This window comes from Mycobacterium sp. MS1601 (genome assembly GCF_001984215.1).
In the GTDB taxonomy this organism is placed as follows: Bacteria; Actinomycetota; Actinomycetes; order Mycobacteriales; family Mycobacteriaceae; genus Mycobacterium.
Window position 1 is genome coordinate 1,254,075 of sequence record NZ_CP019420.1, and the last position, 55,947, is coordinate 1,310,021.

59 protein-coding genes, 1 tRNA gene and 1 pseudogene (2 of these 61 running past the window's edge) are annotated in these 55,947 nt (G+C 65.1%); 14 read left to right on the top strand and 47 right to left on the bottom strand.

Going from position 1 to position 55,947, the window contains the following annotated elements; all coding sequences use genetic code 11:
• Positions 1-581, bottom strand: the 5' portion of a protein-coding gene (locus BVC93_RS06080) for a 4-(cytidine 5'-diphospho)-2-C-methyl-D-erythritol kinase (RefSeq protein WP_083736380.1). Its footprint begins 376 nt before the window's first position; the window shows 581 of its 957 coding nt (coding positions 1-581); the start codon lies at positions 579-581; its stop codon lies beyond the left edge, outside the window.
• A 17-nt stretch (positions 582-598) separates the two neighbouring features.
• Between BVC93_RS06080 and BVC93_RS06085 the strand changes: the two genes are divergently transcribed.
• On the top strand, positions 599-1,525 hold the full coding sequence (locus BVC93_RS06085; RefSeq protein ID WP_083736381.1) for a serine/threonine-protein kinase: 927 nt from the start codon (positions 599-601) through the stop codon (positions 1,523-1,525).
• Between the two features lie 17 nt (positions 1,526-1,542).
• Here BVC93_RS06085 and rsmA read toward each other — a convergent pair whose 3' ends face one another.
• The 3 genes from rsmA to BVC93_RS06100 all read right to left on the bottom strand — a co-directional run bounded on the left by rsmA (position 1,543) and on the right by BVC93_RS06100 (position 4,567).
• A complete protein-coding gene (gene rsmA, locus BVC93_RS06090; protein ID WP_083736382.1) occupies positions 1,543-2,445 on the bottom strand; it encodes a 16S rRNA (adenine(1518)-N(6)/adenine(1519)-N(6))-dimethyltransferase RsmA in 903 nt (300 codons plus the stop codon).
• Positions 2,442-3,569, bottom strand: a complete 1,128-nt coding sequence (locus tag BVC93_RS06095) for a resuscitation-promoting factor (RefSeq protein WP_083736383.1) — start codon at positions 3,567-3,569, stop codon at positions 2,442-2,444. The genes rsmA and BVC93_RS06095 overlap by 4 nt, the downstream gene beginning before the upstream one ends.
• 125 nt (positions 3,570-3,694) lie before the next feature.
• Complete coding sequence (locus tag BVC93_RS06100) at positions 3,695-4,567, bottom strand: TatD family hydrolase (RefSeq protein WP_192860211.1); 873 nt, start codon at positions 4,565-4,567, stop codon at positions 3,695-3,697.
• Positions 4,568-4,587: 20 nt separating this feature from the next.
• On the opposite strand from BVC93_RS06100, the gene metG reads away from it, so the two are divergent.
• The 4 genes from metG (at position 4,588) to BVC93_RS06120 (ending at position 9,587) form a co-directional block, all read left to right on the top strand.
• Positions 4,588-6,135 (top strand): methionine--tRNA ligase, encoded by a 1,548-nt coding sequence (gene metG / locus BVC93_RS06105; protein WP_083740842.1) that lies wholly within the window; start codon positions 4,588-4,590, stop codon positions 6,133-6,135.
• Positions 6,136-6,284: 149 nt separating this feature from the next.
• Complete coding sequence (locus tag BVC93_RS06110; RefSeq protein WP_083740843.1) at positions 6,285-7,445, top strand: NAD(P)/FAD-dependent oxidoreductase; 1,161 nt, start codon at positions 6,285-6,287, stop codon at positions 7,443-7,445.
• Positions 7,442-8,329, top strand: coding sequence for an RNA polymerase sigma-70 factor (locus BVC93_RS06115; RefSeq protein ID WP_083736384.1), 888 nt, complete (start codon positions 7,442-7,444; stop codon positions 8,327-8,329). Before BVC93_RS06110 ends, BVC93_RS06115 begins: the two co-directional genes overlap by 4 nt.
• Before the next feature lie 25 nt (positions 8,330-8,354).
• Positions 8,355-9,587: an aminodeoxychorismate synthase component I gene (locus tag BVC93_RS06120; protein WP_083736385.1), complete on the top strand. Its 1,233-nt coding sequence runs from the start codon at positions 8,355-8,357 to the stop codon at positions 9,585-9,587.
• On the opposite strand, the gene rsmI is transcribed toward BVC93_RS06120, so the two are convergent.
• Complete coding sequence (gene rsmI / locus BVC93_RS06125) at positions 9,571-10,416, bottom strand: 16S rRNA (cytidine(1402)-2'-O)-methyltransferase (RefSeq protein WP_083740844.1); 846 nt, start codon at positions 10,414-10,416, stop codon at positions 9,571-9,573. The genes BVC93_RS06120 and rsmI overlap by 17 nt on opposite strands.
• Before the next feature lie 25 nt (positions 10,417-10,441).
• On the opposite strand from rsmI, the gene BVC93_RS06130 reads away from it, so the two are divergent.
• Positions 10,442-11,986: a dolichyl-phosphate-mannose--protein mannosyltransferase gene (locus BVC93_RS06130; RefSeq protein ID WP_083736386.1), complete on the top strand. Its 1,545-nt coding sequence runs from the start codon at positions 10,442-10,444 to the stop codon at positions 11,984-11,986.
• A gap of 1,080 nt (positions 11,987-13,066) precedes the next feature.
• On the opposite strand, the gene arcA is transcribed toward BVC93_RS06130, so the two are convergent.
• Entirely contained in the window at positions 13,067-14,275 is a 1,209-nt protein-coding gene (arcA, locus tag BVC93_RS06135; protein ID WP_083736387.1) for an arginine deiminase, read from the bottom strand.
• A 47-nt stretch (positions 14,276-14,322) separates the two neighbouring features.
• Between arcA and soxR the strand changes: the two genes are divergently transcribed.
• Together soxR and BVC93_RS06145 are read left to right on the top strand one after the other, a co-directional pair.
• Entirely contained in the window at positions 14,323-14,754 is a 432-nt protein-coding gene (gene soxR / locus BVC93_RS06140) for a redox-sensitive transcriptional activator SoxR (protein ID WP_083736388.1), read from the top strand.
• Positions 14,755-14,788: 34 nt separating this feature from the next.
• A complete protein-coding gene (locus tag BVC93_RS06145; protein ID WP_083740845.1) occupies positions 14,789-15,394 on the top strand; it encodes an alpha-ketoglutarate-dependent dioxygenase AlkB in 606 nt (201 codons plus the stop codon).
• On the opposite strand, the gene BVC93_RS06150 is transcribed toward BVC93_RS06145, so the two are convergent.
• From BVC93_RS06150 to BVC93_RS06160, 3 genes are read right to left on the bottom strand one after another with little or no spacing between them, the layout of a single operon-like run.
• Complete coding sequence (locus BVC93_RS06150) at positions 15,391-16,056, bottom strand: DUF5642 family protein (protein WP_083736389.1); 666 nt, start codon at positions 16,054-16,056, stop codon at positions 15,391-15,393. The genes BVC93_RS06145 and BVC93_RS06150 overlap by 4 nt on opposite strands.
• A gap of 11 nt (positions 16,057-16,067) precedes the next feature.
• Positions 16,068-16,748, bottom strand: a complete 681-nt coding sequence (locus BVC93_RS06155) for a DUF5642 family protein (protein ID WP_083736390.1) — start codon at positions 16,746-16,748, stop codon at positions 16,068-16,070.
• A 27-nt stretch (positions 16,749-16,775) separates the two neighbouring features.
• Positions 16,776-17,252, bottom strand: coding sequence for a TspO/MBR family protein (locus BVC93_RS06160; protein WP_083740846.1), 477 nt, complete (start codon positions 17,250-17,252; stop codon positions 16,776-16,778).
• A gap of 91 nt (positions 17,253-17,343) precedes the next feature.
• On the opposite strand from BVC93_RS06160, the gene BVC93_RS06165 reads away from it, so the two are divergent.
• Positions 17,344-18,048, top strand: coding sequence for an LpqN/LpqT family lipoprotein (locus tag BVC93_RS06165; protein WP_083736391.1), 705 nt, complete (start codon positions 17,344-17,346; stop codon positions 18,046-18,048).
• On the opposite strand, the gene BVC93_RS06170 is transcribed toward BVC93_RS06165, so the two are convergent.
• The 21 genes from BVC93_RS06170 to pdxR form a co-directional block, all read right to left on the bottom strand.
• Entirely contained in the window at positions 18,049-18,870 is an 822-nt protein-coding gene (locus BVC93_RS06170) for a shikimate 5-dehydrogenase (protein ID WP_083736392.1), read from the bottom strand.
• A gap of 13 nt (positions 18,871-18,883) precedes the next feature.
• Positions 18,884-19,870: a GNAT family N-acetyltransferase gene (locus tag BVC93_RS06175; RefSeq protein ID WP_083736393.1), complete on the bottom strand. Its 987-nt coding sequence runs from the start codon at positions 19,868-19,870 to the stop codon at positions 18,884-18,886.
• A gap of 99 nt (positions 19,871-19,969) precedes the next feature.
• On the bottom strand, positions 19,970-20,758 hold the full coding sequence (locus BVC93_RS06180) for an urease accessory protein UreD (RefSeq protein WP_157517183.1): 789 nt from the start codon (positions 20,756-20,758) through the stop codon (positions 19,970-19,972).
• Positions 20,759-20,775: 17 nt separating this feature from the next.
• Positions 20,776-21,381, bottom strand: coding sequence for an urease accessory protein UreG (ureG, locus tag BVC93_RS06185; RefSeq protein WP_083736395.1), 606 nt, complete (start codon positions 21,379-21,381; stop codon positions 20,776-20,778).
• The gene (gene ureC, locus BVC93_RS06190; RefSeq protein WP_083736396.1) at positions 21,378-23,084 is read right to left on the bottom strand and encodes an urease subunit alpha; all 1,707 of its coding nucleotides are present in this window, start codon (positions 23,082-23,084) and stop codon (positions 21,378-21,380) included. Before ureC ends, ureG begins: the two co-directional genes overlap by 4 nt.
• Positions 23,081-23,713, bottom strand: a complete 633-nt coding sequence (gene ureB / locus BVC93_RS06195) for an urease subunit beta (RefSeq protein ID WP_083736397.1) — start codon at positions 23,711-23,713, stop codon at positions 23,081-23,083. Before ureB ends, ureC begins: the two co-directional genes overlap by 4 nt.
• A 10-nt stretch (positions 23,714-23,723) precedes the next feature.
• Positions 23,724-24,380: an urease accessory protein UreF gene (locus BVC93_RS06200; RefSeq protein ID WP_083736398.1), complete on the bottom strand. Its 657-nt coding sequence runs from the start codon at positions 24,378-24,380 to the stop codon at positions 23,724-23,726.
• The gene (gene ureE, locus BVC93_RS06205) at positions 24,373-24,819 is read right to left on the bottom strand and encodes an urease accessory protein UreE (protein WP_083736399.1); all 447 of its coding nucleotides are present in this window, start codon (positions 24,817-24,819) and stop codon (positions 24,373-24,375) included. The genes BVC93_RS06200 and ureE overlap by 8 nt, the downstream gene beginning before the upstream one ends.
• A complete protein-coding gene (locus BVC93_RS06210) occupies positions 24,819-26,216 on the bottom strand; it encodes an amidase (RefSeq protein WP_083736400.1) in 1,398 nt (465 codons plus the stop codon). Before BVC93_RS06210 ends, ureE begins: the two co-directional genes overlap by 1 nt.
• A gap of 11 nt (positions 26,217-26,227) precedes the next feature.
• A complete protein-coding gene (locus BVC93_RS06215) occupies positions 26,228-26,425 on the bottom strand; it encodes a hypothetical protein (RefSeq protein WP_083736401.1) in 198 nt (65 codons plus the stop codon).
• Positions 26,425-27,786 carry an amidase gene (locus BVC93_RS06220; protein WP_083736402.1) on the bottom strand — a complete coding sequence of 454 codons (1,362 nt, stop codon included), beginning with the start codon at positions 27,784-27,786 and terminating at the stop codon, positions 26,425-26,427. Before BVC93_RS06220 ends, BVC93_RS06215 begins: the two co-directional genes overlap by 1 nt.
• 12 nt (positions 27,787-27,798) lie before the next feature.
• Positions 27,799-28,605 carry an ABC transporter ATP-binding protein gene (locus tag BVC93_RS06225; RefSeq protein ID WP_083736403.1) on the bottom strand — a complete coding sequence of 269 codons (807 nt, stop codon included), beginning with the start codon at positions 28,603-28,605 and terminating at the stop codon, positions 27,799-27,801.
• A complete protein-coding gene (locus BVC93_RS06230) occupies positions 28,595-29,464 on the bottom strand; it encodes an ABC transporter ATP-binding protein (protein WP_083736404.1) in 870 nt (289 codons plus the stop codon). Before BVC93_RS06230 ends, BVC93_RS06225 begins: the two co-directional genes overlap by 11 nt.
• Positions 29,464-30,390, bottom strand: coding sequence for an ABC transporter permease (locus BVC93_RS06235; RefSeq protein ID WP_236950264.1), 927 nt, complete (start codon positions 30,388-30,390; stop codon positions 29,464-29,466). The genes BVC93_RS06230 and BVC93_RS06235 overlap by 1 nt, the downstream gene beginning before the upstream one ends.
• Positions 30,387-31,340: an ABC transporter permease gene (locus tag BVC93_RS06240; RefSeq protein ID WP_083736405.1), complete on the bottom strand. Its 954-nt coding sequence runs from the start codon at positions 31,338-31,340 to the stop codon at positions 30,387-30,389. The genes BVC93_RS06235 and BVC93_RS06240 overlap by 4 nt, the downstream gene beginning before the upstream one ends.
• Positions 31,337-32,926 (bottom strand): ABC transporter substrate-binding protein, encoded by a 1,590-nt coding sequence (locus BVC93_RS06245; protein ID WP_083740848.1) that lies wholly within the window; start codon positions 32,924-32,926, stop codon positions 31,337-31,339. The genes BVC93_RS06240 and BVC93_RS06245 overlap by 4 nt, the downstream gene beginning before the upstream one ends.
• Before the next feature lie 166 nt (positions 32,927-33,092).
• Entirely contained in the window at positions 33,093-33,848 is a 756-nt protein-coding gene (locus tag BVC93_RS06250) for a response regulator transcription factor (protein ID WP_083736406.1), read from the bottom strand.
• Between the two features lie 67 nt (positions 33,849-33,915).
• A complete protein-coding gene (locus BVC93_RS06255; RefSeq protein WP_083736407.1) occupies positions 33,916-34,629 on the bottom strand; it encodes a hypothetical protein in 714 nt (237 codons plus the stop codon).
• A complete protein-coding gene (locus BVC93_RS06260) occupies positions 34,626-37,040 on the bottom strand; it encodes a LamG domain-containing protein (RefSeq protein ID WP_236950265.1) in 2,415 nt (804 codons plus the stop codon). Before BVC93_RS06260 ends, BVC93_RS06255 begins: the two co-directional genes overlap by 4 nt.
• The gene (locus BVC93_RS06265; RefSeq protein WP_236950266.1) at positions 37,037-37,477 is read right to left on the bottom strand and encodes a N,N-dimethylformamidase, small subunit; all 441 of its coding nucleotides are present in this window, start codon (positions 37,475-37,477) and stop codon (positions 37,037-37,039) included. The genes BVC93_RS06260 and BVC93_RS06265 overlap by 4 nt, the downstream gene beginning before the upstream one ends.
• A gap of 142 nt (positions 37,478-37,619) precedes the next feature.
• A complete protein-coding gene (pdxR, locus tag BVC93_RS06270) occupies positions 37,620-39,164 on the bottom strand; it encodes a MocR-like pyridoxine biosynthesis transcription factor PdxR (RefSeq protein ID WP_083736408.1) in 1,545 nt (514 codons plus the stop codon).
• 118 nt (positions 39,165-39,282) lie between these two features.
• Here pdxR and BVC93_RS06275 point away from each other — a divergent pair, with 118 nt between their 5' ends.
• Positions 39,283-39,813 carry an antibiotic biosynthesis monooxygenase family protein gene (locus BVC93_RS06275; RefSeq protein WP_083736409.1) on the top strand — a complete coding sequence of 177 codons (531 nt, stop codon included), beginning with the start codon at positions 39,283-39,285 and terminating at the stop codon, positions 39,811-39,813.
• A gap of 674 nt (positions 39,814-40,487) precedes the next feature.
• Here BVC93_RS06275 and BVC93_RS06280 read toward each other — a convergent pair.
• From BVC93_RS06280 to BVC93_RS06330, 12 genes and pseudogenes are all read right to left on the bottom strand, one after another.
• Positions 40,488-40,811: a DUF732 domain-containing protein gene (locus BVC93_RS06280; RefSeq protein WP_236950410.1), complete on the bottom strand. Its 324-nt coding sequence runs from the start codon at positions 40,809-40,811 to the stop codon at positions 40,488-40,490.
• Positions 40,812-40,813: 2 nt separating this feature from the next.
• A complete protein-coding gene (locus BVC93_RS06285) occupies positions 40,814-41,011 on the bottom strand; it encodes an excalibur calcium-binding domain-containing protein (protein ID WP_083736411.1) in 198 nt (65 codons plus the stop codon).
• 699 nt (positions 41,012-41,710) lie between these two features.
• A complete protein-coding gene (locus BVC93_RS34705; protein ID WP_083736412.1) occupies positions 41,711-42,172 on the bottom strand; it encodes a DUF732 domain-containing protein in 462 nt (153 codons plus the stop codon).
• Positions 42,173-42,342: 170 nt separating this feature from the next.
• Complete coding sequence (locus BVC93_RS34710) at positions 42,343-42,858, bottom strand: PASTA domain-containing protein (RefSeq protein WP_083736413.1); 516 nt, start codon at positions 42,856-42,858, stop codon at positions 42,343-42,345.
• A 26-nt stretch (positions 42,859-42,884) separates the two neighbouring features.
• Positions 42,885-43,016, bottom strand: a pseudogene (locus BVC93_RS06300) (helix-turn-helix domain-containing protein); the annotation flags it as partial.
• Between the two features lie 65 nt (positions 43,017-43,081).
• Positions 43,082-44,680: a hypothetical protein gene (locus BVC93_RS32970; RefSeq protein ID WP_157516793.1), complete on the bottom strand. Its 1,599-nt coding sequence runs from the start codon at positions 44,678-44,680 to the stop codon at positions 43,082-43,084.
• Positions 44,677-45,390 carry a hypothetical protein gene (locus BVC93_RS32975; protein ID WP_157516794.1) on the bottom strand — a complete coding sequence of 238 codons (714 nt, stop codon included), beginning with the start codon at positions 45,388-45,390 and terminating at the stop codon, positions 44,677-44,679. Before BVC93_RS32975 ends, BVC93_RS32970 begins: the two co-directional genes overlap by 4 nt.
• Positions 45,366-45,794: a hypothetical protein gene (locus BVC93_RS06310; RefSeq protein ID WP_236950267.1), complete on the bottom strand. Its 429-nt coding sequence runs from the start codon at positions 45,792-45,794 to the stop codon at positions 45,366-45,368. The genes BVC93_RS32975 and BVC93_RS06310 overlap by 25 nt, the downstream gene beginning before the upstream one ends.
• 2 nt (positions 45,795-45,796) lie before the next feature.
• Complete coding sequence (locus BVC93_RS06315; RefSeq protein ID WP_236950268.1) at positions 45,797-47,320, bottom strand: GNAT family N-acetyltransferase; 1,524 nt, start codon at positions 47,318-47,320, stop codon at positions 45,797-45,799.
• 203 nt (positions 47,321-47,523) lie between these two features.
• Entirely contained in the window at positions 47,524-48,501 is a 978-nt protein-coding gene (locus BVC93_RS06320; protein WP_083736417.1) for an AAA family ATPase, read from the bottom strand.
• Positions 48,502-48,568: 67 nt separating this feature from the next.
• The gene (locus BVC93_RS06325) at positions 48,569-48,778 is read right to left on the bottom strand and encodes a hypothetical protein (protein ID WP_083736418.1); all 210 of its coding nucleotides are present in this window, start codon (positions 48,776-48,778) and stop codon (positions 48,569-48,571) included.
• On the bottom strand, positions 48,775-48,960 hold the full coding sequence (locus tag BVC93_RS06330) for a helix-turn-helix transcriptional regulator (RefSeq protein ID WP_236950269.1): 186 nt from the start codon (positions 48,958-48,960) through the stop codon (positions 48,775-48,777). Before BVC93_RS06330 ends, BVC93_RS06325 begins: the two co-directional genes overlap by 4 nt.
• Before the next feature lie 139 nt (positions 48,961-49,099).
• Here BVC93_RS06330 and BVC93_RS06335 point away from each other — a divergent pair, with 139 nt between their 5' ends.
• Positions 49,100-49,639 (top strand): helix-turn-helix domain-containing protein, encoded by a 540-nt coding sequence (locus BVC93_RS06335; protein WP_192860214.1) that lies wholly within the window; start codon positions 49,100-49,102, stop codon positions 49,637-49,639.
• Entirely contained in the window at positions 49,636-50,820 is a 1,185-nt protein-coding gene (locus tag BVC93_RS06340) for a tyrosine-type recombinase/integrase (RefSeq protein ID WP_083736421.1), read from the top strand. The genes BVC93_RS06335 and BVC93_RS06340 overlap by 4 nt, the downstream gene beginning before the upstream one ends.
• Positions 50,821-50,860: 40 nt before the next feature.
• Here the strand turns inward: BVC93_RS06340 and BVC93_RS06345 are convergent.
• From BVC93_RS06345 to BVC93_RS06365, 5 genes are all read right to left on the bottom strand, one after another.
• Positions 50,861-50,933: transfer RNA gene (locus BVC93_RS06345), tRNA-Ala, on the bottom strand.
• A 50-nt stretch (positions 50,934-50,983) separates the two neighbouring features.
• Positions 50,984-52,042 carry a divisome protein SepX/GlpR gene (gene sepX, locus BVC93_RS06350; protein WP_083736422.1) on the bottom strand — a complete coding sequence of 353 codons (1,059 nt, stop codon included), beginning with the start codon at positions 52,040-52,042 and terminating at the stop codon, positions 50,984-50,986.
• 196 nt (positions 52,043-52,238) lie between these two features.
• Positions 52,239-52,892 (bottom strand): GNAT family N-acetyltransferase, encoded by a 654-nt coding sequence (locus tag BVC93_RS06355; RefSeq protein WP_083736423.1) that lies wholly within the window; start codon positions 52,890-52,892, stop codon positions 52,239-52,241.
• 5 nt (positions 52,893-52,897) lie between these two features.
• Positions 52,898-54,157 (bottom strand): molybdotransferase-like divisome protein Glp, encoded by a 1,260-nt coding sequence (gene glp, locus BVC93_RS06360; RefSeq protein WP_083736424.1) that lies wholly within the window; start codon positions 54,155-54,157, stop codon positions 52,898-52,900.
• A 54-nt stretch (positions 54,158-54,211) separates the two neighbouring features.
• On the bottom strand, positions 54,212-55,123 hold the full coding sequence (locus tag BVC93_RS06365) for a UTP--glucose-1-phosphate uridylyltransferase (protein ID WP_083736425.1): 912 nt from the start codon (positions 55,121-55,123) through the stop codon (positions 54,212-54,214).
• A 74-nt stretch (positions 55,124-55,197) separates the two neighbouring features.
• On the opposite strand from BVC93_RS06365, the gene BVC93_RS06370 reads away from it, so the two are divergent.
• Positions 55,198-55,809, top strand: a complete 612-nt coding sequence (locus tag BVC93_RS06370; protein ID WP_083736426.1) for a 5-formyltetrahydrofolate cyclo-ligase — start codon at positions 55,198-55,200, stop codon at positions 55,807-55,809.
• A 60-nt stretch (positions 55,810-55,869) separates the two neighbouring features.
• Positions 55,870-55,947, top strand: the 5' portion of a protein-coding gene (locus tag BVC93_RS06375; protein ID WP_083736427.1) for an FmdB family zinc ribbon protein. The gene runs 243 nt beyond the window's last position; only the first 78 of its 321 coding nucleotides appear in the window; the start codon lies at positions 55,870-55,872; its stop codon lies beyond the right edge, outside the window.

Here is a 55,947-nt window from a genome sequence, read left to right on the forward strand (position 1 = left end):
GGCGTGGACAATCCGTCGGTGCCGAAGGCAAGCACCCAGTGGAAGGTGTTGCGCGCCAGGACGGTCGCCAGTTCCTCACCGCGGCCGGTGCCCAGCGCGGTGCCCCCGTGCAGCGCGAAGGGCACGTCACTGCCCAGTTCGGCGGCCAGTGCGTGCAGGTCTCGGCGCGGCACGCCCTGCTCCCAGAGGTGGTTGACGGCCACCAGCACCGCGGCGGCGTCGGCACTGCCACCTGCCATGCCGCCGGCAACGGGAATCGCCTTGTCGATGGTGATCGCCACATCGGGGGTGCGCCCCACGTGCTCGGCCAGCAGCTCGGCAGCCTGCCAGGCGAGGTTGCGCTCGTCGACGGGCAGGAACTCCGCGCCCTCCCCCACGATGTCCAGCGACATCACATCGGCGGTGCGGACGGTGATCTCGTCGAACAGCGAGACGGCGTGGAAGACAGTGGTCAGTTCGTGATACCCGTCGTCGCGGGTGTCGCCGACGGCGAGGAACAGATTGACCTTGCCCGGCACGCGTACGGTCACCGATCCAGTCGGTACCCACTCTGCGGCGGTGCTTCCGTCGGATGCGGACACCGCACGAGCCTAACGGTATGAGGGGTGTCGATGCCGAGGCCCGCAACTACCATCAGAGCGTGCCGCATCCAGCAGGGGACTTCAACGGTTACGCCATCGGCAAAGTCCTCGGACACGGCGGCAGCGCCACCGTGTATCTGGCCCGTCAGCTGACCGACGGCGATCGCGAGGTGGCGCTGAAGGTTCTGGCGCCGGGCCACCGCACCGAGTCCCGACTCACGCGGATCTCCCGCGAATTCGATTTCGCCCGGCAGTTGGACCACCCGCACATCATCGAGATGTACGACCGCGGGCCGGACTGGTTGGCCATGCAGTATGTCGATGGCGGCAATGTCGCCACGCTGCACAGTGTGGATCTGCGGCTGCAGGCACTCGCGCAGATCGCGGATGCACTGGACTTCGTGCACCGTCATGGCATCGTGCACTGCGACGTGAAGCCGGCGAACATCTTGGTGCACAAGGATTTCGGCGCCCGGGGCGCGGTGCTCATCGATTTCGGCGTCGCCCACTCCGTGGCCGCCGACATGGCGCAGCGATTGTCTCGTGATGTCGCGGGCAGACTCTCGCTGGATCCCGCCAAACGCATCACCCACGCGCCCACCGAGCATGCCGCCACGGTTCAGGCGTCGTTGCCCTACGCGGCGCCGGAACTACTCTCCGGCCGCACTCCGTCGGCGGCCACCGATGAGTACGCACTGGCATGCACCGCCGTCGAATTGATCACCGGCACAACACCATTCGTCGCACCTACGGCGGGCGCCCTGATCGACGCGCAGCTACGTCAGCCGCCGCCGAAGATATCGCGCCAACTGTCGTGGGTACCGCACGCCTTCGATTCCATCCTCGCGAAGGCCCTGGCCAAAGATCCCGACGCCAGGTATGAAACCTGCGCCGAGATGGTGGCTCTGATCACCCGGGTGCTGCGCCGTCGAGAGCACGACTAGCTGACCCCGGACACGAGCTACAGCTGCGGTGCGCTCTGCTGCTCGGTGCTGGGCTCGGCTGCGGTGCCGGAACGCTGAAGGAGCCGGACGAACTCTGCGACGCTCAGTGTCTCACCGCGGCGGGCCGGATCGATACTCGCTGCCAGCAGCCGGGATGCGGACTCGTTGCCCGAACCGGCCCACTCCAGGAAGGCGTTGCGGGACGTCTTGCGGCGCTGTGCGAAGGCGATGTCGACCAGCTCGAACACCTGGTCACGGAAGCCTTCTTCAGCGGGCCAGGGCGAGGTCTCGTAGCGGTCGATGCGCACCAGGCCCGAGTACACCCGTGGGATGGGCCAGAACACGGTCGGCGAGACCATGCCGAAACGACGGACCCGCCCGTAGAAGCGGACCTTCACGCTGGGCACGCCGTAGTCCTTGCTGCCCGGTTCAGCAGCCAGCCGCTCGGCCACCTCGGCCTGCACCATCACCATGACGGTGCGGATGGAGGGGAACTCCGCGAGCAGATGCAACAGCGCCGGGACGGCGATGTTGTACGGCAGGTTGGCCACCAGCGCCGTCGGCTCCTTCTCCAGCTCCGACTTGCGGAGGGTCAGGATGTCCTGGTTGAGCACCGTCAACCGGTGGATCTCGCTGTGGGAATGCTCGGCGATGGTCTGCGGGAGACGGCCGGCGAGCACCGGGTCCACCTCGACGGCGGTGACGGTAGCGCCACGGTCGAGCAATCCGAGGGTCAACGACCCCAGACCGGGCCCGACCTCGATGACGTTGTCGTGGCGGTTGACTCCCGATGCGGAGACGATACGGCGCACGGTGTTGGCGTCGTGGACGAAGTTCTGACCCAGAGATTTGCGGGGTCGGAAGTCGAGTTCCTTCGCCAAGTTCCTGATCTCGGTGCGACCGAGGAGACGAATGGTCATGAAACCCCTGTCCTACTGCTGCACGTTGGCCAAGCGCCCCAGCCCTGGCGCGCCCGCGTTACTTCAGCAATCGCGATTTGTTCCTCACGAGTTGCTAGATCTGCACGGGAAGCATAGCGCAGGCCGCCCTGACGCTCCCACGTGTTTTGGTCAAATTGAACACCGCCGAAATAGCCGTTGCCAGTATTGATGGCCCAGTTCCCGCCGGATTCGCATCGTGCGAGTGCGTCCCAGATCAGTCCGTTGCTCACCGGGGGAACCTCGGTTCCCGGCTTTGCACCGACCCGAAGGACGGATGCGCGCGCCGGAGTGACAACCGAGTTCGCCACGGGCAAGCGGCCGGTGACTTCCCCGTTGACAGTGGCCACTGCAAACGTGACGTCCTGTGTCCCAGGCGTTCCCGGGTCCTCGACCACCTGCCGGCTCATGTTCATCGTCGGGTCCTCGATGCGTTGCGCCTGCGGCTGCAGCGGCAACCGCTCGGTGACCTTCTCCATGCGGATCCGCGTCACCTGGATCTGCATACCCGCAACCACCGGCGATGACGCATCAGGCACCACCCGGTCGTTTTGCTCGAGTGGCACACCGGCGGCAGCAAGCAGTCCGGCGACGTCCGGGGCGGCGAGGTTCACGGTACGAACCACCCCGCCATCGTCGATTTGCACGGGCTTCGCGCTGACGACCGGAAGTGCCATTCCTTCGAGCGGGAGACGGCTGCCGCGGGAGGCCGCGGCGGGTGCGGTGTCGGTCATCGCGAGCTGCGCCAGCGCCTCGTCCACCGTGGTCGCGGTGGTCCACACGTGTTTGGTGTCCTGGCCGTCGAAGGAGATCTCCAGCGGCTTGCTGCGGCGCAGGACGATGGCTTGGGCCTCGTCAACACGCTGATCTCCGGCGGGGAACAGGTCGTCACGCTCGCCGACGTGGTAGCCGTTCTCGGTCACGACGTCGATGACGCGGGATTTCATGGTGGTGACTGTCATCGCCACCCCGTCAACCGTCAAAGTGACGGTTTTGTGCGCCGTGACCGCGAAGCCACCGGCGACGGCGAGAACAACCAGCAGTGCTGCAACCAGGATCCGCAGAATGGGCGAGCGTGTCTGATGAAGTTCGGTCAATACGTTCAACGTGCCAATATCCCGGTTCCGTCCATGACGAGGGTCCTGTTGGGCCCGCGTTTATCACGAGACGGTAACGAACCCGGGAGACGGGGGGCAACTCAGCGACGACCGCCATGGCCCCGACCTCCCTCTTAATTGACGCGTCTATCAACACTTGAATTCAAAGAGTACACTCTGGTCGCGTTTGCTGCCGTGTTCCTGGCAAGGACGTCCGCGGGCACATCGAGGAGCTCGGAAAGCGCCCTAACCGTGTACGGCAGACAGTACGGCTCATTGGGTGCACCCCGGTACGGATGGGGTGTCAGAAACGGTGCATCCGTCTCCACTAAAAGCAGGTCATCGGGAATGAGTGCGGCAGCGTCGCGCAGTGCGTGCGCGTTCTTGAAGCTGACCGTCCCCGACAGACTCAGATACCAGCCCTCGGCCGTGCACCGACGCGCCATCTCCGCGTCGGAGGAAAAGCAGTGAAAGATAACCGTGTCCGGTGCGCCAACGCTGTCGAGGACGTCCAACACCGCTGCATCGGCGTCGCGATTGTGGATCATCAACGGCTTGCCTGTCCGCTTCGCCAGATCGATGTGCCACGCAAATGCCTCTCGCTGAACCGCCGGATCGGCACAGCCGTCGAGGCGGCCCGGCCAGTACAGATCCATACCGGTCTCGCCGATGGCCACCACCCGCGGGTCCGCGGCCAGTTGTTCGAGTTCGGCACGGGCGGCATCGTCGAGGGCACCCGCCCGCGTGGGATGCAACGCGACGGCCGCGTACACGCGCGGATCCCAGTGTGCGGCCTGCACCACCCAGCGGGCCGAGTCCAGATCGTCGGCGATGGTGACCACCGCCCCCACCCCCGCCGCCTGCGCGCGGTCCAGGATCTCGGCGACGCTCGCGGCGTCGGTGGCCCCGCAGGCGTCCAGGTGGGTGTGGGCGTCGATCAGTGGCGCCAACGGCGTCGGCAGCGGCGGGGCCTCACGGCCGCCTGAACGTTTCGAACTCACCGCCACACCATAAGGTGGAAGACCTGATGAGCGACCCTTACTACCTCACCACCGCGATCGCGTACCCCAACGGCGCACCGCACGTCGGGCACGCCTACGAGTACGTCGCCACGGACGCCATCGCGCGCTTCAAGCGGCTCGACGGATTCGACGTCCGCTACCTGACCGGCACCGACGAGCACGGCTTGAAGATGGCGCAGACCGCCGCCGCCGAGGGCATCCCCACCGCGGAGCTGGCCCGGCGCAATTCCGATGTGTTCCAGCGGCTGCAGGAGGCGCTGGGGGCGTCGTTCGACCGCTTCATCCGCACCACCGACGCCGACCACATCGAGGCGTCCAAGGCCATCTGGGCCGCGATGAACGCCAACGGCGACATCTATCTGGATTCGTATGCGGGCTGGTACTCGGTGCGCGACGAACGGTTCTTCGCCGTCGACGAGACCGAAGAACTACCCGACGGCACCCGGATCGCCACCGAGACAGGCACCCCTGTCACCTGGACCGAAGAGCAGACCTACTTCTTCCGGCTGTCGGCCTACACCGACAAACTGCTCGAGCACTACCGGACACATCCGGAGTTCATCGCGCCCGAGGTGCGCCGCAACGAGATCGTCAGCTTCGTCTCCGGCGGGCTGACCGACCTGTCGATCTCGCGCACCACCTTCGACTGGGGTGTGCCGGTACCCGATCACCCCGACCATGTGATGTACGTCTGGGTGGACGCGCTGACCAATTACCTCACCGGCGTCGGCTACCCGGACACCGACTCCGAGTCGTTCCGCCGGTTCTGGCCGGCCGATCTGCACATGATCGGCAAGGACATCATCCGGTTCCACACCGTGTACTGGCCGGCGTTCCTGATGTCGGCCGGACTGCCGCTGCCCAAGCGCGTCTTCGCCCACGGGTTCCTGTTCAACCGCGGCGAGAAGATGAGTAAGTCGGTGGGCAACGTGGTCGACCCGCTGGCCCTGGTGGACGCCTTCGGCCTGGATGCCGTCCGGTTCTTCCTGTTGCGGGAGGTCCCGTTCGGCCAGGACGGCAGCTACAGCGAAGACGCGATCATCTCGCGCATCAACACCGACCTGGCCAACGAGCTGGGCAACCTGGCGCAACGGTGTCTGTCGATGGTGGCCAAGAACCTCGGCGGGGTGGTACCCGACCCGGGTGCACTCGGCGACGACGACACCGCGCTGCTGGCCGAGGCCGGATCCCTGTTGGAGAAGTCGCGGAGCGCGTATGACCAGCAAGCCATGCACCAGTCGCTGGAGTCGATCTGGCTGACCCTGGGCGCCACCAACCGCTACTTCTCGGCGAACGAACCGTGGAAGCTGGCCAAATCCGAGAGCCCCGCCGACCAGCAGCGGTTGCGCACCGTGCTCTACGTGACCATGGAGGTGGTCCGGATCGCCGCCCTGCTGGTGCAGCCGGTGATGCCGACATCGGCGGCCAAGCTCCTGGACCTGCTGGGCCAGCCGGCCGAGCAGCGCGACTTCACCGCCATCTCGACACCGCTGGCCGTCGGCACGCAGTTGCCGGCCCCCAGCGGGGTGTTCCCGCGCTACCAGATTCAGTGACCCCGCCCGGTCGACGAGCCCGAGGAACGAGGGGGAGAGAGGGCCGGGCGAAGTGATCCCAGTCACAACCTGTCACAGCCGATAAGCCCGCGGTGTCTCGAGGTCAGACGGTCCCCACCCGGGGCCCGCAGATCTCGGAGGAACCCGACATGAGTGACACCCGTGCGATCGTGATCGGCGGCGGCTACGCCGGCGTGCTCGCCGCCAACCGCCTCACCCAGCAGTGCACGGTCACGCTGATCAATCCACGCCCGACATTCGTCGAGCGCATCCGGTTGCATCAGCTGGCTGCGGGCAACGACGACGCCGTTGAGGGCTACGACAGCCTGCTACACCCCGATGTCGAGCTGGTGGTGGACACCGCGGTGCGCATCGATGCCGAGGCGCAGGCGGTGACGCTGGCCTCCGGTGCGCAGCTGGACTACGACTACCTGGTGTACGCGGTGGGCAGCACCGGTTCGGTGCCTGCCGCGGTGGCTGGGGCTGCCGAATTCGGCTATCCGCTCAGTGAACTCGAGCAGGCTGCGCGGCTGCGCGACCGGCTGGCGGATGTGCCGCTGTCGACGCCGGTCGTGGTGGTGGGCGGTGGTCTCACCGGCATCGAAGCGGCCTCGGAATTCGCCGAGCGGGGCCGTGCCGTCACCATGGTCACCGATGTCCTCGGACCGTCGCTGTCCGCGGCCGGGCGTAGGTCGGTGGCCAAGCGGCTGCGCAAGCTCGGCGTCGAGGTCGTTGATGGGGCCCGGGTCGCTCACGTCGCAGCGCAGTGGATCGAACTGGCCGACGGTCGCCAACTACCCAGCGCCGCCACCGTCTGGACCGCAGGGTTCGGGGTGCCGACGCTGGCGCGAGACAGCGGGCTGTCCACGGATGCGTTGGGCCGCTTGCTCGTCGATGAGACACTGACCAGCGTGGACCACCCCCGGATCGTCGCCGCCGGTGACGCGGCCACCCCATCGAACCTGCCACTGCGAATGAGCTGCCAGGCCGCCCTGCCCATGGGCGCTCAGGCCGCCAACACCGTGCTGGCCCGCATCGCGGGCACCGACGCCGCGCAGCTGACCCAGGTGATGACCGGGCAGTGCATCAGCCTGGGCCGCGGTGGTGGCACCATCCAGCTGGCCCACACCGACGACACGGTGCGCAATCTCTACATCGGCGGCCGCACAGCGGCTTTCCTCAAGGAACAGGTATGCAAGGGCACGCTGGGCTTCCTGCGCAAGGAGGCCCGCAAGCCCGGCTCGTACTTCTGGGTCAAGGGCGGCAAGCGCGACCGCCGGCTCGCCGAGCAACCGGTTGGCGCCCGATGAGTGAGCACTCCGAGCGGTTCACCAGCCTACGGCCGTTGTTGTTCACCATCGCCTACGAAATCCTGGGTACCGCAACGGAATCCGACGATGTTCTGCAGGAGAGTTATCTGCGCTGGGCCGAGGTGGACCTGGAGCGGGTCACCGATACCAAGGCCTATCTGGCCCAGCTGGTGACCAGGCAATCGCTGAATGCGTTGCGGCAGAGTTCGCGAAGGCGCGAGGAGTACGTCGGGCCGTGGCTGCCGGAGCCGCTGCTGATCGACGCCGGAGCGGACGCGTCGGCCGATGTCGTGTTGGCCGAATCGGTGTCGATGGCCATGATGGTGGTGCTGGAGACGCTGACCCCGGACGAGCGAGCGGTGTTCGTCCTGCGTGAGGTGTTCGGGTTCTCACATGACGAGATCGCCTCGGCGATCGGCAAATCCACGGCCGCGGTGCGTCAGATGGCCCACCGCGCCCGCGAACACGTGCAGGCGCGTCGCAAGCGGTTCACCCCTGTCGACCCGCAGGAGTCTGCGGAGTTGACCACCCGGTTTTTCGCGGCGGCAGCCGGTGGCGATCTGCAGGCTCTGGTGTCGATGCTGGCACCAGATGTGGTGTGGACCGCCGACAGTGACGGCAAGGTCAGCGCCGCCCGCAGGCCGGTGTCCGGTGCGGTCAACGTCGCCAGGCTGATAGTGGGCCTGATCCGGTTGGGAGGCGAGGCGGGCCGGGTGCAGCCGGCCGTCTTCAACAACACCCCGGCGCTGCTGACTTATCTGGGCGACGAACTGGCCGGTGTCGTCGTGATGGAGTTCACCGACGGCCTGGTCTCCAATTTCTACGCCATGCGCAATCCGGCGAAGCTGGGCACAGTGCTGGTGCCCCGGCAGATCGGCCGCTGAGGTCCCGGTCTGCCAAGCTGGACCCGTGCGTATCGAGCGGCTGGGCGACCTCGGCGGGTTTCCCGCCCTACTGCGCGCCGTCGCCGCAGCCACCACCCGGCTGGGTCTGGCGCCGCCGGCGGCGCTGTCGGGCGACTGGTTCGGTTCCAGCGCAGTGATCGCTCCGACGGTCCGCGCGGAGCCCACCGCACCCACGGACGTCTTCGCCGTCGCTGCCGCACAGCACCCGTCTGCGGTGGGGGGCGGCTGGATCGGCTACCTGTCCTATCCCGAGGACGCCGGCACACCCTCGCGTTTACCCGAGTCTGCGGGCGGCTGGACCGACTGTGTGCTGCGGCGCGATCTCGACGGCTGCTGGTGGTTCGAGGATCTGACCGGGGCGCCCATGCCGGGCTGGCTGGCGGACGCGCTGCGCACCCCGGCCGCACCGGCGCCGTGGCGCATCAGCTGGACCGCCCCCGACCGCGCCGCCCACGAGGCGGGCGTGCTGGCCTGCCTCGAGGCGATCAGCGCCGGTGAGGTGTACCAGGCCTGCGTCTGCACGCAGTTCACGGGGATTCTCGACGGGGCCCCACTGGATTTCTTCGCCGACGCCGTCCGCCGCACCTCGCCCGCGCGGGCGGCGTTCGTGGCAGGTGAGTGGGGTGCGGTGGCATCGTTGTCGCCCGAGCTGTTCCTGCGTCGCCGGGCCGACGCCGTGTGGTCGAGTCCCATCAAGGGCACGCTGCCGTTGCACGCGGACCCGGCGCTGCTGCGCGAGTCTGTCAAGGATGTGGCCGAAAACGTGATGATCGTGGACCTGGTGCGCAACGACCTGGGCCGCGTGGCCACCACCGGGAGCGTGCGGGTGCCCGAACTGCTGACCATCCAGCCCGCACCCGGCGTGTGGCACCTGGTGTCGACGGTGACCGCGCAAGTGCCTGGGGAGGTGTCGAACCAGATGCTGCTGGATGCCACATTCCCGCCCGCGTCAGTCACCGGAACGCCGAAACAGCGCGCCCGCGAACTGCTTTCCCAGTGGGAGCCGCACCGGCGCGGGGTGTACTGCGGCACCGTCGGGCTCGCATCCCCCATCGCGGGCACCGAACTCAATGTCGCCATCCGCACGGTGGAGTTCGACGCCGGTGGCAACGCGGTGCTCGGTGTCGGCGGTGGTATCACCGCGGACTCCGACCCGGCGGCGGAGTGGAACGAGTGTCTGCACAAGGCATCACCCACTCTGCACCTCACAGCAGATGAGGTCACTCCCGCGACTTGAGCACTCCCGACTTCACCACCGCTTCGTAGAGTTCGCGCCGCGACGGCGCACCCGGATGGCTCGCCACCACCTGCGCGCAGGCGTCCTTCACGCGCATGCCGTCGGCCGCGAGTTCTTCCACCTCGACAACCAGGGCGTCCAGGTCCGCCGACGGCACCGCCCCCGCGAGCACCACGGTGATCTCCCCCAGCACCCCGTCTGCCGCCCACTCCGCCAACTCCGCCAACGTGCCGCGGACGATCTCCTCGTGGGTCTTGGTCAGCTCGCGGCACACGACCACGCGGCGCTGTCCACCCAAAGCGTCGGCCGCATCGCGAAGGAGTTCGGCGAGTCGGCGCGGCGATTCGAAGAAGATGCAGGTGCGCTGCTCCCCGGCCAGCGTCGCGAACCAGGCCTGACGGCCCTTGCGGGGTGCGAAACCTTCGAAGCAGAACCTATCCGACGGCAGGCCCGAGACGGCCAAGGCGGTGGTGACCGCTGACGGACCGGGCAGACATGTCACCGGAACTCCGGCGTCCACACACATCGACACCAGGCGGTAGCCCGGGTCGGAGATCAGCGGCATCCCCGCGTCGGTGACAGCCAGTACCGTCGCACCCGATTTCATGTCCTCGATCAGGGCAGGTGCCCGCGTCGACTCGTTCTGGTCGAACAGGCTGACCACCTTGCCCACCATCCGCACCTCCAGGGCGGTGGCCAGCGCGCGCACCCGGCGGGTGTCCTCGGCGGCGACGATGTCGGCGGTGGCCAGGGCGTCCCGCAACCGTGCCGAAGCGTCCGACGGCTGCCCCAGCGGAGTGGCTCCCAGCAACAGTCGGCCACCACTCATGAACCACAGCCTACGATCGTGTGCGATGACCGCTCCCTCCACCGTGACACCGGAGCGTGCCGTACCCGTGATCAGCCCCGGCCCGCTCGTCCCCGTCGCCGATTTCGGACCCGTCGACAAGGCCAACGGCTGGATCATGACGGCCGTGGTGACGGCGCTGGCGTTGGTGACGCGGTTCCTGAACCTGCAGTCGCCGACCGACAGCGGCACCCCGGTGTTCGACGAGAAGCACTACGCGCCGCAGGCCTGGCAGGTGCTGCACAACGGTGGCATCGAGGACAATCCGGGCTACGGGCTGGTGGTGCACCCGCCGCTGGGCAAGCAGCTGATCGCGGTAGGCGAATGGATCTTCGGCTACAACGGCCTGGGCTGGCGGTTCACCGGGGCGCTGCTGGGAGTGCTGATGGTGGCGTTGGCGGCCAGGACGGTGCGACGGATCAGCCGCTCGACACTGGTCGGCGGGCTGGCCGGGGTGCTGCTGGTGGCCGAGAGCGTGTCCTTCGTGACGGCGCGGACGGCGCTGCTGGACGGCTTCCTGGTGTTCTTCGTGGTGGCCGCCTTCGGCGCGCTGATCGTCGACCGTGACCAGATGCGCGAGCGAATGCACACCGCGCTGCTCGAGGGCCGCATCAACGAGACGCCCTGGGGCCCCCGGCTCGGCGTGCGGTGGTGGCGGTTCGGCGCCGGTGTGCTGCTGGGTCTGGCGTTGGCGACGAAGTGGTCCGGGCTGTACTTCATGCTGTTCTTCGGTTTGATGTCGCTGGCGTTCGATGTCGCCGCGCGGCGCCAGTACCGGGTGCCGCGGCCCTGGCTGGGCACAGTGCGCCGCGACCTGGGCCCGTCGGCCTATGTCTTCGGGCTGATTCCGCTGGCGGTGTACCTGGGCAGCTACTGGGGCTGGTTCGCCTCGGAGACCGCGGTGGATCGGCATGCCGCGGGCGACGACATAGGCGAGCGGCAATGGTGGCAGCTCCCCGACGCCATCCGCTCGCTGTGGTACTACACGGCCAAGGCCTACGAGTTCCACGCCGGACTCACCAACGCGGCGGGCAACCACCACCCGTGGGAGTCCAAGCCGTGGACGTGGCCGATGTCGCTGCGGCCGGTGCTCTATGCGATCGATCAGGAGAACGTCCCGGGTTGCGGCGTGCAATCTTGTGTGAAGGCCGTGATGCTGGTCGGCACACCTGCGATGTGGTGGCTGGCCGTGCCGGTGCTGGTCTACGCGCTGTGGCGGTCGGTGTTTCGCCGCGATTGGCGCTACGCGGTGGTGCTGGTGGGCTACTGCGCCGGCTGGTTGCCCTGGTTCGCCGAGATCGACCGGCAGATGTACTTCTTCTACGCCGCCACCATGGCGCCGTTCCTGGTGATGGCGATCGCGCTGATCTGCGGCGACATCCTGTACAAACGCGGGCAGAACGCCGAGCGCCGCACTCTGGGTCTGCTGGTGGTGTGCTTTTACACCGCGGTGGTGCTGACCAACTTCGCGTGGCTGTTCCCGGTGCTCACCGGGCTGCCCATTTCCCAGGCCACCTGGAACATGCAGATCTGGCTGCCCAGCTGGCGGTAGGAAGCTGGCGGTAGGAAGTGTCCTTCGCGGGTGCTCTGGTCGGAACGTCGCTCACGGTCGTGAATCCGTCAGCGAACCGCCCCATCCACAACCATGGTGTACGTCTGGGTCATAGCACCGACTGAGGTACTTCTCACCCTCCAGAGATCGCCGCGCGTCCACAGCCTTCACCGCCGCGACGGGCGCCACGACGACGTGTGTGCCTGCGGTGCTGCACGATTTCGCACATGCGCCCATTTCTGGGGTCCGAAGCGCTTGCACTGGGAGTACTCACCCGGGGGCAGCTGCGGTGGCGGTACACCCCGATCCTGCCGGATGTCTACGTGCCGAAGGACTGGCCGGCGCTCGATGCCTGGCACTGGGCCGAAGGGACGTGGTTGTGGACCGGCCGGGCCGGTGTCATCACGGGCCTGGCCGCCGCCCACATGCTGGGGGCCTACCGCATTCCCTTCACCGGGCCCGTCGAGGTCATCACTTCGAAACGGCGGCCGCCGAAGGAGGTGTGCGTACGCGCGGAGCAGATCGCCGACGACGAAATCATCCGGTGGCCCGACTGTCACCTCACCACCGCCGCGCGGACCGCAGTGGACATCGGCCGCCGACGGCCGAGGGACGAGGCCGTGGCCATCCTCGATGCGCTGGCCCACGGCAGCTGCCTCACCGCGTCGGAAGTACTGCACGTGGCAGACAGATATGCGGGCACCCCGGGCATCGGCAACGCCCGATTGGCCGCCGTCCTGATGGACGGCGGTGCGTTGTCACTGCGGCAAACGCGACTACGGCTGGACCTGTTCGACCGGGGATTGCCTTGGCCGCAGACCCAGATCACCATCGGCGATGACGGGAGCAGCACCACGATCTCGCTCGGCTGGCCATGTTGGAAAGTGGCCGTGATGTTCCTGCCGGACCAGATTGCCGCCCACCCGAGCCTGCTGCGCCAACACGAGATTCAACACGATGTGCTGCAAGCCCAGGGCTGGTTCACCGTCTGGACCGCCGAACGCTACTTTCCTCGAATCCTGGCTTCCCGGGTGTCCGCAGCCATCAGGACCCAGAAGCGACGGGGTGTCGAAGCCGGGTTCACAGCGGATCGCGCGCCGCCGGGCAAGACATGCAGCGTGGACCGCCGCGGCCGGTGCCCAACTCCGAGGCCGAGATGCGCAACACCTCGATGCCCGAATCCTCCAGGCGTGCATTGGTTTCGGTGTTGCGTTCGTAGGCGACGACGACGCCGGGAGCCAACGCCAGGGTGTTGTTGCCGTCGTCCCACTGCTCACGCTCGGCGGTGACGGGGTCCAGGCCGGTGTCGATCACGCGCAGCTTCTCGATACCCATGGCGTCGGCGGCGGCGTTGACAAAGGGTGCCGCCCGGTCGATCTTCACCCCGCCGCTGTCCACGCGGTGAATGGTGAAGGCGGACAACGAATCCACAATGTTCGGGTACATCACCACCGCGTCGGTGTCGACCATCGTGCACACCGTGTCCAGGTGCATCTGGGCCCGCTCCTGGGCGATCGGCACCGCCAGCACGGTATGGGCCAGGTTGTCGTCGAACAGGCTGCGCGCCAGGGCTTCCGCACCGGCTGGAGTGGTGCGCTCCCCCACTCCCACGGCCACCACGCCCGGTGCCAGCAGCAGCACATCGCCGCCTTCCACCGGGGCCGACCGCGACTCGTAAGCCCGTCGCACCCCCAGGAAACGCGGGTGGTGGGCATAGATGAGGTCGGTCAGCGACGTCTCCCGCATACGGGCGGGCATGGCAAGGGAGGTGATGGCCACCCGCGGGCCGATCCAGAACGACGAGTCGCGGGTGAACAACAGGTTGGGCAGCGGGTCGATCACGAAGTCGGCGCCGTGATGCATCCGGCGCACCAGCGACAGCTCCTGCTCACCGAAGGGCAGCTCGTCGAACGTCATGCCCGCCATCAGCACATGGGCCAGCGAGGCCGCGTCGAGGGTGCGCAGGTAGGTAGCGAGCTCCTGAGACAGCGGCAGGCCGAGGCGTCGGGAATCCACCGCCGCGGAGATGCCGTGCATGCGCGCCGCACCGCTGGCCAGGGCCTCGGCCAACAGCTCGGGCAGCAGCAGCACCTCGACATCGCGGGAGCGCAGCAGTGCGGCGAAGGCGTCGTGCTCCTCCTGTGCCCGCGACACCCAGGGCAGGCCGTCGAACAGCAGTGTGTCGTTGTTGCGCGGGGTCAGCCGCTGCAGTTCGGCGCCGGGGCGATGCAGGATCACCGTACGCAGCCTGCCAACCTCTGAATTCGATCCCAGTGCAGCGACACTCACGCTTAGCACCGTAGCGCGATTTGCCGCCTCAACTATTGTTCAGGTGTATGGAGTCCCACGAACTGGCACCCGGTGAGCTGGCACACCGGGCCGGCGTCGCCGTCTCCGCACTGCATTTCTACGAGCGCGAAGGCCTGATCAGCAGCCGTCGCACCTCCGGCAACCAGCGCCGCTACAGTCGCGACACCCTGCGCCGAGTGGCTTTCATCCGGATGTCCCAGCGCCTGGGCATCCCGCTGGTCCGGGTGCGCGAGGCGCTGGCCACGTTGCCATCGGATCGTGTCCCCACCAGCAAGGACTGGGCCCGACTGTCGGCCGGATGGCGTCAGGATCTCGACGACCGCATCCTGCACCTGCAGCGACTTCGCGACAATCTGGCCGATTGCATCGGCTGCGGCTGCCTGAGCCTGAAGAGCTGCCTGCTGAGCAACCCCGGGGACGTGCTCGCCGAAAACGGGCCGGGCGCCGCGCGACTCTAGTTGATTCGAACGTCTGTGCGATACAGTGGCGGACGTGTCGGTTGCAGTTCAGGATTCCCTGTTCGACCATGCCGAACGACGGCAGCTCGAGCACGGTGCGTGGATCGACGTCCGATCTGGATGGATCGAGGACGTCGAGTGGGGCCGCACCCTGTTCGACGAACTCCGTGACGGTATTGCGTGGCGCGCCGAACGCCGCAAGATGTACGACCGGGTGCTCGATGTCCCGAGGCTGGTCAGCTTCCACCATCTGCTCGACGAGCCGGTGCCGCATCCCGCGCTCAAGCAGATGCGCCGTCGGCTCAACGACATCTACGCCGGCGAACTGGGTGAGCCGTTCGTCACCGCGGGTCTGTGCTACTACCGCGACGGCGAAGACAGCGTGGCCTGGCACGGCGACAACATCGGCCGCAGCCGCACCGAGGACACCATGGTGGCGATCGTGAGCCTGGGCGCGGCAAGGACATTCGCTTTGCGGCCGCGTGGCGGCGGGCACTCGCTGCGCATCCAGCACGGGCACGGCGACCTGCTGGTCATGGGCGGCTCGTGTCAGCGCACCTGGGAGCACGCCATCCCGAAGACCACCAAGCCCACCGGACCGCGAATCAGCATCCAGTTCCGCCCGCGCGACGTCCGTTAGGACCGGATCGCCGAGACCGCCTCGGTGAGCAGCGCCTCCGCCCGCGCGGTGTCCACCGGCACCACCGGCTTGTCAGGCAGCACCAGGGGGTTGGCGGTGACGATCACCTGGTAGTCCCCGAAGTGCGCCAGGTAGCTGTAGATCTCGCCGGTCTGCGCCTGCCCGTTGACGGTGGTCTGCAACACCCGGTGCACAGCCTGGGTCTGCACCCCCTCGATCTGCGGCACCTGCGCCACCTCCACGGTGCCGCGCAGCGCGCCGCCGGCGAAGTTGACCTTCTGGCAGTTGTCGGCCGGTTCGACCATCGGCAACTCTTCGTTGGTTTCCATCGCGATGACGATGAACCGCAGCCCCTCACCCTCGGCGGACACCGCCGCCATGTTGCCCTTGAGATCGCCGGGCATCTGCTGGCCGGCGGCGAACTGCGCGCAGTCTGCGGGTTCGAACTTCAGCCCGTCCGGGAGTTTCTGCGCGGACAGCAGTTTCGGGTCGATACCCGTCACGGGCACTTCGGAGACGGTGAACTCCGGGCCGAACGAGGACTTCAGATCCGCCACTTTGGCGATATCGGCCGACGGGCCGTCGGCCGCTTCACCGGAGGACGAACACGCGGCCAGCAGACCGACGCACGAAAGGAGGACCAGCGCTCTGCGATTCCACATCGGAGGTCAATCTACCCACGCAGAGTGTCGACCGTCGTCACCAGCAGGTCACTGGCGTACTGGGGTGGCAGCGGCGGATCCACCGCCCCCGGATCCGTGACCAGCGTCACGAAAACCGCATACTGGTCCACCAGCGCCATGAATGTGTCAGCGCGCGAATCAGTTTCGTTGCCGGACTCCACCCTGGCCCGAATGGTCGCCGCGGTGCCCACGGTTGCGGCGCCGTCGATCACCGGTGCGTCGAGCAGGCTGACCTCGGCCGTCGACGCCCCGTAGGCCATCGACCACCGACCGCACCCGCCGAGCAGCACCGGGTCCAGCCCCGCCTGCGGACGCGGCGGGCCCGTCACCACCACCACGTAGACGATCCCGCCGGCACCCGATCCCGACACCCCGATTGCGGGTCCGTCGGGCGCCGGGTCCACCAGAGCCGCGCACTGCGGCGGTTCGGCCGTCCAGCCTCGTCCGAAGCCCCAGAACGCCACCGGTGACGAGGCGTACCCGCCGACATCGGCGACTTCGTAACCCTCGGGAAGTTCGGGGCGGATCCGTCGGATCCGCTCAGGGTCGACGGTGGCGCCTCGTGCCTGCACGGAGGTCGCCGAAGTGGTCTGGTCGGGAGGTGTCTCGGCCACCTGAGCGCATCCGCCCAGCACAGTCACCGCCAGGACGACCAGCGCCAGTGACCGCACCGGCCCTTACTACCACAGGCGCAGCAGTCAGCGGTTGAGGCGCCAGATGTCGGTCGACATCACCGTGGCGAACGCGCACCACAGCGGGTACGGCGCCAGTGCCAGCCCGGCCGACGAATTCACCTTTGCTGTCCGCCTGGCCAGATCAGCGCTGCTGACGGTAAGGGCACCGGCCGCGACCGCCGACGGACCCAGTTTGTGTGCCTTGAAGAACAGCCAGCTCCAGCCGGCGTTGAGCACCAGATTCACGCCGAGGGCGGCGGTGTACCCCGACACCGATGCCGGATCCTGCGTGCGGAGCTTGTCGATGGTGGCCGCCGAGGTGACCGCGATATCGGTGTAGAGCGACGTCCACGCCACGGGGAAGACCCCGTTTGGCGGTACGTACCTGGGCTTGCGCAACGTCGGGTACCAGGTTTCGACGCCCGCCTTGCTGGCGACGCTTCCGATCACTGCGGCGGCGGCAGTGCCCAATCCGGTGGCGATGAGAGTGCGTGACGGCATGTTCTCGACGGTAGTCCGCCGCAATACCGACGAGCCGGCTTTGCCCACCGTAGGCTTCCCGGGGAGAACCAGCTCGAAGGAGACCACACCGATGAAGAAGTTCACCTCCGTCGCAGGTGCGGGCGTGACCGCGCTCGCACTCGGCCTGGCCCTCGTGGGCTGCGGCTCGGATTCGTCGACCGAGGCCACCTCATCCAGCAGCAGCGCAGAAGAGTCCACGGCGGAGTCCACCTCGGCAGCCGCGGAGTCCACCGAACCGGCTGCACCCGCAGGACCTAACGAGACCATCCAGGACTACATCGTCTCCAACGGAATCCAGGAATCGACGGTCAAGCGCGGTGACCCGGGTGTGCCGGTGGTGAACATGCCGGTGCCGCCCGGCTGGCAACAGCGCGACAACATCCCGGAGGCGCCGTTCGGTGCCATCGTGTTCACCGGCACCGCCGTGCCGGCGAACCCGCCGCGCATTCTGGCCCTGATGTCCAAACTCACCGGCGACGTCGACCCGCAGGCCATCCTCGACTACGCGCCGGGCGAGCTGGAGAACATGCCCGGGTGGCAGCCGATGAACCCGGGCACGCGCAACCAGCTCAGCGGTTTCGACGCCTTCCAGATCGCCGGCGCGTATGCGATCGACGGCCGCAAGGGCATGATCGCGCAGAAGACCGTGGTGATCCCCGCCGACGACGGTGTGTACGTGTTGCAGCTCAACGCCTACTCCGATGAGCAGGAGGCGCCGGTGCTGGGCAACGCGACGCAGGTGATCGACGAACAGACCACCATCACGTTCGAGTAGTCAGGCGCGCGAGATCCTGGACGCCTCCGCCACCAGGTCGGGCGACGGGCGCACCCCGGTGTATCGCGCGAACTGCTCGGCGGCCTGCAGCGCGATCACCTCTGCACCGGTGATCACCTGCTTGCCCGCCGAGCGGGCAGCGACGATCAGCGGCGTCTCCGACGGCAGTGCCACGACGTCGAACACGGTGTCGGCCGCGGCGATCGTCTCGGCACCGAACGGGCAGTCGCGTTCCTCGGGTGCGCCGGCCATGCCCACGGGCGTGACGTTGACGATGATCGAGGCCTCCGCACCGCCGACGTGCGGACGCCAGTGGTAGCCGAGCCTTTCGGCCAGCTCGGGGCCGGCGGTCGGGTTGCGTGCCACCACGGTGCCGTGGTGAAAGCCGTTGTCTCGGAACGCTGAAGCCACGGCGCTGGCCATGCCACCGCTGCCGTGGATCAGCACCGACTGCGCGGGATCGAGGTGGTGGCTGTTGATCAGTTGCTCGATGGCCAGGTAGTCGGTATTGGCTGCGGTCAGCACACCGTCGTCGTTGACGATGGTGTTCACCGAGTTGATCACCCGCGCCGAGTCCTCCACGTGGTCGACGAGAGCGAGCACGTCCTGTTTGAACGGCATGGACACCGAACATCCGCGGATTCCGAGAGCCCGCACGCCGCCGATGGCCGCGACGATGTCGGTGGTGGTGAACGCCTTGTAGAGGAAGTCGAGACCCAACTGGTCGTACAGGTAGTTGTGGAATCTGGTGCCGATGTTGCTGGGTCTGGCGGCCAGCGAGATGCACAGCGTGGTGTCCTTGGACAACGGCGGTCTGGTCATCTGGACTCCTGCTCTACAACGCCCGGATCATCTGGCGCGCAACGTTTTCGATGCGCTTCTCGGTCTCGGGACCGAACGGTACCGTGCTGGGCACGTTGACGACGGTGGTGACGATACCCAGATCCTCTCGCTCCCAGCGGGCGCCGGCGTGGTTGAAGATGGAGCGCATCGCTCGGTTCTCCGACAGCACCCGACCCGAGAAGGTCTTCACTCCGGCAACGTGGGCTGCCACTGTCAGGGCTCCCATCAGATAGGTGCCGATCCCGCGGCCCTGGTACTCGTCGCCGACAGTGAAGGCGATCTCGGCGGTGCTGTTGTCACGTTCGTCGCGCACGTACCGGGCGTCGGCCACCACGTCTCCCGATTCGGTGGTGACCACCCAGACGAAATGGTCCACGTAATCCACCTCGAAGAGGTAGCGCATCAGGCTGGGTGTCGGTGCCCGCGGCGACTGGAACCGCCGGTAGAGCGTCTCGCTGGAGAACTCCACGGGACCGTTGGTGGTGCGCTCGCTGTCGCCGGGCAGCACCGGACGCACCAGCAGCCGGGTGCCGTCGGCAAGGTTCAACGGCACCGGGGTGATGAATGCCGCCAAGCGCTGCCGGGCGGTGCGGATCAGCAGCGCCAGCACGCCGGGTAGTTCGATCAGCTCATCGAAGGCGTCATCGCCGCCCACCCACCCGGTCAGGTCTTCCAAGGCGGTGACCGTGGCCGTGCGCGGAGAGTGGCGCAGCAACGCGATCTCACCGACGATGCGGCCTGGCGCGACGTCGGTCACGAAAGAGTGTCCGTCCTCGCTGCTGTGGCTCACCTCGACACGGCCCGTGTGGATGATCAGGAAGAAATCGGCCGGGTCCCCCTGGGTCATCAGAGTCTCGCCGGCGCCCGCGGTGATCGGCGTCAGCTCGCGGGCCAGCGGATACAGGTCGGCACCGAAGCAGTCTGCGAACACGGTGAGTGCCGCAAGATCGCTTGCGCGCTCGACTAGTCGTTCGGCCACATCGTTCCGTTCTCTGCGATGCGGCCGACGTTACCGGAGTCCGGGCGTGCTTCGGGGCGGTTGAGGCGCAGCGAACAGTCACCCCGTGGTCGTGACGATCTACTCCTGTGACGTGACCGCCGGACTCGACGGCCGGCAGCGGCACCGCTCCGATGACAAATCCACCGAGTCCAGTGCCCTGCTGACGACTTTGCGCAGGGTGCCTCCGTCCCATGCGGCAATCCGGACCGCCCAACCCGCGGCGTTCGGCAGTTCGGTGGTCGCGACGTACACCCGGCGATCTCCGCCGAGCACGCTCAGCGATTCCATGTCCCCGACGGCCCCACACCCGAGGACGTACACCGTGGCGAAGGCCGTTGGCGCCCGGCAGGTCCGCGGAAACGACTCCAGCAGTTGCGCGTCCAGAGCCAGCAACACTTGATCGGATGACTCGATGCGGACCTCGGAGTCATATCCGCCGAACACCTCCGCGTCCAGGTCGGGATGCAACACCACGGCGTCGACCAGCACCGCCTGGCCCCCGGGATCGACGCAGACCCGGGTGCGCTGAAGGTAGCGGGCATACGGGGTGAGGATGCGGGGTGCTGGGTCGAACACCAGCCGGCTCGCGGCGCCGACACGAAGATCGGTGCGCTCGGCCGCCACAGCACCGCCGGGTATGCCGCTGACGGTGGTGGCGCCCTGCCCACGCACCCATGCGCTGCCTCCGTCGACCACCGCGATGTGTTGGGCCACAACGTCACCGGGGATCAGCGTGCCCGCGGCGTTCTGGACGGTCACCGACCCGAGTTTCGGATCAGCGCTGTCGGGGAAGACCCTGCCGACCAGCAGTGGCCAGCGGTGGCGCCGTCTGGTCAGTCTGGTTCGCCCGCCCACGTCGGCGAACATCAGATCCAGCGCGACGCTCACACGAACAGCACCTCGGATTCCAGCACGTCCATCACGGCGTCCACGCCGGCACCACCGCGGGCGCTGATCGCCACCACCGGTCGGCCGCCGCGGACGTCATCGGCCTCCTTGAGCATCAGCTGCAGATCCACTCCCACGTACGGTGCCAGGTCGATCTTGTTGACCACCAACAGATCACAGCGAAGGACACCTGGGCCGCGCTTGCGTGGGATATCGTCGCCGCCCGCGGTGTCGATGACGAACAGCCAGTAGTCCACCAGATCCCGCGAGAACGTCGACGCCAGATTGTCGCCACCGGATTCCAGCAGGATCAGCTCGGTGTCGGGGAACTCGCTCTCCAACTCGTCGGCGGCCGCCATGTTCAGCGACGGGTCCTCACGAATCACGGTGTGCGGGCAGCCTCCGGCTTCCACAGCCCGCACCCGTCTCGGGTCTATCAGGCCAGAGCGGCGAACCCGCTCGGCGTCCTCGGCGGTCACCAGGTCGTTGGTGATCACCGACACCACCCGGCCGCGCTGGGCGAAGCCGGCGAGCAGGGCCTCCACCAGCGCGGTCTTTCCAGACCCGACAGGCCCTCCGATACCGATGCGCGCAGCCGTCATCGCAGCATGAACTTCCTCGAAAAAGGCAGAGTTGCCGGGGCTTCCGCGGTGAGCAGGGTGCCGTCGGCATACACATCGAAGGTGCGCGGATCCACCTCCACCTGCGGCAGTGCACTGTTGCGCACCATGTCGGACTTGCGCAGCCCGCGCACCGAGCTGATGGGCAGCACGTTCTTGCGCAGCCCCAACTGTTGCGGCACACCGGCATCCACGGCCAGTGAGGACATGAACACGAAGCCCAACTCGGCCGCCGCGTCTCCGAGAGCACCCCAGTTGGGCCGCTGGATCACCGGCTCCGACGACGAGATGGAGCCGGCGGCATCGCCCAGCGCCGCCCACGCGATGAACCCGTTCTTGAACACCGCGCGCGGCTTCACTCCGAAGAACGCGGGCTGCCAGATCACCAGATCGGCAACCTTGCCCACTTCCACCGACCCGATGTGCGTGTCCACGCCCACCGAGATCGCCGGATTGATGGTCAGTTTCGCGATGTAGCGTTTGACACGCTCGTTGTCGGCGGCGACGGTGGTCTCTTCGGGCAGCCGGCCCACCCGCTGTTTCATCACGTGCGCCAGTTGCCAGCAGTTGGCGATGTTCTCGGCCACCCGCCCCATGCCCTGGGTGTCGCTGCCGAAGATGGAGATGGCTCCCATATCGTGCAGGAAGTCCTCGGCGACCATGGTCTGAGGCCGGATCCGCGCTTCGGCGAACGCGATGTCCTCCGGGGCCTCCCAGTTCATCAAGTGCGCCAGCATGGTCATCGGCACACCCTCGTCGAGTCCACCGAGGGTGTACGGGTTGGTCGGGTTGGTGGTGCCGGGGATGACGTTGGGGAAGCTGACACAGCGGATCAGGTCCGGCGCATGCCCGCCACCGGCACCTTCGATGTGATAGAGGTGGATGGTTCGGTCGCCGATGGTGTCCATGGTGGTCTCGGAGAAACCGAACTCGTTGATGGAGTCGGTGTGCAGATGCACGGCGAAGTCGGCGGAATCGGCTGCCACCAGGGTCTTGTCGATGATCGCCGGTGAGGCCCCGAAGTCCTCGTGGATCTTCACCGCGCCGGCACCTGCGGCAACCATCTCCAGCACCGCCGCAGGGTCCGAGGAGCCGCGGCCGAACGGCACATAGTTCATCGGCGTGTACTCACCGGCTTTGAGGAACAACCCGAGATTGCGCGGCCCGCCGGTGGCCACCTCGAAGGTGGGGCCCAGCGACCCGCCGATCAGGGTGGTGGTGCCGGTGGACAGGGCGTGTTCGGTCTGCTGCGGGGAGATCAGATGGGCGTGGGTCTCGATCGCACCTGCGGTGACGATCATGCCTTCGGCGGGGATGGGTGTGGTGGCCGTGCCCACCACCATGCCCTCGGTCACACCGGGCATGGTGTCCGGGTTGCCCGCCTTGCCGATACCGACGATCCGACCGGCGCGAATGCCGATGTCCGCCTTGATGATCCCCGCCTTCGCGTCGATGATCAGCGCGTTCATGATGACGTGATCCAGTGCGCCGTCGGACACCTTGGTGGCGGGTCGGTAGCCCTCGCCGTCGCGCACCGACTTTCCTGCGCCGCTGAGCAGTTCATAGCCGGGAATGGTGAGGTCCTGTTCCACCTCGACAAACAGGTCGGAGTCGGCCAGCCGCACCCGGTCACCGGTGGTGGGACCGAACACCCGTGCATAGGCGCGCCGGTCGATAGACGTCATGAAACACCGTCCAGCGCACCATTGACCGCTCCTGAGAAGCCGTGGATCACCCGGTTGCCCGCCATCGGCACCAGCTGGACGTCCACCGGAATTCCTGGCTCGAAGCGCACCCCCGCGCCGGACGCGATGTCCAGTTTGTACCCCCACGCCGCGCGGCGGTCGAATTCCAGCGCGGCGTTGGTCTCGAAGAAGTGGGACTGACTGCGGACCTGGATGTCGCGGTCACCCCGGTTGATCACGGTCAGCGACAGCCGCTCGACTCCCGGGAACAGCTCGACGGGCTCCGGCCCCACCAGGATCTCCCCTGGCTGGATATCGCCTTCTCCCAATGGGATCGGATCGATCAGCGTCACCAGCTTGGTGCCGTCGGCAAATGGAGCGTCAACGGTCAGGATGCGCACCAGCTCCGGCACACCCGGCTCACACTGGTGTGCTGCGAGCAAACCGCATGCCCGATCGATCACCTGGTCGTAGGGCAGGTTCTTGCGGGCATCCAGCAGTACCTCATCGACCAGTAGCGCCACCGCCTCGGGGTGGCTGAGCAGGATGCCCTCACGCAGATTGCGTCGGGCCAGTTCGGCGGCACTGAACAGGGTCAGCCGCTCGATCTCGGTGGGAGTCAGGTTCACACAATCTCCTTCAGCTCGCGAACAACCGGGTGCCGTCACCGCGGCGCTGGGCGGCGATGTCGGCAAAAGCGGTGAACATCGCCGGTTCCCGGCGCGGTTCCCGGCGCAACAAGTCCAGCATCACCGGTGTCGAGGCCGAGGTGACCCGTTGCGCTCCGAGGTGTCCGATGATGCCGAGACGCACTGCTGCACCGGTGATTCCGGAGAGTACCTGCCAAGCAGCAACCGCCTCGGCCGTCTCCAGAGTCAGCCCGGCAGCCCGGAAACAGACGGCCTGCGCCACCGGCAGATGGCCCGGGGTGGTGCCCGCCAGGACCCGAGACCGGTACTCGGCGACCCCGTCGAGCACCGCGGCGAACGTACCCAGGGTGGCTGCCCCGGCGCGCCGCGACGCCAGGCGCAGCACCGACATGACGGCCAGCGCTTCAGCCAGTTCGTCGGCCTCGTCCACGGCGCCCATCGCCCATGCCCGGCGCATCAGCACCCGGTCGCACTGATGCCAGCGGCCCTCCAGTGCCTCGGCGGCAAACCCCGCGACGTCGGCTTCGTCAGCCACCAGGCCGTCGCGGTGTGAGCCCTCCAGTCCCGACGAGAACGCGAAACCGCCCGATGGAAACGCACTGTCGGCAAAACGAATTGCCGACAGCAGCTGCCCCAGGTCAGCCATGTGACACCCGGCCGCTGTCCACCAGCTCGCGGACCCGGGCCAGGTAATCGGCTTCCGGCGCTTCCAGGTGAACCACCAGGACGTCGTCGTGCTGGTCGACCTTCCAGTGCAGGTGCCCGGCCAGGAATCCCAGGCGTAGCGCGGCGGACAGGTCCGTCGCCCGCAGGGTCAGTGTCTGCGGTGCGCCGGCCCGCACCACCACGGCGCGGTCTGATTCCAGCAACAGCACCGCACCGTCGGCCAATTCGCTGTCGCGCGGCAGTACCACCGCATAGTCGGTCCCGGCATCGGAGGTCACCCGCAACCGTCTGCGATCCAGATCGTGGACGTCGAGGTGCACGTACTCCACGGCATGCTGATGCCGCAGCTCGTGCAGGTGCTCCTCGACCGCACGATCTCCTGCCCAGCCGACGATGCGATCCAGAACCTGCAGTGCCATCAAGCCGCCACGGGGGCGATCTTGCCGACCACGTCGGTGTTCTGCTCCAGTGCGAACCCGACCTGGAGGATTTCCGGTTCTGCGAAGGGCTTTCCGAGTATCTGCACCCCGACCGGCAGCCCGGCAGCGGTGAACGCGGCGGGCACCGACAGCGACGGCAACCCGGTGACGTTGGCCGGTGCCGAATACCGGACGTAGGCCGGGGTGGCGGCCTCCTTGCTGCCGTCGGGCCAGGTGATGAACGGGTCCGACCGCAGCGTGGCGGGAGCCACCAGCGTCGGCGCCAGCAGAACGTCGATCGAGTCGAACATGTCCTTCCAGGCCGCTTGGATCAGGGTGCGCAGTCGCAACGCGTTGACGTAATCGGTGGCCAGTTCCGCAGCGCCGGTCTCCAACAGGGTGCGCACCTCGTCGGTGAACTTCTCCGGCGAATTGCGCAGGTAATCCTGGTGATAGGCGGCGGCCTCGGGCATCATGATGGCCCACTCGGTCGAGATGATGTGCTCGGCCAGCGGAATGGTGACCTCCACCAGTTCAGCACCCAGGCCGGCCAGGGTGGCGGCTGCGGACTCGGCAGCCGCGGCGACCTCGGGGTCCAGCTGCTCGTTGTAGTAGTTGACCGGAATGCCGATCTTCTTGCCCGCAACACCGGCGGCGATCCCACTCACCATGTCCGGCACCGGGGTGTCGACACAGGCCGGGTCACGGCGGTCGTATCCGGACATCGCCGACATCACCAGGGCCGAGTCGGTCACGTTGCGACTCAACGGACCGACGTGATCCAGCGACCACGACAATGACGCCACGCCCACACGGGAAGCCCGGCCGTAGGTCGGCTTCAGCCCAACGGTGCCGCACAGCGATGCGGGGATGCGAATGGACCCGCCGGTGTCACTGCCGAGCGCCACGTGCACCACACCCGCCCCCACTGCGGCACCTGAACCGCCGCTGGAACCGCCGGGCGTGCGGTCCGGCGCCCACGGGTTTCCGGTGGTGGGAGTGGTTGCCCCGTAAGCGAACTCGTGGGTGTGAGTCTTACCGATCAGGATCATCCCGGCGTCGTACAGCCTGGCCACCGACGCCGAGTCGGTGTCGGGAACGTAGTTCGCGCGCTGCTCCGAGCTCGAGGTGGTGAGCACGCCCGCGGTGTTGTAGAGGTCTTTGACCGCCAGCGGGATGCCGTGCAGCGGCCCGCGGTAGTTGCCGGCGGCGATCTCCTTCTCGGCGAGCCTCGCCTGCTCCAGTGCCAGGTCTGCGGTGACGGTGACAAACGCCGTCAACAGCGGCTCGGTGGCGGCCAGGCGGTCCAGCGCCGACTGTGTGACCTCGACCGGCGACACCTCCTTGGCTTCGATCTTGGCGGCGACGTCCACGAGCGGGAGTTCGTACAGTTCCATGTGTTTGCCTTTCAGTCCCAGCTGGCCTTGAAGCCGACGGCAGGCACGGTCTCGCCGAGCCCGGGGGTGGACGCCTTGCGGATCAGCGCCAGTGTCGAGGTGTAGGTCTCGTGGTTCTCGGCCAGCCGCTCCGCTGCAACGGGTAGTTCGGCATAGGCGAACACAGCGGCCACATCGTCGAGCGACGGCGTGAACTCATTGTCGGACATCATTTCTCCTTGAGATCGGGTACGGCATCTGCAAGTCCTACGAGTGCTTCGAAGGCACGGCCGGCGCCCAGCACGCCCGGGTCCGATCCCGGCCTGCCCATCAGTTGCAGGCCGACCGGCAGCCCGTCGGCGCCAAAGCCCGCGGGCACGGTCAGCGCGGGCATACCGGTGACGTTGGCCGGGACGGTCAGGGCATTGACCGCCCACAGGATCGGTGTGCTCTGCCCACCGAACGGCACGTCGGTGGCTCCGTAGGGCGGCGCGGTCATCGGGATCGTCGCCGACACCAGCAGGTCGATGCCGGTGTCGAACATCGCCGACATCCCTGCGATCACGGCGGCCCGGCCCCGCAGTCCTTCCAGATAGTCGACGCCGCTGTACGCCGCGCCCACGGCGAGAGCGTCCTGCACGTCGGCACCGAACTTGTCTCGGCTCATCCCGGTCTGCAGGGCGTGCCAGGCGGCGGCCTCGACCCCGCAGACCACCTTCACCACATCGGAGCTCAGCTCCACGTCGCCGAATTCGACGGCCCGGATGGTGGCGCCGGCAGATTCCAGCGTCCGCACCGCGGCCTCGAAGACCTCCGCCACGTCGGGATCCAGCCGATCGCAGAAGTAGGGCTCGGCCACACCGATGGTCAGACCCGCCAGTCCGCGGTCGAATTCGGCGCGGAAGTCGGGTACCGCGGCGGCGCTGCTGTAGGGATCGGCCGGGTCGTGTCCGGCGATGACCTCCAGCAGGGCCACCGCGTCGTCGACGGTGCGGCCCAGCGGCCCGGCGTGGTCCAGGGTGGAGCTCAGGGCGCTGACGCCGCGTCGGCTCACCATGCCGTAGGTCGGTTTGTGCCCGACGACACCGCACAGTGCAGCCGGGATACGGATGGATCCACCGGTGTCGGTACCCAGCCCGCTGGTGACGACTCCTGCCGCGACGGCAGCTCCGGTTCCGCCGCTGGAACCGCCGGGAATGCGGTCCAGTGACCATGGGTTGCGGGTCGGCGGGGTGTTGACGCCGTAGGCGTACTCGTGGGTGGTGGTCTTGCCCAGGATGATGGCCCCCGCTGCCCGCAGCCGCCGGACCGCTTCGGAATCTGTGGCTGCCAGATGCTCGGGGGCTCCCAGCGATCCGTTGCCGGTGCGGTAGCCACCGACGTCGTAGATGTCCTTGACCACCACCGGAAGACCTGCCAGGGATCCGGTGGCTCCCCGGTCGTTCTGCTGCTGCGCCACGGCCAGCGCCTCGTCGGCGAAGACAGCGGCGAAGGCCTGGATCTTGTCCTCGGTGGCCGCGATCCGGGCCAGCGCGGCACGCACCGATTCGACCGGGTCGGCGGCGGTGGTGTCCAGCAGTGTGTCGGTCATGATCGCTCCTTATCAGTTCGCCACTGCCAGAACGGGTTCCAGCACGGCGTCGACGAGTTTGCGGGTGATGTCGGTACCCGGAGTGGTCAGCAGCTGATCCACCGGACCCGACTCCACCAGCTTGCCGTGGTCGAGCACTCCTGCGTGTTCACACATGTGCTCGACGAGCGCCAAGTTGTGTGTGATCAGCAGCATGGTCAACTTCCGTTCACGCTGAAGGTCTTTGAGCAGGTTCAGGATCTGCGCCTGCACCGACACATCCAGCGCGGCCGTCGGCTCGTCCAGCACCACGAAGTCCGGGTCGGTGATCAGTGCCCTGGCGATGCCCAAGCGCTGACGCTGGCCGCCGGAGAACTCGTGGATGTAGCGGTCGTAGTGTGACGGCAGCATCCCCACCCGGTCCAGCAGCTCCAGTGTCCTGGTCCGTGCTTCGGCGGCCGAGCAGGTGCGGAACAGCCTGAGCGGGTATGCGATCTGCGCGCCCACGCTGCGACGCGGGTTGAATGCCGAACCGGAATCCTGGAACACCATCTGGATCCGTTTGCGGTAGCGGCGCATGGCGAGATCGGACAATCCGACGAGTTCGTTCCCGTCGAACGTCACCGAACCCGAGGTGGCCTTCTCCAGCCCCATCACCATGCGTCCGGTGGTGGTCTTGCCGGAACCGGATTCGCCGATCAGGCCGAAGGTCTCACCGTGGGTGATGGTGAAGCTCATCGAGTCGACGGCCACGAACTCGGAGCGCTTGCCGTCCTCACCGCGCACCGAGAAGACCTTCGTGAGGTCCTTGACCCGCACCAGACGATTGTCAAGCGACATGTTGTGTCTCCCCTCGGAACTCGAAAAGCCGGCGCTCTGCGCGCGGGATCTTGCGGGCGGAGGCGTCGAGGTGCAGCCGGGGCACCGCCCGCATCAGGCCCTGCGTGTAGGGATGCTCCGGTTTGGTGAGCACCTGATCCACGGTGCCCGTCTCCAGGACGTCACCGCGACGCATCACCGTGACGTCGGTGCAGACATGGGCGACGACGCCGAAGTCGTGGGTGACCAACAGGATCGAGGTACCCAACTCACGGTTGATGTCCAGGAGAAGATTCAGGATCTGCTTCTGCACGGTCGCGTCCAGCGCGGTGGTCGGTTCGTCGGCCAACAGCAGTTCCGGCCGGCAGGACAGGGCGATTGCGATCACCACCCGCTGGCGCTGGCCACCGGAGAGTTCATGCGGGTAGGCCTTCATCCGCCGCTTCGGCTCCGGAACGGCCACCAGTTCCAGCACTTCGAGCGCTTTGGCTCTGGCGGTGGACTTGTCCACACCCTGGTGCAGCCGGATCACTTCCATCAGCTGGGCGCCGACGGTGAAGGACGGGTCCAGCGCCGACAGCGCGTTCTGCGAAACCAGGCCGATGTGCGGGCCGCGGATGGCCCGCATCTGTTTGTCGGTCTTGTCCAGCAGGTTCTCCCCGCGGAACAGGATCTCACCGCTGGTGATCTTGGCCCGCGAGGTTCCCAGCAACCGCAGCACGGCCAGCGACGTCACCGACTTGCCCGATCCGGATTCGCCGACCAGCCCGAGGATGCCGCCCTCGCGCACCGAGATGTTCACGTTCTTGACCGCGTGCACCACACCGCCGTCGGTGTGAAAGTCGACGGAGAGGTTTTTCACGTCCAGGATGTTCTTCATCAGCTGGTCTGCTTCCTGGGGTCCAGCGCGTCGCGCACCCCGTCGCCGATCAGGTTGAACGCCAACGACACCACCAGGATCAGCAGCCCGGGGATGGTCGCGACGTGGTAGATGCCTTCCAAGAGCACGTTCTTGCCGTCGGCGGTCATGATGCCCCAGTCAGGAGTGGGCGGGATGACGCCGACGCCCAGGAAGCTCAGACCCGAGGCCACCACGATCATCAAGCCACACAACGTGGTTGCGTAGACCAGCAGCTGCACCACCACATTGGGCATCAGTTCGCGGAACATCAACAGCAGCGGGTTGGCCCCATAGGCGCGGGCCGCCTCCACGTAGTCCTTGGACGACTCCTGCACCGTCGCGGTGTAGGCGACGCGGGCCATGTACGGGACCAGCGTGATCCCGATCGCGAGCATCACGTTGCCCAGGCCCGCCCCGAGCACGGCGGACAGCGCGATGGCCAGCAGCACCAGGGGAAAGGCGAACAGCACGTCGAGGACCCGCATCAGCACCTCACCGGCGCGGCTGCGTTGGTAGCCGGCGAACAGCCCGATCATCAAGGCCAGTGGGAAGACCACCAGCACCGGGACCACCGCGACCGTCAGCGAGTTCCGGCCGCCGTAGAGCAGTCTGGTCCAGATGTCGCGGCCCTGGCCGTCGAGACCCAGCAGGTGTCCATCGGTTCCGATGCCGGCCAGCCGGTTCACCGGGTCGCCGGCCACCGGGCTGTAGGGCGTCAGCAGTGGGGCGAAGATCGCCGCCAATGCCACCACCACCAAGACGATCAGCGAGACCACCGCCCACTTGTCGCGGCTGAAGGCCCGAATCGCCAAACGCCACTGCGGTTGTGGAGCATCAGGTGTTGTCGCCGGTGGGACACCTCCGATAGCGGGGTCGGCTCCGACGTCCTGAGTGACTGCGCTCATGCTGACCTCCTGGTCCGCGGATCGAGCAGGCCGACGGCCGTGTCGGCGACGAGGTTGATGATCACGAAGGCCAGTGCGATGAACAGCACCCCGGCCTGCACCACCGGGATGTCACGCTGGGTGATCGAGGTGTAGAGCTGCTGGCCGAGCCCCGGCCAGCCGAACACCACTTCCACGAACACCACACCACCGAGCAGATACCCGACCTGCAGACCGATGATGTTGACGATCGGCGGCAGCGCATTGCGCAGTCCGTGGCGCCACAACACCGAGGTGGTGGACAGTCCCGAGGCGCGCAGGGTGCGGATGTAGTCCTGCGACAGGATGTCGACCATGACGCTGCGGGTCATGCGCGCGATCACGGCCAACGGCACCAGTGCCGCGGCGATGGCAGGAAGGATGAGGTGCGCCAAGAGATCCGGCAGCCCGCCGGGGAATCGCGGGTTGTACATACCGGAGGTCGGCAACCAGCCCAGAGTGACGGCGAAGCCGCCGATCAGCAGCAGGCCGAACCAGTACACCGGCACACTGGCACCGGCCAGTGAGATCACCATGGAGGCGCGATCGAAGATGCTGTACTGCTTGTGCGCGGCGATCACCCCCAGCGGTACGGCGATCACGATGCACAGCACCAGAGCAGCGCCGGTGAGGATCAAGGTGTTGGCGAACCGGGGCACCATGATGTCGGTGACTGGCGCGTTGACAGTCAGCGACCTGCCCAGATCACCCTGGAGCAGCCCGCCCAGGTAGTCGAAGAACTGCACAGGCAGTGCACGGTCCAGCCCCAGTTCGGTGCGCAGGGCCGCCACCGCATCCGCGGTGGCTCCGGAGCCCAGGATGGTGACGGCGGGGTCACCCGGCACCATCTGCAGCAGCAAGAAGACCACGAGGCTGACGCCGAACAACACCAGAAGTGTTGACAACAGCCGGGATCCGATCATGCGGGTCATTGTTCGAGCCTCACTTCCGTCAGGTCGTACCACTCCTCGCTGGCCGAGACGAACCCGGTGACATAAGGGGCGAGCATGTACGGAGCCTTGTCGTTGACGATGGGCACCAGCGCGGCGTCGTCGCTGACGATGTTGTTGGCCAGCTTCCAGAACTGCTCGGCCTCGGCCGGATCCAGCGCGGTGATCGCGTTGTCCATCGCCTCGTCCAGTGCCGGGTTGTCGTAGTACCCGACGTTGGGGCCGTTGGGGGCCTGCAGCTCCGAGGACGTGACGATGTAGAGCCAGTACGGGCTGGTCATACCCCACGACATCTGGGCCATGCCGACCCCCTCTTGCATCCCCCGCGCCCACACTCCCAGATATGAGATCCATTCCTGGGTCTGGATATTGACGTCGATACCGATCTCGGCGAGGTTCTGCTGGATGAACTCGGCCATCTGCGCGGGCATGATCTGACCCGAGCCGTCCGTCGACGTGATCAGAGTGGTTTGGAAGCCGTTCTCCAGTCCCACCGACGCCAGCAGTTCCCTGGCCTTGTCGAGGTCGCGCTCGTAGACGTCGCGGCGCTCGACGTACCCGCCGGCGGACATCGCCTGCACCCCGTAGGCGGGGTTGACGGAGCCGCGGAGGAGATCGCGCGCCATGCCCTCCCGGTCGACAGCCAGGTTGATCGCCCTGCGGACCTCGGGAATGGAGGTGTACTGGTCCTTCATGTTGAACGACAGGTACCAGGTGTGCGGCGGAATACCCTCCGACAGTTGATATCCCTCGCTGACCAGGTTGTCGATGCTGTCGGGGTTGGGCACTGCGATCATGTCGACGTCGCCGGAGCGCAGCGCCGCGGTGCGCGCCGACGGATCCGGTAGCGGCCGGAACACCACGCCGTCGATGTTGGGCACCTTGCCCCAGTAGTCGTCGTTGCGGGCGAGATCGATCCGCTCACCACGGATACGCTCGACGAACTTGAACGGTCCGGTGCCCACCGGATGGTCGGCGATGTCATCTCCGTAGCGCTCCAGCGCAGCCGGGCTCATGATAGCCGTCGAACCGTTGCCGCCCTGGGTCAGCATTCGCAGGAACTCCGAAAATGGCTGGGTCAGACGAATTTTCAAGGTGTATTCGTCGGCGGATTCCACCGAGTCGACGAACTTCCACACGAAGCTGGTCTGACCGGCCGCCCTGGCCGAGTACTGCGGCGCCTCCTCATCCCACATCCGCCGGATGTTGTACTCGACAGCCTCGGCGTTCAGCGGCGTTCCGTCGTGAAACCGCACCCCCTGGCGGATGTGGAAGGTGTAGTCCAGCCCGTCGTCGGACACCTCCCAGGACTCGGCCAGCGCGGGCTTGAGCGGCGGAATGGTCGCCTCACTGGACGGGATGGTGAGGTCCTGGTCCACCAGCGGCTCGAAGATCTGCCGGTTGATCCGCCACGACACCCAACCGCCCGCCACCTGCGGATCAAGGATGTCAGCCTCGGATTCGATGGCGATCACCATGATGTTCCCGGTCTCCACCGGCCCCCGTGAACAGCCGGTGAGCGCGAGCATCACGATCACCACCACTGCGAGTAGTCGTTTCGCTGTCATTCGTGCAACCTCCGGGTCGCCTCGGCTGTCATCGTCGTCGACGTTAACCATGTCGACGACTCAGCGATATCCGTCATCCGACGTATTCGCCTGCACCGGAACATCTCCCGTGAACACACGAGTCACCCGGGTGACGTCTGACGTCACCCGGGTGCTCCCCCGACGGTCAGTAGGCGCTCAAGCCCCGTTGCGGTGGTACCTGCACCACCGGGCTCTTGGGTTCGACGAGTTCGAGTTCGGTGGCATGCACGGCGGCCGCCACCCGATTGGCCACGCCGAGTTTGCGCAGTACCCGTTCGACGTGGGTGCTGACGGTCCGGGGCGACAGGAACAGCCGCTCGCTGATCTCGGTGTTGGACAGTCCGCCGCGCAGCAGAGCCAGGATCTCCTGTTCGCGCGGTGTCAGCCGGGCCTTGGCCCTGGCACGCATCCGCGTGACGTATTTGGTGAACAGCGGCCGTACGGTCTCGACCATGCACCGGCTGCGGGCGCTGAACTCCGGTCGCTCCATGTTGGCCTGGCACATTCCGACGATCTCGCCGGCACCGTCGTGCAGCACCATCATGAAGCCGTTGGTGAAACCCTCAGGGCGCAGGACTTTCGAGCCGCTGTACGACTCGGGGAACTCCGGTACGTCCACCCAGTCGGTGATCCTGGTGTAATCGGAGAACTGCTTGGTGAACTCCGGCAACGACTGGATGTCCGAGCTCAGGTACTCGGCCACGCCGTCGGAGTAGCCGACCTGTTTGACCAGGTTGAAACCCTTGGTCTTCGGCGCCTTGTAGGCGAGAAGAAAGCTGTCACACCCGGTCTCGACGCGCAGGAAGTCGATGGTGCCGCGCAGTCGCACCTCACTGTCGGTCGACACCATGGCGGTGGCCAGCGATGCGAAGTCAGGTGTCTCGTTCCTGGCACGAGTCATGTCTGCAAGTGGACAACGCACGGGCGTCAACGAGGTTCGGTGCCTGTTTCCTTGCGGTTAAGGCCCGTTACGAACAGCCGAATCCGGGGTGAGATGGCCCACACTGGCCCACACTGGCGCCCAGTTCGGCCCACAGCAGGGTGCTGCGCGTCGGGCCGGCGGGACGACTGATCACGGCGAATGTGGTGGTGCCCGCTCGGGCCAGCGCGACATTGGGCGCCACCTCCGAGACCGGCTCCCCCATCAACGCGGCCTCGCGGTGCGCGCTGACGAGCCAGCTGCCGGCCACCGGGGAAGATCCGGTCCGCAGCGCCGGGCCCGGAGCCGGTTGCGCAGCCACCGGCAGCGGCGCCGGGGAGCCCAGCGTGATGTTGAGGAACAGAATCGAACCCCATTGTGCAAGAGGCATTTTCACCTCCCTTCGGCCGTCGCCCAGGAACTCCCGCCTGGCCCGCCCGTCAGGGTCTCGGGCGTTGTCCAACACGCCGGTGTCCTCGCTGAAAGCACAGGCCAGGTGCGGGCATCTGACATTGCGGGTGCTGCCACAATGCGCGGGCACCGACATGCAACCGCCGAACGGCCTGGCGTTGACAGCGGCCACCAGACCGCTTTTGGTACGACGCACGTGGGTAGCGTGGTAGCCGACAGTGGCGGGCAGTACCGCACCCACCTCGGTCAGCTGCTCGGCGAAGCCCACACCGACCCAGGTTTCCGTCCAGTCCTCGCGATCGGCGCTGGCGTGCCTTCTTGTCGAGGCGGGCTGCAGCAGAAGATTTTTCACTGTGGCACGTCCTCGGGGAACTGGAAGTTCAGTGCCGGCGTCGCATCGAACCGACCGCGTGCGTGGATCTGGGCGGGATCGGGTTCGGGCAGCGGACCGTCCTGCGCGAAGTGGTTGAGCACATTGGCCGTCAACGTGGAGATGTTGTTGTCGTAGTTGTTGTGCGACAGGCTGCCGCAGTAGGAGATCGAACTGAACGCCCACACCGCGCCGCCGTTGGGCGTCTCGTGGAACGCCATGTCGGCGCGGATCCTGGGGTTCTGGGTACCGGTGTGCCCAGGGGCGTTGGTGAGGATCAGTTCGGTCACCGTCAGATACGCGTCGGTGTGCAGACCCGCCGATGTCGCCACCAACAGGGTGTGCGGGGGTGAGCCCAACGTGGTGTCCACCGTGTCGAGTTCGGCTCCGGCGGCACCGCCGCCCACCAGCCCGAAGTCACCGAGCCGTTCGCCGTACTCGATGCCCTCGAAGGCCCACGCGACACGGGGATCGAGGCTGTCGGGGGTGCGCTTGAAGTAGGTGGAGATGTCGAACCCCTGTGCCACCATGGAGGTTCCGCTGACCGCGGCCATGTCGCGGCCCAGGAACCGCCACATGCCGCCCAGCCTGCCGTCGCTCTGGTGGTAGTACTCGCCGGGCTGCGCCTGCCAGGGGCGGATCCCTGATTCGCAGCGGCGCAGCTCGGTCACCTCGCCACGTCCGTAGGCCGGGTGGAAGGTGTGGCGCCAGTAGAACCCGTCGCCGCCCATGTACATCAGCCGGCCGCCGCGTTCCTTGTAGGCCGCCAGCGCGTCGAGATAGTGCCCGTCCTTGTGTTCCGGGTGCGAACCGGTGAGCAGGACGTTGTATCCCTCGATGCGCTCCAGGCCGTCGTAACTGATGTCTTCGTCGGTGATCACGTCGAAGTCGTAGCCCAGTTCGGTGAGCCAGTCGATCAGGTGCAGGTCGGCGTTGAACTGCCAGGGTGACTGTGTGAGCCACGAGTCGTACTTCGGCGCCACGTTCAGCACGGGTCGCAGCCGGGAGGAGATGTGCACGCCCGAACCGTCACTGTGGGTGTCGTAGAGGGAGTAGCCGTACTCGCGGTGCACGGACAGGAAGATGTTCTCCAAAGCCATGATCGGCGTCCGGTACAGCAAGGCTTCCACGCTGCCGAAATTGCTGGCTTGGTGCTCGTTGGCGTAGGCCATGTAGTCGGTGGTGGACATGATGACGGCGATCCTGGCCTGCGGCCTGCCCAGTGGAGTGCGCACCATGAACGGGATGTAGGACTCGTCGTCGTCCGTGGTGAGCTTGATCGCGTAGACGGCGCTGGGGAGGTCGGCCGGGACCGTCAGGGTGAAGTCGACATCCCAGCGCGCGTCGTCGACGTCGTCGTCGTGGAAGTGGATGGCCCCGTACTCACGGTGATCGACGCTCCAGGAGACAACCGCACCACTCCAGTTGTGCCCGGTCATCCCCCGGGCCGGCATGCCCACCAGTTCGCCGTCGAGCCGGTAGGGGCCGCAGTCGACGACGGTGCGGGTGGGGATCTGCAGCCCGAAATCCCACGCCGCCACCAGGACTGCCCCCAGGTCCGGGTTGGGCCCCACCCCGCGGCGTTCGTCCATCCCCGGAGCGGCACCGACTTTCATGGTCTCGATCTCGAGCCTGCTCAGCGCGCGGCAGCACAACCGGACGCCGTCGATCTTGCCGTTGTAGTGCGATGTCATCGTCCATCCGCCGGGCTGGCGGGAGGCAGCGTCGGCGACCGCGGCACGCGGGTGCGCGGCGAAGGTGAACGGCACGTCGGTGTGGACGATGCGTTCACCGAACACGGCTTCGACGGGTTGCGGCGCGGGGTCCAGCGCGTAACGGAGCTGCGGTTCGTGGTGCAGTGCGGCGCGCCCGGTGGCCGCGTCGTAGGTGGCGGCCACAAAGTGCCAGGCGCGGTCGCGCAGCGGCTCCGCAGCGGTCAGTGTCCGGCCGTTGATCCGCAGGCTCAGGTGGCCCTGGAGGTTGACGAACAGCCCGTACCCGGCGCCGTCGGCCCACTTGCCCACGATCATCTGCTCTCCAGGACACCAGTAACCGTCCACTTTGGTGGGCATGGTCGGCCAGATCCAGCACTGCAGGGTGAAACTGTCCACCCGCAGCGGTGGGCGGTCGATCACCATGCCGTACGAGCCGGCGTGGATGGTCTGCGGCCGACCCGGGTAGGTGCCGTTGGCCGGGACGTCCACCGGCGATTCCTTGAACCCCGGTCCGCTGGGGTGGGTGTCGCCGTGGATCAGAGTCACCAGCTGTGCGTGGTACTCGGTGGGACCGTCACAATTGACGTGGAACTCGACGGTGTCGCCCTGCTGCACCGACCATTTGCTGCCGTAACCGGTGAGCCGCAGCATCGCGGGGTACATGTCGTCGTCGCTCACGCCCAGTTCTCCCCACGTGCTTTCCAGGCCTGCGTGCAGTGCTCGGGCATCCCGTCTTCGGCCGGGTACTGATCGAGGCGCATCGAGAAGATCTCGGCCTGGGCGGCCTGCTCGTCGGTGAACACCCGGTCGTCGATGAACTTCGGTGGCACCCCGCGCACCCCGGACAGCCGGGCGATCCGCCATTCCCGCTCGGGTTTGGTGCAGATGATGACGAACTTGCCGCCGAAGGCGCCCGCGGGCTGCATCCGCAGGCGGGTCAGCACGCGCTCGAGTTGCATGTCGTCCTGGATTCCACCGTGGGCGCCGATGGCGGTGCCGGGGCGTTCGGTGCGCACCACCGAGAACCCGGGCACCCCGTGGAAGTCCTCGACGCTCGCCTCGATCTCCCGGCGCATCCGCTGCCGGGTTTCGTCGTCCGCAGGTATCGGGATCATGCGCCTCAACGTTATGGATCGCGCCCCGTTCACACCATCGGCCATTTGACGGATATTTGCCTCCATCCGTCAGCAACGCAGCCGAGATCGCTGCTCGCCTACGGGGGTTCGCCAAGCCCATCTGGGGCTGGTTGCACCACCGTCACTGCGACAGACCCGGCCGGTTCCCATTCTTCGCGGTGGCTCGTCTGCGCTGTCCGAGCCCCTTGTCGAGGATCTCGACCCCGGCTCGTGAATCGCGGTCCGTGGTTCCGGCGTAGCCGAGCAGAAGTGCGGGCGGCTGGTCTGTCCGGTAGGAGTGGATGGACAGCGGCCAGACGTGAATCCCTTGCCGCAGTGCATAATTGGCGAGTTCGGTATCGCTTTGCGCATCGGGTAATCGACCGAGCAGATGCAGGCCGCCGTCAGAGGGTGTCAAGACCATCCGATCACTGACCCGCTCGGCGTATTCGATCAGTTTGTGTTGGCGCTCGAGGTGCAGAACTCGCATCCGGCGCAGATGCTGGGCGAAGTGTCCCTGCTCGATGAAGTCGGTCACCACCGCCTGGTCCATCAGGTGAGCATGCATATCGCTGCTGAGATGGGCGGCGGTGAAGCCGTCGACCACATTGGCGGGAGCAATCACATAGCCCAGCCGCAAGCTGGGGAACAACGTCTTGCTGAAAGTACCGACGTAGACGACCCGGTCATGGGTGTCGATGGCCTTCAACGCAGCCTGGGGTTTGCCGACATACCGGAACTCCGTGTCGTAGTCGTCCTCGACAATCCATGCGGAATTGCTTGCAGCCCAATCGATCAGAGCCAAACGGCGTTCCAGTGACATGGTGTATCCGAGAGGGAACTGGTGCGACGGTGTGACGATGGCCAGCCGCGCGGCGGCCTCGATTCCGACCCCCGCTGCCACATCGATCCCGGCCGCGTCGACCGGAACGGGGATGATCCGAGCGCCGGCAGAGATCAACGCAGCACGTGCACCGAGGTAGCCGGGATCCTCGAGCCAGGCGGCGTCACCCGGGTCCAGCAGAATCCGCGCGCAGAACTCCAACGCCTGCTGGGAACCAGTCGTCACGATCACCTGGTCGGCAGAACAATGAATGCCCCGCGCCACGCTGATGTAGGCGGCGATCGCCTCACGCAACGGACGGTATCCGGCAGCATCGTCATAGCGCATCAGTGCCGAGCCGGAATTGTTCAAGCGACCCGAGTACAGCCTGGCCCATGTCTTGAAGGGAAAAGCATCCAGTGCCGGCAGGCCGATGAGGAATGCCGTTGTCCGGGGCTGGCGGCCCAGCACCGAGGGAAGCGGCATCCGCGGCGCGCTGGCCAGTCGCTGCCCCCGGGCAGACAGCGCGGTGGCGGTGCTCGACGTGCGTGCCGCCGCCGACACCGAGGCGCTCGTGGTCTCGAGATACCGTTCGGGTAGGACCTTGGCCACATACGTCCCTGATCCTTGGCGCCCGATGGTGTATCCCTCTGCCTCCAGTTGCTCGAAGGCCGCCAGAACGGTGTTGCGCGACAACCCATTCTGACGCGCCAGCACCCGACTCGGCGGCAGCCTGGACCCAGCCGGCAGTTGCCCGTGCAGAATGCTCGACCGCAACTGCTCGTAGAGCGCCCGGTAGGCCGGCACCGTGGATCTCGGACGATTGCTCTGTTCCGATGCCCCCGTGTTTCGCGTCGATGTCATGTGGCTCCTGCAGATGCTGGCCGATTGGCTCTGGCGCAACTGTGCGCCCTGTCCAACCATAGGAACCAATTGTTCACGCTGCATAACAGCCCCGAGGCAGCCGATCACAGGAGGTTCGATGCCGATCTATCTCAGCATGCAACGCGTGCGCTTCTCCAGCCCCGACGCCTACGAGAAGTTCAAAGTCGTGTTCGGCGACACGCGGCACTTCTTGATGAAGCTGCCCGGCTTCCTACACCTCACCTGGTGGGAGCACCCCGACGATCCGGGCTGGTTCAACGAGTGCAGCTTCTGGACCAGCAAGGAAGCCCTGTACGACTGGCACACCGACACCTACCACAAGCACGCCAAGGCCTGGGCCGCCAACGGGGCCATCATGGAAGACATCATCACCAACTTCGAACTCGTCGGCACCCGCCTGTTGCGGATCTGCCCATGCTGCAACGAATTGCAGGACAAGCAGTATGACCTCAGCCAAGAACAAGCGGTGCTACGCGAGCAGTGCCCGAAATGCGGCTTCCACTTTCCCTATCTCACCGAACAACCCTCGAGCTTCGCAGTCTTCAAAGACGCGGCCCTACCGGATGTCGACAGCGAGCGCGCCGATGTGGTGGCCTCCGGCGTCGGCCTGCAGGCCGACACGCCGTGAAAAACCCTACTCAAACTCTGTGGAGCTAAGGGGAATCGAACCCCTGACCTTCTCGATGCGAACGAGACGACATGGACTTTCGGGGATGTTGGGATAGTTGGCTCGGTTAAGTATTTGCAGGTCAGCAGGTTGCAACGGTTGGCGAGCGTTGAGCATTGCCGGAGCTACTGCGGACGGACTGCGGACACGCGCATGTAGGCCGAGGTTGACTGGGCCGCCATACTCCACAAGTTCCAGCGCCTTGACAGCCAGTCGCGCGTCCAAGACTCATCGGTGAATGCGTCGACCGCACCTTACTTCCTGTGTAGCGCGCGGAATGCCGGCTGCCCTATCCGGACCCGGGCCTGCCGCGACGTAGGTCCTCTGGCGAGAATCTGATCGCAGGCGATTACGAGCGACACAGAATGCGCGGCTCCGTTACCGCAACCCAGGCGGATACAAACCGGGGCCAGTTCGAATCGACCGGATGATGTCCTCAGATTACGTGGCGAGCTACGCAAGGTAGCGTCATCAAGCAATCCGGCTAGATCCAACCTTGCTGGTGGTCTGTTTGGTAGTGCACGACTTAACGATCCGCCCGTAGGTACGGCGAACTCATGGTGGCAGTCGCATGAAGCGCAAATGCTCTGCCAGCACAAGGATCCCAAGGGAATCGTGCCAACTACGACCCGCGCTCAATAGCCCGTTAGGTAGTTCAGTTCGGGGCACAAATTAATGACAGAGGCAGCCAACCACAGGTTGGCGTTCTCCGGGCTGCGACCATTGTTGATCATGTAAGAGAGCATTTGCGGGCCGCTGTTGTAGGTCTCCAGCAGATTGCAGATCGCGTATCCAACGTCCACGCTGGCGAGTGCGACTTCGGGTCCAGATACGTCTTCGCCGTAGCGGGCGAGCATGTTTACGAAGTTCTCACTGTCGGAATCCGCAAACGCCGGTGCGGCGGTCCCGAGGCTCACGGCGGCAACGATCACGCCCGATGCGAATATTCTGGCGTTCATCGTCAGCACTCGCAGCCGAGACCGTCTTGGTCGCGGTCAAGCTTGGCCTGGTAGTAGGGCGAATCCGACGGAATGTTGCAGTGGCCGTTGGCTTTCGCTTCCGAACAGTTTGCATAAGGAACGGCGTTAGCGATGACCTGCGGTGACAGAGTTCCGATTCCGGCAACGATAAGGCCGACGACAAGGGTACGAACTAGCATGTTGGTCCTCTAAGTGAAGTCATTGGGTGTGGAGGGGGCGGTTGACGCCCCGCTTTCGAGAGAGTTCTATAGCGGCGTTTCGAAGGCAGGAAAGCCTTGCCCCGAACGAGCAACGGGCGCATCTGTTGGGCCGACACAAACCCATTGCACACATTTCGGCAGCGAGTTACTTAAGGCGTCGCATTCTGGAACCCTTCGCCGCAAGGCTCCGTCCGATCCGACTCCAAACCACCGGCACAGAGAGTAGAGGTGTCGTAGCCAAGCTCCGGAGACCGACGTGGTGCTTAGGCTGCCATCGGCGTTAGCCGCTGCCGCTAACCGCCCACTACGAACGCATCGCTGGACGACGCTAAAGACATTTAACCAAGATATTTACCCCCTCGTAAACTTTGGTGCCAGGGCAGTATTACATACTCATTCCACATTTGCTACATCTGCATCGACGGTTCACGTCTTCCGATCCTGACACTGGTTCGCGGTCATCCGCCCATTTGCTCCCAAACGGATCGAGGCGCTTGCGACCTTGCAACATGCAGAGACAGGAGGTGATCAGGGGTGCTTCGTAGGCGATCTTGGAGAGAGAGAAGCCGCTGGCCGAGTTAGGCGCTCACAGGACAGCGGAATGGGGTACCCCCCACCCCCCTCGCCTGAGCGCCAAGAAGCCGCGCACCGAACACGGTTCGGCCTAGCTCCGCAGCGCTAATATGAGCCGTCTGCACAACCGGCGGGCGGGTTCGGCAACGTGCATGGGTGCGGCTCGGGCGGACCTGACGGCGGAGGCGGCGTGCTGAGCGACTTAATCCACGGCCACACGTCTGGACACATCGTGTTCGCGGCTGCGGTCATGATTATGGTTTTCTCGTGCGCGGTCCAGGTTCCGAAACTGTTCAGTTGACTAGCGAGCGCAGGCCCGTAGGTGCGGGCGCGCATCCCATGACAGGCAACCTTGCCAGCGTCGATCATGTCCAAGATGTTGGCATAGTAGATCCCGCTGCCGTCCACGGCTGAAATGAAGTCGTACTCGTCAGCATGGGCGGGTGAAGCTGCAATCCCACTGCAAGCCACCGCCGCTACTCCGGCAAGCATCGCCCGACCGAACATGACACCCCCGAACTGTCCTATTTTGCTAGCTAAGCATACGCACGTTGATCTCAACCGCATGCGTCAAGGTGAGGCACTCTAGTAGCCAGCGGCAAGAACGACGTCGAATCGTTGCCCTGCCTGCCACCGATGTTGCCTCAGTGTCTCGACGTCGGCTCCTCCGGGACATGCATACGGTGAGACAGCTCGGACATCGTGGCAGACATTCTTCTGCTCCTTCGCGACTGAGTTCAGTCGCTCTTCTGGAGCAGGAGGCCGATCTGGGTTGTCTTGGAGGTTGGAGTTCCAGCGGGCGGGTCTTGAGAAATCACCACCCAATTCCATGGATTCCAAACGCTTTTTCCATTGGTCGTCTTGTATCCGATGTCAGTAAAGCCGGCGTCGCATAGAGCTCCGGTCGCATCTGCAAAGCTGCTGTACACAACATCAGGAACCACAGCGGTCCCCTGCTTCGGTGTCGTGCAGTCAGAGGCAGGTTCTGGCGCTTCCGATGTAGTCGTTGGCAAGGTTGTGGTTGTGGTCGTCGTTGTTGTGGTCGGCAGTTCCAACGGCGCAGGAGCTGTCGAGTACACGGTTACGACTGACGTCGACGTCTGAGTAATCGTGTCCATCGCGACGTCCGCTGGTGCCCCACAAGACGCCAGTCCGAACGATGCGGCTAACCCGAGAGCTACCGTTACCGACGCGCTTTTGACCAACTTCATGAAACCCCCGAAGTGCAATGCAGGACTGTAATGCCTGCACATTTCACCACAGCCGACGACCACGACTCTTAGGTGTCGGCAAGCACCCGATAGACGGTGGCCCTACTGACACCCAGTGCCGCAGCAATGGTGGTCGCGGACTCGCCACTGGCGTGCATACGCTGCGCCAGGGCTGATTTAGATGCGTCCAGCACCTTTGGGACCTGCAGCCAACCGCGAAACGCGCTCTACGCCTCGGAGACCTGGTTTCGCTCCGTCGACCGAACTACCCCGATAGGTACTCGATTACCGCCATATGAGCGGCATTCCTCATCTGCCGAGCGCGCACCTCGCCGACATAATGCAGCTTCTTGAAGCTTTCTTCGTCGGTATTAAGGACTTCGCCAATCGTGCTTAGCTCAAGCTCAGAAAGCTTCGACCGTAGAAATGCTGTTAGATCGAGGCTGGAAATAGGTGATGTCAGCCTCGCTTCGAGCGCTACGTTCCCATCCTGCTCAAGCTGTTGTAGCGAGAAGTCCTGAATCGATCGATAAGCACCATGATTTGCGCCAAACTCGACCATTCGTCGCTTGTCCAACGAACCTCTTAGCCGCCGGCCATATGAAATTGGGCTAGCGTCCTGCGCCAAGTTGCAACCGACGTTGACCATATAGCGAGTGCCTACCTCACTCCTCGTCGCCCTTATGCCGGCCGTTCCTTCTTGCAAGATTCCGCTATAACACAGCAACCGAAGTGCCTCACGCACTACTTGCGGAGCATCGCGGTGAATCCAGATTGCCGAACTCGCCTCGGTTTCTTTCTGATTTCTCGCATGCAAAGCAGGGAGTACTTCGTTTTCAAGAAAGTTGCGACCCCAATCGATTAGCGTGCGATGGCCGGGGTACCTTTCAGCGAGCGTCGAGTGTTCGGCCCAAATCTCTTCGCGATAATATTCGCGAATCGTGCTCTGCGCTGAGTTCTGCCGCAACGGGGTACTTGCAGTTAAAGTCTTTAACAGAATTCTCGGGTTTCCGGTCGCCGCGAAAGCTAGAATGTCGAAGATCTCTCCATACTGTTCGATATCTTTTCGACGGCTGGGATCCTGACGGAAAACGATTTCGCGCATCGCATTCGCATATGACGCATCCACGACGTTGCGTTCGATATCGAGCACCGCCGCGTCATGAGTAGGTTGAAATGATTCACCGTAGGATGTAGCGCCAGGATAAACAGCAGCCTTGACGGATAGATAGGGACTTCGAAGATCGCGCATCAACGTGAAAAACTGCCGCTGCTGCTCGGGAATAAAGACATGTGCTGCTTCGTCAACGAGCAGCGCGATCCTTGCAACTCCTATATCGTCGCATAGATCCTCAATTGCATATCGGATTGCTTCTGGCTCAGGAGCACCGCTTATATCCTCAGACGGTTTATCTTTTGACCAGAATTGTTCAAAGACCGAAGTAAGTCGCTCCATCAATGTTGGCCCCTCGGACACCTGCGACGCTTGTGTGCCTGCTAGTGCTGCGAGGGCTGAGCTTTCTGGAACTTTGAGCCCGTACGAGGTAATGGACCTTTGGACGGAACTAGTAATTTTCGCGGTCATCCAGGGTAGAAAATTGTGTTGGTCCTGCTTAATCAGGCCAGCACGCGCGAACGTCAAATAGACCGGCAGCACGGCTTCTGTCTCGAAGCTAGCTTTCATCTCGGCCTCTGCCACGCGCAGGAGAAATGATTTGCCAACACCCCTGCTGCCGCGGAGTAGCACTGCACTCCGCCCTTTGATAGCGTCGATTATCCTTCGGTCGCCGCTTGTCTCAACGAAGTACTTAGAAACTTCTTCGAGGCGAAGATCTTCGGTTCGGAAAAATAGCTCATTAGTCATCCGTTACTAACTCCACCTAGACGGCTCCGAATCTGGGATATATGGTTGAACCGTGTTAACAACATCGTGCGGAGATCATCATTAGCTTTGTCGTTTGCAATATCACCGTACCGAACATACAAGACAAAAAGTACAACTTCGGTAGCTTGCTTTGCTTTCTCACACCATTCCGTTAACACGTCGGAAGAATATTCTAACGTGGTAGGGAGTCGCTCACTATCCTTATGCTTACCATGGATGAACTGTGAGCAATAGCGATAACATGCCTGCGCCCTCCGGCTATGATCAGTCGCGTCCATCATCAAGTCGGGTGCAAACTCGGAGACAAACATGCCTGATAAAATTCCTGTTTCAGAATTTAAGGCACTCGACCATGAAAAGTCGAATCTGTCAGACACCCAGCGCCGCCGTTCGAGCTCGTTGACTGAGAAATAGACCGCAGCAAAATTTAGCTCTAGAAACAGACGTAGAGAAGCGAAAGCCTGCCGGTACAATCCGGACGCTGCACTGTATTCGGCAAGAGCAAGTTCCCTGCGAGCTGTGACCATCATGGGGACGGTAGGGCCGTCAAGGTGGTTCAGCCAGAGGACGAGATCGGCGTCGCCTTGGTGAACTTCGCCCAGTTGAATCTGGTGGGATGCGAGCGTGCTTTGACGGCATTTGTCGCTTGCATCAGCCAGCAGAGTTAGGTGCGCTTCGATGCCGGCCATTGAGACACCCTAGCCACTAAGTGCTGACGCAGTGACGTAACAGGCACTCCTACATATGCGTAGCTCTGCGGTGGTACGCCGGAGGGAAGCAGCTCGGCAATGTGGGCGGGGCTGCGCAGTCTTACAGCTTTGCGGATGCCGATACCCGCCCCAGTGTGGCTGTCGGCGTAGTACCGGTCAAAGTCGGCTCGGTCGATGCAGCCCACATCGGAGAATTTTCGCCAAAGGTCAGTCGGTTTAGCGGTGTGGATGGCTCCCACTTCGAAGTAGCCGATCACCTTCCTGACGGGAGCGGTGGCGTAGACCCAGACGACCGTCACGTCGTCGGCAAGACGACGTTTGCGAAACTCAACCTTCTTGCGCCCGTCCATAATTGCCTCCGCGAACTGCGGATGCACGGACATAACTACATGGCGTCCAGTTGCTGATGCACCCATCGGGTACCTGCCTCCTTTACTTTGGTGACGGTTTGCGGCGGCGCTTTCAGGACGTCGTGAGCTTGAAGCTCTGCCAATGTCCATTCAGGGTCAACGATGCGATCTTGCCGGAAGAGGATGACAAGCACCTGCGAGCTGTGGGATGCCAGTTCGGCTATGTCAGCAGGTCCGTATACGGTTCTTCCACCAACCAAGTTCAGTACTTCCTCGGGTGAGGACGTCCGAAAGGTCTCCTCGACCACTCCAATTACAGATACGGCCTGAATCCCTGAGCGGTAGAACAGAATCGCGTCTCCTGGCTGAACCTGCTTTGTGGGCGCGTTGCATAGGTACGCTTTCCGGAGCGCGTTACCCCATGGATGCGTCGCGCCATCCAGCCCAGGAATCATGAGCTGCTCATCCTCGGGTATGCACTCGGGGAATAACTGATCGTGCCAGTGCTCGATGATTGGTATGACAAACACGCTGGCGTCACCCGACACCGCGGGTGGGCCGTACGCGATGTGGAAGTCTAACGGTGACAAGGAGGTATCGCGGGGCTGGTAGTGCTTGGCAAGGACGATCTCGCCGCGCGCCGACTTGCCAGCGCCGTAATACCCAAACATTCCCATGAAATCGATGAGCGGTTGGTGGTGCTCCCAGACCTCGACGTAGGCGCTTCCGACGCGGTGTTCATGGTGAGAGCGCAGAACGGCTTTGAGCAGAAGTTCTCCGTAGCGGTGTCCGCGAAAGTCTGGTTCCACCTTGAAGGTCGAAATCTTCGTGATGGGCTGAGGTAAGCCGTACGGACATTCAGAAACGGGTTCGTTGGTCTTCAAGATAGCGATGGCGGCATAGATGCCACTGTCCTCGGCGATGACGAAACATTCGCGGTTCGGTGAATCCCCACGTACCTTGTCAATCCACGTATCGAAGCCTTCGTAATCGTCTCTGATGCTGGCAAAAATGTCCTGGTCGAGATCGAGAGCATAGGACTCTTTCGGCGTCACCTTCGGTGGAGGTTCGACGACGGTCGGTTCAAATGCTTCCAGCATTGCCACGGCATCGGCGAGCGTAAGGACGCGATCACCAAGTCCGACCCTCTTTGCCCGCCTGCCCAGGCCCGCGTCATCAGTGACAAGAAAGTTCACGGCGTTTGCGTCCAGTGCCGCCAAGATCCGCAAGTCGCGATGATCGTTGGAGTCCACAACGACCGGACCCAATTCATCCTGGAGGCGAGCACTGATTGGTACCTCAGCGAGCATCGCGATCTTGTCGAGCTCGGCAATCCGCTGCGTCGCGCGTGTCCTATCCTTGCCCTCGGCAAGCTCATCCCTTGTAGCGGGATGGACGAATACGAGATTGCGTTGCTTCATCACCAGCCGCATGAACGTGGCTGCTGGCCCAAGGCCGGGTTCTATCTGTCCATCAAACGGCTCAAGAGCAATGAATGCGTTGGTGTCGAGCAGAAATCGGGTTGGCGACGTTGCCACCGCATCCCCCTTTCCCGCCACGGTCGTGATTATCACCCGCACCACCGGCCACGCCGGAATGAGACACGCCTCAGAACGAGGCGGGCGACTCCCCCATTTTTCAACGCGATTTCGGCGGCTGGGCGTCCAGCGGACTCGCTACCCAGTCCGGCGGGCCGGAACGACCTCTATGGAAGTCCCCGGCCCGCCGCACTGTCACGCTGTCACAGTTGTCACATCTTCTATCAGGCGCTGGTCAGCAGTTCTTCGGTGCTGGGAGCATCTTGCGGCACTTGTGACACTGTGACAGGTCCGTACTGCCCATGGGCGATCCGCTCGATCAACCCGTAGTCGGATGCCAGGCGCGAGAGGTACTTACGCGCTGTTCCTTCCGGAACGTCGATGTACTCAGCTACCGCACTACTTGTTGACGCCACGCCAGAGTTCACGATGTCCAGGGCCTCCTGCATCTTCGGACCGAACCTCCGAGTCCTGGCCCGCTGCGCAGCTTCCGCCAAGTCGCCACCATCCGTCGACCACCGTCCGTTAACGAAATTAACCCTGTAGACCATCTCGTCAACGTCGCGGCCAGTCACGCTCAGAGTGCCTGACGCACCCGTCCTTTCCCGGTTGAGCGTGATGATCGTATCCACCGATCCGGAGAGACCTAATGTCCCGGACACTTGGTCCAGGAAATCGTCAGAATCGCCCTTTCTGTTGTGGTGTACTGCGATGACGGCACCGCCTGGAGCAAGCAACTCCTGTAGAAGCATCCCCGCCTTGTAGTCGTCCGAGTAGGCATTCTGAGACCGTCCGCCACGAATCTTTTCCAGCGTGTCCACGATGACAAGTGGTTTCTCTGCATGGTGGGCGTTCACCCAGGCTTTCGCCGCCTCCATCGCACACTCGGTGTCCTCGCGAGTCATGAAGCAGAATTCGGCTGGCAACGGTTCCTCTTCCAACAGCATCCGCGAACGCAGCTGCAATCGTCGCGGCCCGTCTTCGAGCGCCATGTAGAGCACCGGGCGAGGATCCACCTGCACACCGAGAACCGTGCCACCGCCAGCCGCCGACAATGCGACGTCGAGCACCAGGAACGATTTCCCGATCTTCGGATGGCCCGAGAGGATGCAGCACCCTTCCGGAATGATGCCTGGCACACACCAGCTCGGCTCCGAGAACTCTTGCCGGTCGAGCCACTCGCCGTCCTGGATTGGACTCATAAGTCACCGCCGCGGGCATGCTCGGCTTCCTGCGCCGTCGAATGGTTTGCGTCGCTGCGATATACCGTCATGCCGCCGCCCTCAACCGATCAGTGGCCGAAATAAGCGCTGCTGCAAGCTGTTCAGCTTCGGTGACCGCGAGAAGAATCGCCTGCTCGGGGTGGCCAAGATCCTCCGCGTACAACGCGCCATAGAAAAGGAGCACGGCGACGTAATCTTCCTCCGCGACGACAATCACGGTCTGGTCCTCTGCGGCAATCCGCTTCACGACGCTCATGCGACGAACTCGCCGCGCCTGGTGTTGCGCTCCTGCTCATCGACCCACGCAAGGACATCAGTACGGCGGTACCGCACACGACCAGCCAATCGAAACGACATCGGCCCACGCTCCATCGAGCGGTAGTACCGCAGGGTGCCTACCGGAATGCCCAATTCGTTCGAAACTTCTCGGGTGGTCATGAGATCCGCCTCGTCGTTAGTAGCCAACATTCCTCAATCTCATATCGCTTAGCTTTCCAAGCGTGTCGAGTCTCGACGGGTTGGAATGTTAAACGCATGGAGCTTGAAAATTCAAGCCCTAGAGACTTATGGTGTGCCGGTGACTAACCCTGAACCTTGGGCACTCGCCGCAGTCGAGGGCCAACAGCTTGTCCGTGATCTGCGCGAACAACTCCCTCCTGATACCGCTGACATCTCGATCAACGAAATCGCGCTGGCTCGTCAACGACACGAGTCCTGGGAACGTCGATTCGGCGAGCACCTACGTGGCTGGCGACAGGACCGGAACTGGTCGCAGGAGGATGTCGCTGAACGGCTTCGCCGCCAGGGGTTCGAGATGCACCAAACCACCGTCGCGAAGATTGAACGCGGGGCACGTCCCCTCCGCGTAGCAGAGGCCGCTGCCCTCGCCGAGGTGTTCGAGATGCCGATTATTACCGTGCTCGGTGTTGAGGCAGCCACCGACTTCGCCGCAAGCCCCGACACGTACCAAAGGGAACTTGAACAGGCCCGAAAGCGCCTCGACCACAGCCGCGAGAACCTTCATAGCGTTGCTCAGCAGCACGCTCATCTACTCGCCGAAGTCGAGAAACTACTTCTCCAAATGAATCAGCACAGCTCAGAGACAGGTGAGAAATGACCCAGAAGCGCAACCAGCGAGCCGGGGTGGAAGACCGCTGGATGAAGACCTATCGCGATGAAGATGGGGCAGTCCGAAGTATCCCCAGCGCTAATCACGGCAAGGGGAAGCGTTACCGCGCAAGGTATGTCGACGACGCAGGGCGGGAGCGGGCTAGAGGATTCACACGGAAGTCCGACGCTCAAAAATGGCTCGATTCAGAGGTGACGGCCAAGCTGGCTACAGGGACATACATCGAGCCCTCTGCCGGTCGAGTCACGGTTTCGGCTGTGTACCAGTCGTGGTTCTCCGCCCAAGCGCACATCTCGGCCAAAACAGCGGTAACGCGCCGGAGCGTTTGGAACAGTCGAGTTGAGCCGCAGTGGGGCAACACCCTCGTTGCCGATGTTCGTCCCGCTGCGATTCGAGCGTGGGTGGCTGCAATGGTCACTGATGGAGCCGGGACGCCGATCATTGAAAATGCTTTCGGCGTCTTGCGCCAGGTGCTTGGAGCCGCAGTCGAAGACAACCGGATCGCCCGGAATCCCTGCGACGGCATCAAGCTCCCTAAACGGAAGCACTCGGACCGGGGCTACCTCACTCACAAGCAAGTGGTGGCCCTGGCAGCCACCGTCGACCGCGATGGCATGGTCGTCCGGTTCCTCGCTTATACGGGTCTGAGGTGGGGCGAAATGGCCGCCCTGCGCGTCCAAGATTTCGATATGTTGCGCCGCCGGGTGAACGTGTCCCGCTCGGTTACCGAATCCGGCGGGCTCCAATGGAGCACGCCGAAGACATGGGAGCGTCGCTCGGTTCCCTTTCCCGCCACGTTGTGTGACGAGCTGGCCGCTCTGATGATCGGTAAGGGGCGTGACGATCTCGTCTTCACCGACCAACGCGGTGGCGTTCTCCGGAACTCCAACTGGCGCACAAGGGTTTTCCGGCCAGCTGTCCTTAGCTGCCAACTAACGGATCCAACATTCCCAACCATCACTCCCCACGATCTGCGCCACACAGCGGCCAGCCTCGCGGTCAGTGCTCGCGCCAATGTCAAAGCCGTTCAACGGATGCTCGGCCATGCCAAGGCATCGATGACCCTGGACACCTACGCCGATCTCTTCGACGACGATCTCGACGAAGTTGCGGACCGTCTCGATATGGCAATCAAAGCTACTGCGGACGGACTGCGGACGGCCCAATAGTAAAAGCCGCAGACCATGGCTCTGATCTGCGGCTTCACTGTGGAGCTAAGGGGAATCGAACCCCTGACCTTCTCGATGCGAACGAGACGCGCTACCAACTGCGCTATAGCCCCTTGGTCGGTAGCAGGCTACCAGTCGGCGGCACCGAATCCGAAACCGGTCGTCACTGCCCCGCCGCGCGTGGCAGGTCGTACTGGCTGGAGAACGGCACATAGTCCAGGTGCTCGAAGGCGGGATCCTCGTCGTCGATCTCCAGCACCGCCGCGCCGGGCCGACGCAGCCGGGCCGGCACCACGTTGAGTTCGTGATCGACGGTGTTCTCCACCCCGAGCCGCGAACGGGCCATCCGCTGCATCCGCCGACGCCGCAGCCGCTCCTCGATACGGGTCTGGCGACGCAGGTATGCCAGGTACAGCAGCGTGATGGCACCCACGGTGGCGCAGGCGTACCACATCGTCGACGTCCACAGGTAGGCCGCAGTAGCGGTCACGAGCAGCAGCACGGCCATCGACATCAGCATCCGCTTGCGGAAGCGGTACTTGCGCGCGCTGACGGCCTCGGCGGTCTTGGACTCGAAACGGCGGGCGCGGGCCGCGACCGGAATGGCTCCGGTGGGCGGCTCCGCTTCGGCTTCCAGACCGGAGGTGTCGTCGACGTACTCGTATTCGTCGGCGCTGCCGTCGTCTGCGGCCTCGTCGGTGGCCTCGTCTGTCTCTGCAGCCTCGACGACGGGCTCGTCGGACGGCGTGTCGACGGGATCGGGATCGGCGTCACCGAAGTCCAAGGGCAGTTCGTCGGCCTGCTCAGCCGCTGGGGCGGCAGTCTTCTGTGCGTCGGCGACGGGCAGCGCGCCGGAGTCCATCTCGACCACGTCGACGTCGAGGTAGTCGTTCTCGCCTTCTTCGGCGACCGAGGTGACAACCGCGACGGAACGCACGCGCGAGGGCCTGCCGGTCACCACGACGGGTCCGGTCTCGTCTTCGTCGAAGTCGTCGAGTTCTTCTTCGGGGCGCCACTGCGGGTCGCTGCGGTGGCCGGCAGCCGGCTTTCCGCGCCTGATCAACCGCGCGGCACGACCGCCGCTGTTGAGCACACGGGTAGCCAGGGCGACGTCACTGGTTCGCTTGACGGTGTCCCGCTTGTTGATGAGCATGGGCACCAGCACGAACAGCCAGAGCACGACGAGTGAAATCCAGAGCAATGACTGGGGGATGCTTGGCATGGTGGCCTGCTCCTTTCCCCTCCAGGCTAGGTCGGCTGACCTGCGCAACCAGGGCGGCGCGCCGAGGTCAATTACACACCTGTAATTCGCTGGATACAAGCACCATCAGTCACACGTGTCACATCTGCAACACATCAGACCTTGTTTTCTACCGCAGGGTTGTGATTGGCAGCCTGTCACGACCCTGGCGCAGAACTCAGACCCACCGCGCGCGGCCCGCCCGCACCAGCGTCGAGGTCACCGAGCCGTTGACCTCCTCGACGGTCATCGCCACCAGCAGGTGGTCGCGCCAGCCGCCGTCGACGTCCAGATAGCGCCGCAGCAGGCCCTCCTCGCGGAACCCTGCCTTGGCCAGCACTTTGCGACTGGCGGCGTTCTCCGGCCGCACGGTGGCCTCCACGCGGTGCAGCATCACCGGCCCGAAGCAGTGGTCCAGCCCCAGCGCCAGCGCACCGGTGGCCACGCCACCGCCGGTGACCTCGCTGTGCACCCAGTAGCCAATCCAGGCCGACCGCAGTGCGCCGTGCGTGACGTTGCCGATGGTCAACTGGCCGGCGAACTTCCCGTCCAGTTCGATGATGTAGGGCAACATCCGGCCCCGGCGTGCTTCGGCCCGCAGCCCCGAGCACACCGCGGGCCAGGCCGAAACCGCATGCCGCACAGGCCAATCCATCTCCGCGGTGGGTTCCCACGGCTCGAGGAACTGACGGTCGGCAATCCGGATCCGGCTCCACTGCGCGCCGTCCCGCATGCGCACCGGGCGCAGCCGCACCACCCCCGCCCGCACCCGGAGCGGCCCCACTGCCACGGGCCACCCCGGGTGCAGCGAGTTGGACCGCCAGAGGTTCACGGGCGTCAGCCGCGTTGAGCCAGGAAAGCGACGTCGACGGTCTCACCGGTGCGCAGCTGCTCGACCTCGCTGGGCACCACCACCAGACAGTTGGCCTCGGCCAGCGTGGCCAGCAGATGTGATGACGATCCCGGCGCACCGCCGAGGGCCTGCACCAGATACTCACCGGTGTCCTGATCGCGCATCAGCTGACCCCGCAGATAACCCTTGCGGCCGGCAACCGAGGAGATCGGCGCCAGGGTGCGGGCCTGCACCACCCGCCGCAGCGGCTGCCGCTTGCCCAACGACAGCCGGACCAACGGGCGCACCATCACCTCGAACACCACCAGCGCACTGACCGGGTTGGCCGGCAGCAGGAACACCGGCACTCCGTCGCGGCCCAGTTGTCCGAAGCCCTGCACCGAGCCCGGATGCATCGCGATGCGGGTCACTTCCATCTCGCCGAGTTCGGAGAGCACCGCACGCACGCTCTCGGCGGCCGCTCCGCCGACCGCTCCCGCGATCACCACGATCTCGGCGCGGCTGAGCTGTCCCTCCACCACTTCGCGCAGCTTCTTGGGATCACTGTCGACGATGCCGACGCGATTGACCTCGGCGCCGGCATCCCGTCCGGCCGCGGCCAGGGCGTAGGAGTTGACGTCGTAGACCTGCCCGGTGCCCGGCGATCGTGAGACGTCCACCAGCTCGCCACCCACGGAGAGCACCGACAGCCTGGGACGGGGATGCACCAGTACGCGGTCGCGGCCCACGGCGGCCAACAACCCCACCTGGGCGGCGCCGATGATGGTTCCGGCCCGGACCGCGACGTCACCGGGCTGTACGTCGTCGCCGGTGCGCCGCACGTACGCGCCGGAGCGCACGCCTCGCAGCACCCGCACCCGCGACTGTCCGCCGTCGGTCCACCGCAGCGGCAGCACGGCGTCGGCAAGTGTGGGCATGGGGGCGCCGGTCTGCACGCGGGCGGCCTGCCTGGGCTGCAGCCGGCTGGGGGTCTTGGTGCCGGCCTCGATCACCCCCATCACCGGGAGGCTGATCTGTCCGCCTGCGGCGTCGGCGTCGTCATCGGCGGCGTCCGCGCCGAGCACGTCCACGCTGCGCACGGCGTATCCGTCGATGGCGGCCTGATCGAAACCTGGCAGCGGGCGTTCGGTCACCACTTCTTCGGCACACATCAGCCCTTGGGCCTCAGCGATCGCCACCCGCACCGGCCGCGGCGCCACCGCGGCGGCCTGGACACGGGCCTGCTGCTCCTCCACCGAACGCACAACGCGCCTTTCTGCCATCGGCCCCCGGCTTTGTCGACCGGGGCGACGCTAGCGCTATTGCTCGCTCAACCCCAATCGCGCAACCAGCCAGCTGCGTAGTTCCGGGCCGTAATCATCACGGTCCAAGGCAAAGTCAACCGCAGCCTTGAGGTAGCCGCCGGGATTTCCCAGGTCGTGTCGAGACCCGCGGTGCACCACCACGTGCACGGGATGGCCTTCTTCGATCAGCAGCGCGATGGCGTCGGTGAGCTGAATCTCACCGCCGACACCCTTGTCGACCCGGCGCAACGCATCGAAGATGGCCCGGTCCAGGACATAACGGCCGGCGGCGGCGTACGGGGACGGCGCGTCCTCGGCCTTGGGCTTCTCCACCATGCCTTTGACCTTGAGCACATTGGGATTGGCCGCATCGGGCACGATCTCGACGTCGAAGACGCCGTAGGCACTGATCTCGTCTCCGGGGACCTCGATGGCGCACAGCACCGTCCCGCCGCGCTTGGCGCGCACTTTGGACATCGTCTCCAGGACGCCGGTGGGTAGCACCAGATCGTCGGGCAGCAGGACGGCGACGGCATCCTCGTCATCGGAGAGCACGGCCTCCACACAGCCGACGGCGTGCCCGAGGCCCAATGGCCGCTCCTGGACCACCGACTCGACCTTGATCAGGGCGGGGGCCCGGCGCACCTTCTCCAGCATCGCCTTCTTGCCGCGCGCTTCGAGGGTCCCTTCGAGCACCAAGTCCTCGACGAAGTGCGCCACCACGCCGTCCTTGCCTTCGGAAGTGATGATTACCAGTCGCTCGGCGCCCGCCTCCGCGGCCTCGGCGGCCACCAGCTCGATACCGGGGGTGTCCACCACCGGCAGCAACTCTTTGGGCACAGTCTTGGTGGCCGGTAGGAACCGGGTGCCCAGACCTGCTGCGGGCACGATAGCCGTGCGCGGAATGGGTACCTGAGGTGCGTTCATCGTTCACACCCTAACTGGAATGGTGGGGCGATACAGGGTGGCCACCGAAGCCGCCAGCTGCTAATTCTGTACCCGTGGAAGCGGCAACCAAAGCTCAGCGGCGGGCGCTATTACTGGCTTCCCGACGTTCAGTAGCTGAAACCGTTCACCAGGCGGAAGCCGAGGCGCTGGCAGCTCACGCAGCAACCCTCGTGAGCGCGAGAACACCCGTCTGCGCTTACGTTCCCATGAAGACAGAACCGGGTTCCATCGCGTTGCTGGATGCACTGTCCGCAACCGGTGTCAAAGTGCTGCTTCCGGTCAGCCGCACCGACGCGCACGGCGACCCGCTGCCACTGTGGTGGAGCTCATACTCTCGCGGCGAGTTGATTCCAGCAGCCTTCGGGCTTCTGGAACCCGCAGGTGAGGCATCGCCGCCTGCGACCATCGCCGAAGCGCAGATCATCTTGGTCCCGGCGTTGGCAGTCGACCGACGAGGAGTACGCCTTGGCCGTGGAGCCGGTTTCTACGACCGGTCGCTACCCCTGCGCAATCCGATTGCCAAGCTCATCGCCGTGGTTCGGGACGAGGAGCTTCTCGACGAACTGCCCGGCGAACCCCACGATGTGCCCATGACGCATGCGCTGACCCCCGGCAACGGGCTCGTCGAGCTGGGATCCGAAGCGGGAATGCGGACGGCCGAATAGCGGTTCTAGCACTTGGCACGGTAGAGTGCTAAGCAAAGTCTGATCTTCCGGAGGTTCTAGGTGCCCACCTACAGCTATGCGTGTACCGACTGCGGCGACCGTTTTGACGCGGTGCAGGCTTTCTCAGATGACGCACTC

Excerpts from the sequence above, each read along its gene's own strand:
- BVC93_RS06170 (WP_083736392.1), bottom strand. The coding sequence starts at position 18,870 with ATGACCAGACCGCCGTTGTCCAAGGACACCACGCTGTGCATCTCGCTG.
- BVC93_RS06320 (WP_083736417.1), bottom strand. The coding sequence starts at position 48,501 with ATGAGTCCAATCCAGGACGGCGAGTGGCTCGACCGGCAAGAGTTCTCG.
- rsmI (WP_083740844.1), bottom strand. The coding sequence starts at position 10,416 with ATGAGTGGTGGCCGACTGTTGCTGGGAGCCACTCCGCTGGGGCAGCCG.
- BVC93_RS06200 (WP_083736398.1), bottom strand. The coding sequence starts at position 24,380 with ATGGCTGACCTGGGGCAGCTGCTGTCGGCAATTCGTTTTGCCGACAGT.
- BVC93_RS06215 (WP_083736401.1), bottom strand. The coding sequence starts at position 26,425 with ATGTCCGACAATGAGTTCACGCCGTCGCTCGACGATGTGGCCGCTGTG.
- BVC93_RS06230 (WP_083736404.1), bottom strand. The coding sequence starts at position 29,464 with ATGAAGAACATCCTGGACGTGAAAAACCTCTCCGTCGACTTTCACACC.
- BVC93_RS06210 (WP_083736400.1), bottom strand. The coding sequence starts at position 26,216 with ATGGAACTGTACGAACTCCCGCTCGTGGACGTCGCCGCCAAGATCGAA.
- BVC93_RS06250 (WP_083736406.1), bottom strand. The coding sequence starts at position 33,848 with ATGACTCGTGCCAGGAACGAGACACCTGACTTCGCATCGCTGGCCACC.
- soxR (WP_083736388.1), top strand. The coding sequence starts at position 14,323 with ATGGAGTCCCACGAACTGGCACCCGGTGAGCTGGCACACCGGGCCGGC.
- BVC93_RS34705 (WP_083736412.1), bottom strand. The coding sequence starts at position 42,172 with ATGCGGTTGAGATCAACGTGCGTATGCTTAGCTAGCAAAATAGGACAG.
- BVC93_RS32970 (WP_157516793.1), bottom strand. The coding sequence starts at position 44,680 with ATGACTAATGAGCTATTTTTCCGAACCGAAGATCTTCGCCTCGAAGAA.
- BVC93_RS06240 (WP_083736405.1), bottom strand. The coding sequence starts at position 31,340 with ATGACCCGCATGATCGGATCCCGGCTGTTGTCAACACTTCTGGTGTTG.
- ureC (WP_083736396.1), bottom strand. The coding sequence starts at position 23,084 with ATGACGTCTATCGACCGGCGCGCCTATGCACGGGTGTTCGGTCCCACC.
- rsmA (WP_083736382.1), bottom strand. The coding sequence starts at position 2,445 with ATGACCATTCGTCTCCTCGGTCGCACCGAGATCAGGAACTTGGCGAAG.
- BVC93_RS06235 (WP_236950264.1), bottom strand. The coding sequence starts at position 30,390 with ATGAGCGCAGTCACTCAGGACGTCGGAGCCGACCCCGCTATCGGAGGT.
- BVC93_RS06310 (WP_236950267.1), bottom strand. The coding sequence starts at position 45,794 with ATGTCCGTGCATCCGCAGTTCGCGGAGGCAATTATGGACGGGCGCAAG.
- BVC93_RS06110 (WP_083740843.1), top strand. The coding sequence starts at position 6,285 with ATGAGTGACACCCGTGCGATCGTGATCGGCGGCGGCTACGCCGGCGTG.
- sepX (WP_083736422.1), bottom strand. The coding sequence starts at position 52,042 with ATGCCAAGCATCCCCCAGTCATTGCTCTGGATTTCACTCGTCGTGCTC.
- BVC93_RS34710 (WP_083736413.1), bottom strand. The coding sequence starts at position 42,858 with ATGTGCAGGCATTACAGTCCTGCATTGCACTTCGGGGGTTTCATGAAG.
- BVC93_RS06275 (WP_083736409.1), top strand. The coding sequence starts at position 39,283 with ATGCCGATCTATCTCAGCATGCAACGCGTGCGCTTCTCCAGCCCCGAC.
- BVC93_RS06265 (WP_236950266.1), bottom strand. The coding sequence starts at position 37,477 with ATGATCCCGATACCTGCGGACGACGAAACCCGGCAGCGGATGCGCCGG.
- ureE (WP_083736399.1), bottom strand. The coding sequence starts at position 24,819 with ATGGCACTGCAGGTTCTGGATCGCATCGTCGGCTGGGCAGGAGATCGT.
- BVC93_RS06340 (WP_083736421.1), top strand. The coding sequence starts at position 49,636 with ATGACCCAGAAGCGCAACCAGCGAGCCGGGGTGGAAGACCGCTGGATG.
- BVC93_RS06115 (WP_083736384.1), top strand. The coding sequence starts at position 7,442 with ATGAGTGAGCACTCCGAGCGGTTCACCAGCCTACGGCCGTTGTTGTTC.
- BVC93_RS06160 (WP_083740846.1), bottom strand. The coding sequence starts at position 17,252 with ATGCCGTCACGCACTCTCATCGCCACCGGATTGGGCACTGCCGCCGCC.
- BVC93_RS06225 (WP_083736403.1), bottom strand. The coding sequence starts at position 28,605 with ATGTCGCTTGACAATCGTCTGGTGCGGGTCAAGGACCTCACGAAGGTC.
- BVC93_RS06085 (WP_083736381.1), top strand. The coding sequence starts at position 599 with ATGAGGGGTGTCGATGCCGAGGCCCGCAACTACCATCAGAGCGTGCCG.
- metG (WP_083740842.1), top strand. The coding sequence starts at position 4,588 with ATGAGCGACCCTTACTACCTCACCACCGCGATCGCGTACCCCAACGGC.
- ureG (WP_083736395.1), bottom strand. The coding sequence starts at position 21,381 with ATGACGGCTGCGCGCATCGGTATCGGAGGGCCTGTCGGGTCTGGAAAG.
- BVC93_RS32975 (WP_157516794.1), bottom strand. The coding sequence starts at position 45,390 with ATGGCCGGCATCGAAGCGCACCTAACTCTGCTGGCTGATGCAAGCGAC.
- BVC93_RS06165 (WP_083736391.1), top strand. The coding sequence starts at position 17,344 with ATGAAGAAGTTCACCTCCGTCGCAGGTGCGGGCGTGACCGCGCTCGCA.
- BVC93_RS06280 (WP_236950410.1), bottom strand. The coding sequence starts at position 40,811 with ATGAACGCCAGAATATTCGCATCGGGCGTGATCGTTGCCGCCGTGAGC.
- BVC93_RS06285 (WP_083736411.1), bottom strand. The coding sequence starts at position 41,011 with ATGCTAGTTCGTACCCTTGTCGTCGGCCTTATCGTTGCCGGAATCGGA.
- pdxR (WP_083736408.1), bottom strand. The coding sequence starts at position 39,164 with ATGACATCGACGCGAAACACGGGGGCATCGGAACAGAGCAATCGTCCG.
- BVC93_RS06130 (WP_083736386.1), top strand. The coding sequence starts at position 10,442 with ATGACCGCTCCCTCCACCGTGACACCGGAGCGTGCCGTACCCGTGATC.
- BVC93_RS06150 (WP_083736389.1), bottom strand. The coding sequence starts at position 16,056 with ATGTGGAATCGCAGAGCGCTGGTCCTCCTTTCGTGCGTCGGTCTGCTG.
- BVC93_RS06325 (WP_083736418.1), bottom strand. The coding sequence starts at position 48,778 with ATGAGCGTCGTGAAGCGGATTGCCGCAGAGGACCAGACCGTGATTGTC.
- BVC93_RS06365 (WP_083736425.1), bottom strand. The coding sequence starts at position 55,123 with ATGAACGCACCTCAGGTACCCATTCCGCGCACGGCTATCGTGCCCGCA.
- BVC93_RS06245 (WP_083740848.1), bottom strand. The coding sequence starts at position 32,926 with ATGACAGCGAAACGACTACTCGCAGTGGTGGTGATCGTGATGCTCGCG.
- BVC93_RS06180 (WP_157517183.1), bottom strand. The coding sequence starts at position 20,758 with ATGTTCGCCGACGTGGGCGGGCGAACCAGACTGACCAGACGGCGCCAC.
- BVC93_RS06330 (WP_236950269.1), bottom strand. The coding sequence starts at position 48,960 with ATGACCACCCGAGAAGTTTCGAACGAATTGGGCATTCCGGTAGGCACC.
- BVC93_RS06220 (WP_083736402.1), bottom strand. The coding sequence starts at position 27,786 with ATGACCGACACACTGCTGGACACCACCGCCGCCGACCCGGTCGAATCG.